Annotated in this window: 52 protein-coding genes (1 of these 52 running past the window's edge); 37 read left to right on the top strand and 15 right to left on the bottom strand. The window is 59.4% G+C overall.

Annotation, left to right across the window (positions count from 1 at the left end):
• The 4 genes from tusB to TX23_RS16510 form a co-directional block, all read left to right on the top strand.
• A protein-coding gene (tusB, locus tag TX23_RS16525) for a sulfurtransferase complex subunit TusB (RefSeq protein WP_057703122.1) crosses the window boundary here: on the top strand, window positions 1–64 show its end. Its footprint begins 215 nt before the window's first position; the window shows 64 of its 279 coding nt (coding positions 216–279); its start codon lies off the left edge, out of view; it ends in the stop codon at window positions 62–64.
• Window positions 61–396, top strand: coding sequence for a TusE/DsrC/DsvC family sulfur relay protein (locus TX23_RS16520; RefSeq protein ID WP_057703121.1), 336 nt, complete (start codon window positions 61–63; stop codon window positions 394–396). The genes tusB and TX23_RS16520 overlap by 4 nt, the downstream gene beginning before the upstream one ends.
• The gene (locus tag TX23_RS16515; protein WP_057703120.1) at window positions 393–1,394 is read left to right on the top strand and encodes a glycosyl transferase family protein; all 1,002 of its coding nucleotides are present in this window, start codon (window positions 393–395) and stop codon (window positions 1,392–1,394) included. The genes TX23_RS16520 and TX23_RS16515 overlap by 4 nt, the downstream gene beginning before the upstream one ends.
• A gap of 88 nt (window positions 1,395–1,482) precedes the next feature.
• Window positions 1,483–2,478, top strand: coding sequence for a glutathione S-transferase family protein (locus tag TX23_RS16510; protein ID WP_057703119.1), 996 nt, complete (start codon window positions 1,483–1,485; stop codon window positions 2,476–2,478).
• Window positions 2,479–2,584: 106 nt separating this feature from the next.
• Here the strand turns inward: TX23_RS16510 and cysG are convergent, their stop codons facing one another.
• Genes cysG through ftsK form a run of 6 tightly spaced genes read right to left on the bottom strand, consistent with a single transcriptional unit; the run spans window position 2,585 to window position 10,086 of the window.
• Entirely contained in the window at window positions 2,585–3,979 is a 1,395-nt protein-coding gene (cysG, locus tag TX23_RS16505; RefSeq protein ID WP_057703118.1) for a siroheme synthase CysG, read from the bottom strand.
• Window positions 3,980–5,260: a serine--tRNA ligase gene (serS, locus tag TX23_RS16500; protein ID WP_057703117.1), complete on the bottom strand. Its 1,281-nt coding sequence runs from the start codon at window positions 5,258–5,260 to the stop codon at window positions 3,980–3,982.
• Window positions 5,261–5,275: 15 nt separating this feature from the next.
• Window positions 5,276–5,650: a fluoride efflux transporter CrcB gene (crcB, locus tag TX23_RS16495; protein ID WP_003192080.1), complete on the bottom strand. Its 375-nt coding sequence runs from the start codon at window positions 5,648–5,650 to the stop codon at window positions 5,276–5,278.
• The gene (locus tag TX23_RS16490) at window positions 5,647–6,972 is read right to left on the bottom strand and encodes a replication-associated recombination protein A (RefSeq protein ID WP_057703116.1); all 1,326 of its coding nucleotides are present in this window, start codon (window positions 6,970–6,972) and stop codon (window positions 5,647–5,649) included. Before TX23_RS16490 ends, crcB begins: the two co-directional genes overlap by 4 nt.
• A 27-nt stretch (window positions 6,973–6,999) precedes the next feature.
• Window positions 7,000–7,623 carry an outer membrane lipoprotein chaperone LolA gene (lolA, locus tag TX23_RS16485; protein ID WP_057703115.1) on the bottom strand — a complete coding sequence of 208 codons (624 nt, stop codon included), beginning with the start codon at window positions 7,621–7,623 and terminating at the stop codon, window positions 7,000–7,002.
• A 54-nt stretch (window positions 7,624–7,677) separates the two neighbouring features.
• Entirely contained in the window at window positions 7,678–10,086 is a 2,409-nt protein-coding gene (gene ftsK / locus TX23_RS16480) for a DNA translocase FtsK (protein ID WP_057703114.1), read from the bottom strand.
• A gap of 498 nt (window positions 10,087–10,584) precedes the next feature.
• Between ftsK and aat the strand changes: the two genes are divergently transcribed.
• The 3 genes from aat (at window position 10,585) to infA (ending at window position 12,348) form a co-directional block, all read left to right on the top strand.
• Complete coding sequence (aat, locus tag TX23_RS16475) at window positions 10,585–11,265, top strand: leucyl/phenylalanyl-tRNA--protein transferase (RefSeq protein ID WP_057703113.1); 681 nt, start codon at window positions 10,585–10,587, stop codon at window positions 11,263–11,265.
• A 56-nt stretch (window positions 11,266–11,321) separates the two neighbouring features.
• Window positions 11,322–12,029: an arginyltransferase gene (locus TX23_RS16470; protein ID WP_057703112.1), complete on the top strand. Its 708-nt coding sequence runs from the start codon at window positions 11,322–11,324 to the stop codon at window positions 12,027–12,029.
• Between the two features lie 100 nt (window positions 12,030–12,129).
• Window positions 12,130–12,348: a translation initiation factor IF-1 gene (gene infA / locus TX23_RS16465; RefSeq protein WP_002553999.1), complete on the top strand. Its 219-nt coding sequence runs from the start codon at window positions 12,130–12,132 to the stop codon at window positions 12,346–12,348.
• Window positions 12,349–12,592: 244 nt separating this feature from the next.
• Here the strand turns inward: infA and clpA are convergent, their stop codons facing one another.
• Both clpA and clpS read right to left on the bottom strand, forming a co-directional pair.
• The gene (clpA, locus tag TX23_RS16460) at window positions 12,593–14,863 is read right to left on the bottom strand and encodes an ATP-dependent Clp protease ATP-binding subunit ClpA (RefSeq protein WP_057703111.1); all 2,271 of its coding nucleotides are present in this window, start codon (window positions 14,861–14,863) and stop codon (window positions 12,593–12,595) included.
• A gap of 29 nt (window positions 14,864–14,892) precedes the next feature.
• Window positions 14,893–15,261, bottom strand: coding sequence for an ATP-dependent Clp protease adapter ClpS (gene clpS, locus TX23_RS16455; RefSeq protein WP_005789091.1), 369 nt, complete (start codon window positions 15,259–15,261; stop codon window positions 14,893–14,895).
• A 218-nt stretch (window positions 15,262–15,479) separates the two neighbouring features.
• Here clpS and cspD point away from each other — a divergent pair, with 218 nt between their 5' ends.
• A complete protein-coding gene (gene cspD / locus TX23_RS16450) occupies window positions 15,480–15,764 on the top strand; it encodes a cold shock domain-containing protein CspD (RefSeq protein ID WP_280513737.1) in 285 nt (94 codons plus the stop codon).
• Window positions 15,765–15,825: 61 nt separating this feature from the next.
• On the opposite strand, the gene icd is transcribed toward cspD, so the two are convergent.
• Complete coding sequence (icd, locus tag TX23_RS16445; protein ID WP_005789095.1) at window positions 15,826–17,082, bottom strand: NADP-dependent isocitrate dehydrogenase; 1,257 nt, start codon at window positions 17,080–17,082, stop codon at window positions 15,826–15,828.
• Window positions 17,083–17,575: 493 nt separating this feature from the next.
• Here icd and TX23_RS16440 point away from each other — a divergent pair, with 493 nt between their 5' ends.
• The 22 genes from TX23_RS16440 to nuoN all read left to right on the top strand — a co-directional run bounded on the left by TX23_RS16440 (window position 17,576) and on the right by nuoN (window position 43,808).
• Window positions 17,576–19,801: an NADP-dependent isocitrate dehydrogenase gene (locus TX23_RS16440; RefSeq protein WP_057703110.1), complete on the top strand. Its 2,226-nt coding sequence runs from the start codon at window positions 17,576–17,578 to the stop codon at window positions 19,799–19,801.
• 290 nt (window positions 19,802–20,091) lie between these two features.
• Window positions 20,092–20,538: an NUDIX hydrolase gene (locus TX23_RS16435; RefSeq protein ID WP_057703109.1), complete on the top strand. Its 447-nt coding sequence runs from the start codon at window positions 20,092–20,094 to the stop codon at window positions 20,536–20,538.
• Window positions 20,539–20,597: 59 nt separating this feature from the next.
• Window positions 20,598–21,722, top strand: coding sequence for a tRNA 2-thiouridine(34) synthase MnmA (gene mnmA, locus TX23_RS16430; RefSeq protein ID WP_057703108.1), 1,125 nt, complete (start codon window positions 20,598–20,600; stop codon window positions 21,720–21,722).
• Window positions 21,719–22,342 (top strand): high frequency lysogenization protein HflD, encoded by a 624-nt coding sequence (gene hflD / locus TX23_RS16425; RefSeq protein WP_057703107.1) that lies wholly within the window; start codon window positions 21,719–21,721, stop codon window positions 22,340–22,342. The genes mnmA and hflD overlap by 4 nt, the downstream gene beginning before the upstream one ends.
• Window positions 22,343–22,467: 125 nt before the next feature.
• On the top strand, window positions 22,468–23,838 hold the full coding sequence (gene purB, locus TX23_RS16420; protein WP_010209589.1) for an adenylosuccinate lyase: 1,371 nt from the start codon (window positions 22,468–22,470) through the stop codon (window positions 23,836–23,838).
• 84 nt (window positions 23,839–23,922) lie between these two features.
• On the top strand, window positions 23,923–25,089 hold the full coding sequence (locus TX23_RS16415) for a ribosomal protein uL16 3-hydroxylase (protein WP_057703106.1): 1,167 nt from the start codon (window positions 23,923–23,925) through the stop codon (window positions 25,087–25,089).
• The gene (locus TX23_RS16410; protein ID WP_057703105.1) at window positions 25,082–25,504 is read left to right on the top strand and encodes a GNAT family N-acetyltransferase; all 423 of its coding nucleotides are present in this window, start codon (window positions 25,082–25,084) and stop codon (window positions 25,502–25,504) included. Before TX23_RS16415 ends, TX23_RS16410 begins: the two co-directional genes overlap by 8 nt.
• A 148-nt stretch (window positions 25,505–25,652) precedes the next feature.
• Window positions 25,653–26,390, top strand: coding sequence for a secretin N-terminal domain-containing protein (locus TX23_RS16405; RefSeq protein WP_057703104.1), 738 nt, complete (start codon window positions 25,653–25,655; stop codon window positions 26,388–26,390).
• A gap of 494 nt (window positions 26,391–26,884) precedes the next feature.
• On the top strand, window positions 26,885–28,210 hold the full coding sequence (gene aceA, locus TX23_RS16400; protein WP_057703103.1) for an isocitrate lyase: 1,326 nt from the start codon (window positions 26,885–26,887) through the stop codon (window positions 28,208–28,210).
• Between the two features lie 643 nt (window positions 28,211–28,853).
• Window positions 28,854–29,267 carry an NADH-quinone oxidoreductase subunit A gene (locus TX23_RS16395; protein WP_003192109.1) on the top strand — a complete coding sequence of 138 codons (414 nt, stop codon included), beginning with the start codon at window positions 28,854–28,856 and terminating at the stop codon, window positions 29,265–29,267.
• 10 nt (window positions 29,268–29,277) lie between these two features.
• Window positions 29,278–29,952, top strand: a complete 675-nt coding sequence (locus TX23_RS16390; protein ID WP_003174719.1) for a NuoB/complex I 20 kDa subunit family protein — start codon at window positions 29,278–29,280, stop codon at window positions 29,950–29,952.
• A 72-nt stretch (window positions 29,953–30,024) separates the two neighbouring features.
• A complete protein-coding gene (gene nuoC / locus TX23_RS16385) occupies window positions 30,025–31,809 on the top strand; it encodes an NADH-quinone oxidoreductase subunit C/D (protein ID WP_005789116.1) in 1,785 nt (594 codons plus the stop codon).
• A gap of 2 nt (window positions 31,810–31,811) precedes the next feature.
• Window positions 31,812–32,309 (top strand): NADH-quinone oxidoreductase subunit NuoE, encoded by a 498-nt coding sequence (gene nuoE, locus TX23_RS16380; RefSeq protein WP_003232080.1) that lies wholly within the window; start codon window positions 31,812–31,814, stop codon window positions 32,307–32,309.
• A complete protein-coding gene (gene nuoF / locus TX23_RS16375; protein WP_032896666.1) occupies window positions 32,306–33,661 on the top strand; it encodes an NADH-quinone oxidoreductase subunit NuoF in 1,356 nt (451 codons plus the stop codon). Before nuoE ends, nuoF begins: the two co-directional genes overlap by 4 nt.
• A 135-nt stretch (window positions 33,662–33,796) precedes the next feature.
• Window positions 33,797–36,511, top strand: a complete 2,715-nt coding sequence (nuoG, locus tag TX23_RS16370; protein ID WP_057703102.1) for an NADH-quinone oxidoreductase subunit NuoG — start codon at window positions 33,797–33,799, stop codon at window positions 36,509–36,511.
• Window positions 36,508–37,515, top strand: a complete 1,008-nt coding sequence (gene nuoH, locus TX23_RS16365) for an NADH-quinone oxidoreductase subunit NuoH (protein ID WP_003174724.1) — start codon at window positions 36,508–36,510, stop codon at window positions 37,513–37,515. The genes nuoG and nuoH overlap by 4 nt, the downstream gene beginning before the upstream one ends.
• Window positions 37,516–37,526: 11 nt before the next feature.
• Window positions 37,527–38,075, top strand: a complete 549-nt coding sequence (gene nuoI, locus TX23_RS16360; RefSeq protein ID WP_003174725.1) for an NADH-quinone oxidoreductase subunit NuoI — start codon at window positions 37,527–37,529, stop codon at window positions 38,073–38,075.
• 9 nt (window positions 38,076–38,084) lie between these two features.
• Entirely contained in the window at window positions 38,085–38,588 is a 504-nt protein-coding gene (nuoJ, locus tag TX23_RS16355) for an NADH-quinone oxidoreductase subunit J (protein ID WP_003174726.1), read from the top strand.
• A 2-nt stretch (window positions 38,589–38,590) separates the two neighbouring features.
• Window positions 38,591–38,899 carry an NADH-quinone oxidoreductase subunit NuoK gene (gene nuoK, locus TX23_RS16350; protein ID WP_003174727.1) on the top strand — a complete coding sequence of 103 codons (309 nt, stop codon included), beginning with the start codon at window positions 38,591–38,593 and terminating at the stop codon, window positions 38,897–38,899.
• Complete coding sequence (nuoL, locus tag TX23_RS16345) at window positions 38,896–40,749, top strand: NADH-quinone oxidoreductase subunit L (RefSeq protein ID WP_014718912.1); 1,854 nt, start codon at window positions 38,896–38,898, stop codon at window positions 40,747–40,749. The genes nuoK and nuoL overlap by 4 nt, the downstream gene beginning before the upstream one ends.
• Before the next feature lie 55 nt (window positions 40,750–40,804).
• Window positions 40,805–42,337, top strand: coding sequence for an NADH-quinone oxidoreductase subunit M (gene nuoM / locus TX23_RS16340; protein ID WP_014718913.1), 1,533 nt, complete (start codon window positions 40,805–40,807; stop codon window positions 42,335–42,337).
• Between the two features lie 7 nt (window positions 42,338–42,344).
• Window positions 42,345–43,808: an NADH-quinone oxidoreductase subunit NuoN gene (nuoN, locus tag TX23_RS16335; RefSeq protein WP_057703101.1), complete on the top strand. Its 1,464-nt coding sequence runs from the start codon at window positions 42,345–42,347 to the stop codon at window positions 43,806–43,808.
• A 348-nt stretch (window positions 43,809–44,156) separates the two neighbouring features.
• Here nuoN and TX23_RS16330 read toward each other — a convergent pair whose 3' ends face one another.
• On the bottom strand, window positions 44,157–44,909 hold the full coding sequence (locus TX23_RS16330; RefSeq protein ID WP_057703100.1) for an outer membrane beta-barrel protein: 753 nt from the start codon (window positions 44,907–44,909) through the stop codon (window positions 44,157–44,159).
• Window positions 44,910–45,034: 125 nt separating this feature from the next.
• Window positions 45,035–45,868: an arylamine N-acetyltransferase family protein gene (locus TX23_RS16325; RefSeq protein ID WP_057703099.1), complete on the bottom strand. Its 834-nt coding sequence runs from the start codon at window positions 45,866–45,868 to the stop codon at window positions 45,035–45,037.
• 120 nt (window positions 45,869–45,988) lie between these two features.
• On the opposite strand from TX23_RS16325, the gene TX23_RS16320 reads away from it, so the two are divergent.
• The 4 genes from TX23_RS16320 to arsH all read left to right on the top strand — a co-directional run bounded on the left by TX23_RS16320 (window position 45,989) and on the right by arsH (window position 48,198).
• A complete protein-coding gene (locus tag TX23_RS16320) occupies window positions 45,989–46,225 on the top strand; it encodes a DUF6555 family protein (RefSeq protein WP_014718918.1) in 237 nt (78 codons plus the stop codon).
• Window positions 46,226–46,541: 316 nt separating this feature from the next.
• A complete protein-coding gene (locus TX23_RS16315) occupies window positions 46,542–46,898 on the top strand; it encodes a metalloregulator ArsR/SmtB family transcription factor (RefSeq protein WP_057703098.1) in 357 nt (118 codons plus the stop codon).
• A gap of 87 nt (window positions 46,899–46,985) precedes the next feature.
• Complete coding sequence (locus TX23_RS16310) at window positions 46,986–47,456, top strand: arsenate reductase ArsC (RefSeq protein ID WP_057703097.1); 471 nt, start codon at window positions 46,986–46,988, stop codon at window positions 47,454–47,456.
• Between the two features lie 28 nt (window positions 47,457–47,484).
• On the top strand, window positions 47,485–48,198 hold the full coding sequence (gene arsH / locus TX23_RS16305; protein WP_057703096.1) for an arsenical resistance protein ArsH: 714 nt from the start codon (window positions 47,485–47,487) through the stop codon (window positions 48,196–48,198).
• A 91-nt stretch (window positions 48,199–48,289) separates the two neighbouring features.
• Here the strand turns inward: arsH and TX23_RS16300 are convergent, their stop codons facing one another.
• Together TX23_RS16300 and TX23_RS16295 are read right to left on the bottom strand one after the other, a co-directional pair.
• Window positions 48,290–48,484 (bottom strand): DUF6021 family protein, encoded by a 195-nt coding sequence (locus tag TX23_RS16300; RefSeq protein WP_057703095.1) that lies wholly within the window; start codon window positions 48,482–48,484, stop codon window positions 48,290–48,292.
• A gap of 12 nt (window positions 48,485–48,496) precedes the next feature.
• The gene (locus TX23_RS16295; protein ID WP_057703094.1) at window positions 48,497–48,676 is read right to left on the bottom strand and encodes a hypothetical protein; all 180 of its coding nucleotides are present in this window, start codon (window positions 48,674–48,676) and stop codon (window positions 48,497–48,499) included.
• A 114-nt stretch (window positions 48,677–48,790) separates the two neighbouring features.
• On the opposite strand from TX23_RS16295, the gene TX23_RS16290 reads away from it, so the two are divergent.
• A complete protein-coding gene (locus TX23_RS16290; protein ID WP_057703093.1) occupies window positions 48,791–49,312 on the top strand; it encodes a DUF3087 family protein in 522 nt (173 codons plus the stop codon).
• A 31-nt stretch (window positions 49,313–49,343) separates the two neighbouring features.
• Here the strand turns inward: TX23_RS16290 and TX23_RS16285 are convergent, their stop codons facing one another.
• Window positions 49,344–50,204: a Dyp-type peroxidase gene (locus tag TX23_RS16285; RefSeq protein WP_057703092.1), complete on the bottom strand. Its 861-nt coding sequence runs from the start codon at window positions 50,202–50,204 to the stop codon at window positions 49,344–49,346.
• A 138-nt stretch (window positions 50,205–50,342) separates the two neighbouring features.
• On the opposite strand from TX23_RS16285, the gene TX23_RS16280 reads away from it, so the two are divergent.
• Together TX23_RS16280 and TX23_RS16275 are read left to right on the top strand one after the other, a co-directional pair.
• Window positions 50,343–51,959: an NADP-dependent glyceraldehyde-3-phosphate dehydrogenase gene (locus TX23_RS16280; RefSeq protein WP_057703091.1), complete on the top strand. Its 1,617-nt coding sequence runs from the start codon at window positions 50,343–50,345 to the stop codon at window positions 51,957–51,959.
• 79 nt (window positions 51,960–52,038) lie between these two features.
• Entirely contained in the window at window positions 52,039–53,100 is a 1,062-nt protein-coding gene (locus tag TX23_RS16275; protein WP_057703090.1) for an FUSC family protein, read from the top strand.
• 81 nt (window positions 53,101–53,181) lie between these two features.
• Here TX23_RS16275 and TX23_RS16270 read toward each other — a convergent pair whose 3' ends face one another.
• Entirely contained in the window at window positions 53,182–57,054 is a 3,873-nt protein-coding gene (locus TX23_RS16270) for an Ig-like domain-containing protein (protein WP_209445921.1), read from the bottom strand.
• Between the last annotated feature and the right edge of the window lie 617 nt (window positions 57,055–57,671).

Genomic DNA, 57,671 nt, shown 5'->3' with positions numbered 1-57,671 from the left:
CGTGGATTATCCAGGCTTCGTGCAACTGTCGATCGACTACGACAAGGTCAACACCTGGCTATGAACACCCTGACCGTAGGTACGCACAGCCTGGAGCTGGACAAGGACGGTTATCTTGTCGATCTCAATGACTGGTCCGATGAAGTGGCGCACGCCCTGGCCGCGGCTGAAGCCCTGGAGCTGAGCGCGGATCACTGGGAAATCCTCATGCTGCTGCGCCAGTTCTATAGCGAATTCCAGCTGTCCCCCGCCACACGCCCGCTGATCAAGTACACCGCCTTGAAACTGGGCCCGGAAAAGGGCAACAGCCTGCACCTCAACAAACTATTTAACGGCACTCCCGCCAAACTCGCCGCCAAGCTGGCGGGCCTGCCCAGGCCGACGAATTGCTTATGACCGACTTCGCCCCACTGACCCTCACAACGCCCGAAGAGCACCCCTTTGCACAGTTCGTGCGCATCCTTGGCAAAGGCAAGCGCGGCGCGCGCAACCTCACCCGCGAAGAAGCGCGGCAAGCCATGGGCATGTTGCTTGACGAAAAGGTCGAGGACACTCAGCTCGGCGCCTTCCTGATGCTACTGCGCCATAAGGAAGAAAGCCCGGAAGAACTGGCCGGTTTCACCGAAGCGGTACGCGAACGCCTGCACGCACCAGCGTTGAACGTGGACATCGACTGGCCCACCTACGCCGGCAAAAAGCGTCATCTGCCGTGGTTTCTGCTCGCAGCCAAGTGCCTGGCGCAAAACGGTGTGCGCATCCTGATGCACGGCGGCGGCGCCCACACGGCGGGCCGGTTGTACACCGAGCAACTGCTGGAGACATTACAGATCCCGCTGTGCCGCAATTGGCAGCAGGTGGGAAGTGCCTTCGAGCACGGCAACCTGGCCTTTATCCCGCTGGGCGACTGGGCACCGCAGTTGCAACGCATGATCGATCTGCGCAACACCCTGGGCCTGCGCTCGCCCATCCATTCCCTGGCGCGGCTGCTTAACCCGCTGAATGCACGTTGCGGCCTGCAGAGTATTTTCCATCCGGGCTATCAGGGCGTACATCGTGATGCCAGCGGCCTGCTCGGGGACAATGTGATTGTGGTCAAGGGTGACGGCGGCGAGATCGAGATAAACCCCGACACCGTCAGCCACCTGTATGGCACCACCGGCGGCCAGAGCTGGGACGAAGAGTGGCCCGCCCTTTCCGCCCAGCGTCACGTCAAACCGGCGACGCTTGAGCCTGAACAGTTGAAAGGGTTGTGGCGCGGCGAGATCGAGGACAGCTACCCGCAACTGGCGCTGATCGCCACCATGGCCCTGGCGCTGCGCGGTCTTGGTCACCCGCGGCAACAGGCGTTTGAATTGGCCCAGCAATACTGGGATGCGCGGAATAAATCGATTTAATCGATCATTCACCCCCGGTCTTTGCGCTTTTAGTTCGAACTCATCCCTTTAGACTGGGCTCCAACGTTTAACAGCCAAGGAGCCAGTCATGGGTTTGCTGATCGAAGGACAGTGGAAAGACCAGTGGTACGAAAGTAGCGCAGACGGCGCTTTTCAACGGGAACAGGCACAACGCCGCCACTGGGTGACCGCCGATGGCGCGCCCGGCCCGAGTGGCGAAGGCGGCTTCAAGGCTGAGGCCGGTCGCTACCACCTCTACGTGTCCCTGGCCTGCCCCTGGGCGCACCGCACCCTGATCCTGCGCAAGCTCAAAGGTCTGGAAAGCCTGATCGATGTCTCAGTGGTCAGCTGGTTGATGCTGGAAAACGGCTGGACCTTCGACAAGGCTCACGGCTCCAGCGGTGACACGCTCGACGGTTTGGACTTCATGCACCAGCGCTACACCGCCGATACTGCCGACTACACCGGCCGCGTCACCGTGCCGGTGCTGTGGGATAAAAAGCTCAAGCGCATCGTCAGCAACGAATCGGCGGAGATCATCCGCATGTTCAACAGCGCGTTCAATGAGCTGACCGGCAATACCCTGGATTTCTATCCCCAAGCCCTGCATTCGACCATCGACAGCCTCAACGAACGCATCTACCCCGCTGTGAACAACGGCGTGTACCGCGCAGGCTTCGCCACCTCACAACAGGCGTATGAAAGTGCGTTTGATGATGTGTTTGCCGAGCTGGATCATTTGGAACAGCATCTGGGCAGCCATCGTTATCTGGCCGGCGAGTACCTGACCGAAGCCGATGTGCGGCTGTTCACCACGCTGATTCGTTTTGATGCGGTGTACTACAGCCACTTCAAATGCAACCTGCGGCGGATCGCCGATTATGCGAATTTGTCGAACTGGCTGCGGGAGATATATCAGTGGCCAGGCGTGGCCGAGACTGTGAATTTCGAGCATATCAAGGGGCATTACTATGCCAGCCATCGCACGATCAACCCGACGGGGATTGTGCCGAAGGGGCCGTTGCAGGGGTTTGATAACAGCCATGATAGAGCGCGGCTGCCAGGTAAAGGTGTCTTTGGCTAATCCGGATCATCGGTTGTAATTAGATGGCCTCATCAGGGGCAAGCCCCCTCCCACACTTGGAATGCATTCCAATGTGGGAGGGGGCTTGCCCCCGATGCTTTTGAGGTCAGACTTGGGACTGGGCGCCCTCGAACCACTTGAGCTTCTCGCGCAGCACCACTACCTCACCCACGATCACCAGTGTCGGCGCATGTACTTCATGCTCCGCCACCATGCGCGGCAAGTCCGCCAGGGTGCCGGTAAACACGCGCTGGTTGGACGTGGTGCCCTGCTGGATCAGTGCCGCTGGGGTATTCGACGCGCGCCCGTGCTTGATCAACTGCTCGCAAATGATCGGCAAGCCAATCAAGCCCATGTAGAACACCAGAGTCTGCGACGGCCCGACCAGGTCCTGCCAGGGCAGATCCGAGGTGTTGTTCTTCAGGTGCCCAGTGATAAAGCGCACCGATTGCGCATAGTCACGATGCGTCAGCGGAATGCCCGCATACGCCGCGCAACCACTGGCCGCCGTAATCCCCGGCACCACCTGGAACGGGATGCCATGGGCCGCCAATTCCTCGATCTCTTCGCCACCACGTCCAAAAATGAACGGATCGCCGCCCTTGAGGCGCAGCACACGCTTGCCTTGCTTGGCCAGGTCCACCAATTGCTGGTTGATCTGGTCCTGGGGCACAGCGTGATCGGCACGCCGTTTGCCGACATACACGCGCTCGGCATCACGACGGCATAGTTCCAGGATTGCTGGCGCCACAAGGCGGTCATACAGCACCACATCGGCCTGCTGCATCAGGCGCAACGCACGAAAGGTGAGCAAATCCGGGTCGCCCGGGCCCGCCCCCACCAGGTACACCTCACCGGGGGCATAAGGTGGCGCGCCATTGACCTTTTCGATCAACAGGCGCTCAGCTTCAGCGCCCTGCCCAGCCAGTTGACGGTCGGCAATCGGCCCCTGAAACACTTCTTCCCAGAACGCCCGGCGCTGCTGCACATCCGGGTACAAACCTTTGACCTGGGCGCGAAAACGCGCCGCCAAACCGGCCAGTTGGCCGTAGGTGGAAGGTATCCAGGTTTCCAGCTTGGCACGGATCAAGCGCGCCAATACCGGCGCGTCGCCGCCGCTGGACACCGCAATCACCAAGGGTGACCGGTCGACAATCGCCGGGAAGATCACGCTGCACAAGGCCGGCGCGTCCACGACGTTGACCGGCACGCAACGGCGCTTGGCCTCACTGGACACTTGCGCGTTCAGCGGCTCATCGTCCGTTGCCGCGATGATCAGGGTGCAACCCTCAAGGTCGGCCTCCTGGTAACCGCGCAAAATCAGTTCTCCGCCACTGCCCAGTACCAGTTCACGCAACTGGTCTTCGATCTGGGGAGCAACCACCCGCAGCAACGCACCGGCGTCGGCCAGCAGCCGGGATTTGCGCAAGGCAATCTCCCCGCCACCGACGACCAACACTCGACTGCCGCGCAGGTTATGAAACAGCGGCAGAAATTCCATTTAGCCGATGACCTCAACGCCGCCCATGTACGGCTTGAGCACCTCAGGCACACGGATCGAACCGTCGGCCTGCTGGTAGTTTTCCAGCACGGCCACCAGGGTACGGCCTACGGCCAGGCCCGAACCGTTAAGGGTGTGCACCAACTCCGGCTTGCCGGTTTCCGGGTTACGGAAACGCGCCTGCATACGACGGGCCTGGAAATCACCGCAGTTGGAGCACGACGAAATTTCGCGGTACTTGTCCTGGCTCGGCACCCACACTTCCAAATCGTAGGTCTTCACGGCGCTGAAGCCCATGTCGCCAGTACACAACGCCAGTACGCGATAAGGCAGCTCCAGCAGTTGCAGCACGCGTTCGGCATTGGCGGTCAGGCCTTCCAGAGCTTCCATGGAGGTCGACGGTTCTACTACCTGAACCATCTCGACCTTGTCGAACTGGTGTTGGCGGATCATGCCACGGGTATCGCGACCCGACGCACCGGCTTCGCTACGGAAGCACGGGCTGTGGGCAACCAGTTTCAACGGCAGTTGCTTGGCGTCGAGGATTTCGCCGGCGACGATATTGGTCAGCGACACTTCGGCCGTCGGGATCAGGTACAGGTCGGCTTCGCCGTCACGAGTGATCTTGAACAGGTCTTCCTCGAATTTCGGCAGCTGGCTGGTGCCCATCAACGCCGGCGCCTGGACCAGATACGGGGTGTAGGCTTCTTCGTAGCCGTGCTCGCCGGTGTGCAGGTTGATCATGAACTGGGCCAGCGCACGGTGCATGCGCGCGATCGGGCCACGCAGCAAGGCGAAACGGGCACCGGACATTTTTGCCGCGGTCTCGAAATCCAGGCCACCGGTCAATTCACCCAGGGCCACATGATCCTTGATCTCGAAATCGAAGGCTTTGGGCGTGCCCCAACGGCGAACTTCAACGTTGCCGTCTTCGTCTTCGCCGACCGGTACGGATTCGTGGGGCAGGTTCGGAATGCCCAGCAGGATCGAATCCAGCTCGGTCTGGATGCCTTCCAGCTCGATTTTGCCGTCGGACAGCTCAGTGCCCATACGCTCGACATCCGCCATCAACGGCGCGATGTCTTCACCGCGCTGTTTGGCCTGGCCAATGGATTTGGAACGCGCATTACGCTCAGCCTGCAGTGCTTCGGTGCGGGTCTGGACGGTCTTGCGCTGTTCTTCCAGCGCTTCGATGCGCGCAACATCCAAGGCAAAGCCACGGGATGCCAGGCGGTCCGCTACGTCCTGAAGGTTGCTACGTAACAGTTTGGAATCGAGCATGTCGGTCTCTCGTTATCAAAGTTTGGTCAAGGACAGGCCAGCCCAGGTGGCGAGCAGCCCGCCGAATACGCTGATGGCCGCATAGCCAATCGCCAGCGGCACTTGCCCGCTTTCCAGCAGGCGCACGGTATCCAGTGAAAAGGATGAAAAAGTCGTCAGGCCGCCAAGAAAGCCAACCATCAGGCCGGCACGTACCTCGACAGGCACTTCCGGGCGTAACAAAAACAGGCCGTATAACACGCCGATCAACAGGCAGCCCACGATATTAACGGCGAGCGTCGCCGTATAGAAGTGTTTCGGCCAATTGGCATTGATCCAATTACCGGTGGCGAAGCGCAGCAGTGTACCGGCGATACCTCCAGCCGAGACGGCAACCACCAAAGGAATCATGATTTTCTCCGCTTTCTGGGGCTCAGACGGTCGAGTTGGGCCAGGTGATTGAGCTTTTCACCGATCTTCAGCTCCAGGCCACGGGGCACCGGCTGGTAGAGCGGCAACGGTTCCAGCGCATCGGGGAAGTAGTCTTCGCCGGCCGCATAGGCATCCGGTTCGTCATGGGCGTAGCGATATTCGTCACCGTAACCCAACTGCTTCATCAGTTTGGTCGGCGCGTTGCGCAAGTGCATCGGCACTTCCAGCGAGCCATGTTCGGCCGCCGCCCGCAGCGCCGACTTGAAGCCCATGTAAACCGCATTGCTTTTGGGTGCGCAGGCCAGGTAAGTGATGGCCTGAGCCACGGCCAGCTCGCCTTCGGGGCTGCCGAGGCGCTCCTGCACGTCCCAGGCGGCGAGGCACAGGCTCAGGGCACGCGGGTCGGCATTGCCGATGTCTTCGCTGGCCATGCGCACCACGCGACGGGCCAGGTACAGCGGATCGCAACCGCCGTCGATCATGCGCGCAAACCAGTACAGCGCACCGTCCGGGTTGGAGCCGCGCACAGACTTGTGCAGCGCGGAAATCTGGTCGTAGAACGCTTCACCGCCCTTGTCGAAGCGCCGACGCGTATCACCCAACAGGCTTTGCAACAGGTCGACGCCAATTTCGCCGCCGTCTTCGGCCAGGTCCGAGGCGTTCTCCAGCAGGTTGAGAAAACGCCTGCCATCGCCATCGGCGGCGGTCAGCAGGATCTTGAAGCCCTCTTCACTGACGCTCAGATGGCGCTTGCCCAGGCCTTTGTCTTCATTCAAGGCCCGCTGCAGCAGCTTTTGCATCGCCGCTTCGTCCAGGCTTTTGAGCACGTAGACGCGCGCTCGCGACAACAAGGCGTTGTTGAGCTCAAACGAAGGGTTTTCAGTGGTGGCACCAATAAAGATCAAGGTGCCGTCTTCAACATACGGCAGGAACGCATCCTGCTGCGACTTGTTGAAGCGATGCACTTCGTCGACAAACAGGATGGTGCGCTTGCCGTACTGGCCGGCCTGCTGTTTGGCGACTTCCACCGCCTGGCGGATTTCCTTGACCCCGGCGAGTACCGCAGAGACCGTTTCAAAGTGGGCATCCGAGACTTTCGCCAGCAGCCGCGCCAGGGTGGTTTTACCCACGCCCGGCGGCCCCCAGAAAATCATCGAATGCAACGCGCCCTGCTCCAGGGCTTCGCGCAACGGCTTGCCGCGAGCGAGCAGGTGTTCCTGACCGACGTACTCATCCAGGTTGGTCGAACGCAAGCGTGCGGCCAGGGGCTGGGCAATCGGGTCACTTCGAAACAGATCCATGGGCAGCGCTTGAAACCTCTGGGCAGGTTATTCCTGGATTACGTCGGCACCCTTGGGGATGTCGAACTTGAACTTGGACGCGGGCACCGGCTGGTTGGCCTTGACCCCGGAGAACAGGATATCGGTGCGCTGGCCAACGCTGTCGATCAGGCGCATGTTATTGATCACACCGTTGCCGAACGACAGGGACAGCGAGTCAAACAGCGTGTCCCTGGATTTTGGCTTGAGGGTGAACTCGATGACGTTGCTGGTCTGCTTGGAAGTGACGTCGAAGCTGTCGTTGATTTTCGACACGTCACCCGACAGCAGCAGTGCCGGGGTCTGGTTCAGGCGTGGATCAAGCTTCTTGATGGTCGCTTGCTCCAGGTCCGGGTCCCAGAGGGTGACTTTCTGGCCATCGGAAACGATGGTCTGCTCAGCCTTGCCTTCGGTATGCCAATAGAACAGCCCCGGGCGCTGCACGGCCATTTCACCGGCGGTTTCCTGCAACTGGGTGCCGCCGGCATCCAGGGTCAGCTGGGAAAAGCGCGCCGTCAGGGTCTGGGATTTGTCCAGCAGGTTCTTCAGGCTGGCGACGGAAGCCGGGTCAGCGTGGGCCGAAACAGCAGTCAGGGCCAGTGCCGGCAACAACAGCATGCGGATAAAGCGCATGGGAGTCCTCATTGAGTAGTCAGAGCGTGCCGCGTGTTGCCACGCGGCACGGGATCAGTCGCGCATCTGCCCGGGGGCGATGATTTCACGCGAGCCGTTGGTGTTCATTGCGGTGACGACGCCAGCGTGTTCCATGGCTTCGATCATGCGGGCAGCGCGGTTGTAGCCGATTTTCAACTTGCGCTGCACCGCAGAGATGGAGGCGCGACGGCTTTCGAGCACGAAGGCCACAGCTTCATCGTACAGCGCGTCGGTTTCGGCATCGTCGTCGCCACCGCCGCTGCCACCGTCAAAGCCGCTGCCAGCCTCTTCGACGCCCGCGAGGATGTCGTCGTTGTATTCAGGTGCGCCGCGCAGTTTCCAGGCTTCGACCACGCGGTGTACTTCGTCATCGGACACAAAAGCACCGTGCACACGGATCGGCAGGCTGGTGCCCGGCGGCATGTAGAGCATGTCACCGTGGCCCAGCAGTTGCTCGGCGCCACCCTGATCGATGATGGTCCGTGAGTCGATCTTGCTCGATACCTGGAACGCCATACGCGTCGGGATGTTGGCCTTGATCAGGCCGGTGATCACATCCACCGACGGGCGCTGAGTCGCAAGGATCAAGTGAATACCGGCAGCACGCGCCTTCTGGGCGATACGGGCGATCAGTTCTTCAACCTTCTTGCCGACGATCATCATCATGTCGGCGAATTCGTCGACCACCACCACGATGGTCGGCAGCTTGGTCAGCAGCGGGGCCTCGTCGTGAATGCTTTCGCGCTTGTACAGCGGGTCGGTCAGCGGCTCGCCGGCGTCCTGAGCTTCCTTGACCTTGGCGTTGAAGCCCGACAGGTTACGAACCCCCATCTTGGCCATCAGCTTATAGCGACGCTCCATCTCGGCAACGCTCCAGCGCAGGGCGTTGGCAGCGTCCTTCATGTCGGTGACCACCGGGCACAGCAGGTGCGGAATACCTTCGTAGATCGACAGTTCCAACATTTTCGGGTCGATCATGATCAGCTTGGCGTCATCCGGCCCGGACTTGAACAGGATCGACAGGATCATGGCGTTCACACCCACCGACTTACCGGAACCGGTGGTACCGGCTACCAGCAGGTGAGGCATTTTCGCCAGGTCGGTGATCACCGGCTTGCCGCCGATGTCGTGGCCGAGGGCCAGGGTGACCGGCGATTTGAAATTGTCGTATTCGGGAGTCGACAGCACTTCGGAGAAACGCACGATCTGGCGGTCTTCGTTGGGAATTTCGATACCCACGGTAGTTTTGCCGGGGATCACTTCAACCACACGCACGCTGGTCACGGCCAGGGAACGCGCCAGGTCTTTGGCCAGGTTGGAAATTCGGCTGACTTTTACACCGGCGGCCGGCTGGATTTCGTAACGGGTAATCACAGGGCCCGGATGGATCGAATCCACCGACACTTCGACGCCGAACTCCTTGAGCTTGATTTCCAGCAGATGGCCGACAGCCGCCAGGGATTCGGGGGAATAATTGAGCTGTTTCTTTTCTGCCGGGTCGAGAATCGAGATCGGCGGCAAGGTGCCTTCGACGGCGCTGTCGATAAACAGCGGGGCCTGTTTCTCTTTCTGTACGCGATGGCTGGGTTCTGGCGCTTTGGGCGGTGCCGGAGCGATCACTGGCGGTACCTGCTTCTCGCGATCCGACATGTGCTTGCTCAGGGCCTGCTCGCGCTCGATCAAGCGTTCCTTGACCTTGGCCTGCTCGCGCCGATCCGGCGTGCTTGGAGCCACCACCTCGTTGACACGGGTGTCGACCTCACGCAGCTGCGCCACCATTTGCTTGCGCTCGACACGGGCGGCCCACCAGCGGTTGGCGGCGCCCTGGAACAATTCGAACAGGTCGAGGGTGATCTTGCCGGTCACGTCCATCACCTTGAACCATGACAGGTCGGTGAATACCGTGAGGCCGAACAGGAACAGCGCGATGAACATCAGGGTGCTGCCCTGGATATTCAGTGTACGGCGTGCCAGGTCGCCAAGGCTTTCGCCCAGAGCCCCGCCCGCGCCTGCCGGCAAGCCGGTCGGTGCATGGAAGTGGATATGCGCCAGCGCCGCGCCGGACAGCACCAGGAACACCAGGCCGATCAGGCGCCAGGAGAACAGCCAGCCGCTCCACTGCCATGGCTCGTGACGCTGGCGGAAGATCTGCCAGGTTTTGATCGCCAGCAGCAGCGGGAAAATGTACGCGAAATACCCCAGGATCATGAACAGGATATCGGCGCTGTAGGACCCTACCGGCCCACCGAAATTCTGCACATCGTCGATCTTGCTGTTATGGCTCCAGCCCGGATCGTCCTTGCCATAGGTGAGCAAGGCCATCATCAGGAACAGGCACAGGGCACCGATGGCAATCAGTGCGCCTTCCTTGAGTCGGTAATGCAGGTGCTGGCGCCAGGCCGGTACGACTGCTGCTTTGGGTGCTGCGGCGGATTTCTTCAAAACGGGTCTTTTCCTGCGCCTTTAGCGCGTCCATCTGTTGAATGACGACACATGACTGCTCTATCCCGAGCAGCTGAAAAATGAACGTATGTTGCTGAATCTACTTTTAACACCAGGTCATGGATAGGTGAAATGGCGATAACGCCACAATGGCCGCATTGTACGGGTTTGCGTGCGCGATGCCACACACTTGCCTTCACCTGGCAGCCTTGGCAATTGACGTATCAAAGCCTGGTCAATTTGAGCATGCATTGCCTTTGCTGACAAAGGCTTATGAGCTGTATCTGGCAATCCAGGCAAACTTGGCAAATGGCTGGCATGTGCCAGACCCGATTACGACCGCGCCTTATGCACAGAGTTGCAGAAACACCCGCTCATGCTAATGCGCAATCACAGCTTAATCGGGCTGGCCCCCTGGCGCCGGGTCGACAATAATCAACGCTTGTGTGACAGACGCCTTGTCTGTCTCTCCCCTCCCCTTCCGTAAGCCTGGATGCCATGCTGACCTGGTTACAACGCGACAACCTGACTTTCCCGCCCCTGGCCAAGGCCATGCGCGAACCCAACGGCCTGCTCGCCGCCGGTGGCGACCTGTCGGCCGAACGCCTGATCCAGGCCTATCGCCATGGCTGCTTCCCGTGGTTCTCCGAAGGTCAGCCCATCCTCTGGTGGTCACCCGACCCGCGCACGGTGATCTTCCCCGACGAACTGCACGTATCCCGCAGCCTCGGCAAGTTATTGCGCCAACAGCGTTATACCGTGACCTTCGATCAGGATTTCGCCGCCGTCATCAAGGCCTGCGCAGCACCGCGCGCCTACGCGGATGGCACCTGGATCACCGAGGGCATCCAGGACGCCTACCTTGCGCTGCACCAGCGCGGCTACGCCCACTCTGTGGAAGTGTGGGACCAGGGCGAACTGGTTGGCGGCCTGTATGGCCTGGCGATGGGCCAGCTGTTTTTTGGCGAATCCATGTTCAGCCGCGCCGACAACGCCTCGAAATTCGGTTTCGCCACCTTGACCCGTCAATTACAGGCGTGGGGCTTTGTGCTGATCGACTGCCAGATGCCCAATGATCACCTGCACAGCCTCGGTGCCCGCGCCATATCACGCAGCGACTTTGCCGATTTGCTGCGCAAACATTTGGACCAACCCAGCTCTGGACCGTGGGTTTCATAGGCGACTTTCGCCTACCTGGCTTACACTTATTCCAAAGCTTATCCCGAGGGTTGATCATGACCGAGCTGGCGCGCTTGAAGTTCTATGCCACTCAAGCCCACTCTTGCAGCTATCTGCCCGACGAGCAGGCCACCACGCTGTTCCTCGACCCCAGCCAGCCGATGGACGTGCACGTGTACGCCGACCTGTCCGAGATGGGGTTTCGGCGCAGCGGCGATCATCTGTACCGTCCACACTGCCAAAACTGCAACGCCTGTGTGCCGGCGCGCATCCCGGTCGCGCAATTTCTGCCCGATCGCAATCAGAAGCGCATCTTCAAGCGCAATGCCGACCTGACGGTGAATGCGGTCAAGCCGCAGTACAGCGAAGAATACTTCGATCTTTATCAGCGCTACATCGAGAAACGCCATGCCGATGGGGATATGTTCCCGCCCAGCCGTGATCAGTTTTCCACCTTCCTGGTCCGTGATCTGCCGTTCTCGCGGTTTTACGAGTTCCGCCTCAACGGACGGCTGCTGGCGGTGGCGGTGACCGACCTGCTGCCAAACGGCCTGTCGGCGGTGTACACCTTCTATGAACCCGAGGAAGAACGCCGCAGCCTTGGGCGCTTTGCGATCCTCTGGCAAATAGGTGAAGCACTGCGCCTGGAACTGGAAGCGGTGTACCTCGGATACTGGATCAAGAACTGCAAAAAGATGAACTACAAGACCCAATATCGGCCCATTGAGCTGCTGATTAATCAAAGATGGGTCACACTTAACTAGAACCCCTTGGCTTGAACCCCCTTTTTCGGGCACAATGCACGCCGCTTTTGCCTGGCGCAGTTGCACCGGGCCATTCACTGGATACCGAGGGCTTTACTGCATGTCGAAAGAAGACAGCTTCGAAATGGAAGGCACTGTCGTCGACACCCTGCCCAACACCATGTTTCGTGTGGAGTTGGAAAATGGGCACGTCGTAACCGCGCATATCTCCGGCAAGATGCGCAAGAACTACATTCGTATTCTTACCGGTGACAAAGTGCGCGTCGAGCTGACGCCCTATGACTTGAGCAAAGGGCGCATCACTTACCGCGCTCGCTAAGCAAGTCAATACAAAACGCCCGGTTATGCCGGGCGTTTTTGTGTGCGCAGGATTTAACAGTCGCCACTTGACCCTGTGGGAGCTGGCTTGCCTGCGATAGCGGCGGGTCAGATATAGATGTGCTATTGAAGGACCGCCATCGCAGGCAAGCCAGCTCCCACAGTTGACCGTCATTGCTTCGCAAATAGTATTTCAGGCAGCAAAAAGGCGCCTTTCGGCGCCTTTTGGTGTTACTGAACAACGATCAGGCCATTTCCGCCGTGGTCTCGAACTCGAAGGTCAGCTCGCCATCCTTCAGGTCGATATGCACCACGCCGCCATGATCGGAGAGTTCGCCGAACAGGATCTCTTCGGCCAGTGGCCGTTTGATCTTGTCCTGGATCAGACGCGCCATTGGGCGTGCGCCCATTGCCGCATCGTAGCCGCCTTCTGCGATCCAGCTGCGGGCCGCTTCCGTCACATCCAACTGCACGCGCTTGTCTTCCAACTGCGCCTGAAGCTCGGTGAGGAACTTGTCCACCACGCTCTTGATAACCTCATGGCTGAGGCGACCAAACTGGATAATGGTGTCCAGACGGTTGCGGAACTCCGGCGTGAAGCTCTTCTTGATCACTTCCATTGCATCGGAAGAGTGATCCTGATGCGTGAAGCCGATAGAAGCTCGCGCAGCCGTTTCGGCACCGGCGTTGGTGGTCATGATCACGATCACATTGCGGAAATCCGCCTTGCGCCCGTTGTTATCGGTCAGGGTCCCGTGATCCATCACCTGCAACAGCAGGTTGAAGACTTCCGGGTGAGCCTTTTCGATTTCATCGAGCAGCAATACGCAATGTGGCTGCTTGGTGATCGCCTCGGTCAACAAGCCGCCCTGGTCGAACCCGACATAGCCCGGAGGCGCACCGATCAGACGCGACACGGTGTGACGCTCCATGTACTCGGACATGTCGAAGCGGACCAGCTCGATACCCATGGCCTTGGCCAGTTGCCGCGCCGCCTCGGTCTTGCCGACGCCGGTAGGCCCTGCGAACAGGAACGAACCGACCGGTTTGTCCGGCGACTTGAGCCCCGCACGGGACAGCTTGATGGCGGTGGACAGCGAGTCGATCGCCGCATCCTGACCGAACACGGTGAGCTTGAGGTCGCGCTCCAGGTTACGCAGCAGCTCCTTGTCGGAACTGGTGACGTGTTTTGGCGGAATCCGCGCGATCTTCGCCACGATGTCCTCGACCTGAGGCACGTCGATACGCTTCACACGCTTCTCGACCGGCTGCAGGCGCTGATAGGCACCCGCCTCGTCGATGACGTCGATGGCCTTGTCCGGCATGTGCCGGTCATTGATGTAGCGCGACGCCAGCTCAGCCGCCGCACGCAAGGCCTCATCGGTGTACTCGATGCCATGGTGCGCTTCAAAACGCCCCTTGAGCCCGCGCAGGATGCCGATGGTGTCTTCAACCGAAGGCTCGGACACGTCGACCTTCTGGAAGCGCCGCGCCAGGGCACGGTCTTTTTCGAAGATCCCGCGAAATTCCTGGAAGGTGGTCGAACCGATGCAGCGGATATCACCCGAAGACAGCAATGGCTTGAGCAGGTTGGAGGCGTCCATCACCCCACCGGAAGCCGCACCGGCACCAATGATGGTGTGGATCTCGTCGATGAACAGGATCGCCTGCGGGCGTTTTTTCAGCTCGCCGAGCAGCGCCTTGAAGCGCTTCTCGAAGTCGCCACGGTACTTGGTCCCGGCGAGCAATGCGCCCAGATCAAGGGAGTAGACGACGCTGTTGGCCAGCAGGTCCGGTACCTGATTGTCGACAATGCGCTTGGCCAGGCCTTCGGCAATCGCGGTTTTACCCACGCCCGCCTCACCCACCAGCAACGGGTTGTTCTTGCGGCGCCGCGCGAGAATCTGCGCTACACGCTCGACCTCGTGCTCACGCCCCACCAGTGGATCGATCCGCCCCTGTCGCGCCATCTCATTGAGATTGCTGGCATAGGCATCCAGCGGGTTGCTGGAAGAAGAAGACTCACCGCCCTCTTCGTCCTGCATATCCTGCTCACCCTCGGAATGATCGCCGTGCCCGGGCACCTTGGAGATACCGTGGGCGATGTAATTGACCACATCGATACGGGCAACGCTCTGCTGCTTGAGCAGAAACACGGCCTGGCTTTCCTGTTCGCTGAAAATCGCCACCAGCACGTTCGCGCCTGTGACCTCACGCTTACCGGAGCTCTGTACGTGGAAGACAGCACGCTGCAATACCCGCTGGAAGCCCAGGGTTGGCTGGGTCTCACGGTCCTCGTCATGCACGGGGATCAGTGGCGTGGTGGAGTCGATAAACTCCTGCAGGTCATGCTTGAGTTTGTCGAGGTTGGCGCCGCACGCACGCAGAACGGTGGCGGCAGCTTCATTATCCAAAAGTGCCAGCAAAAGGTGCTCGACGGTCATGAATTCATGACGCTTCGAACGAGCCTCCTTGAAGGCAAGATTGAGGGTGACTTCGAGCTCGCGGTTTAACATAGCTTCACCTCATACCCAAGTGGTCGGCGTTAACCGTCCTTCTCGATTTCACAGAGTAGCGGATGCTGGCTTTCCCTGGCGTACTGGTTGACCTGCATGGCCTTTGTCTCGGCGATGTCGCGGGTAAACACTCCACATACTGCCCGTCCTTCTGTGTGAACGGCCAGCATTACCTTGGTCGCCAACTCGCGGTTCAGGTTAAAAAACACCTCGAGCACTTCGACGACGAAATCCATCGGTGTGTAGTCATCATTGAACAAAACCACCTTGTACATCGGCGGTGCCTGTAAAGCAGGCTTGGCCTCCTGAACAGCAATGCCTGCAGAACCGTCGTCGTCATGTTCCTGATCCGGGCGATCCTGATTGAATGTTAGTCGAATCTGGCTATTTGCATGCATGGAAAGAAAGGTTCGTCAGTGGTTCAATTACAGTGGTGGGGGCGAGCTGTCAGAATTTCAACTCTGACCGATTGGTCGCCTTGACTATCGGCAAATCAGTGTTACAACCAATAGAACCCACAGTGGGTAAAAAAGGTCCGCGCAGTCAACCTTATTTATTCGGGTTAGGACGGATAGACAGGATGATACTCCAGTGATGGAGTCTGGTGCAGAGGGATATGGCGATGCTAAGCGGTAAGGTCAAGTGGTTCAACAATGCCAAGGGTTACGGCTTCATTAATGAAGACGGCAAGAGTGAAGACCTTTTTGCGCATTTCTCAGCGATCGATATGGATGGGTACAAAACGCTGAAGGCGGGTCAACCGGTGTCCTTTGATATCAAACAGGGCCCAAAGGGCCTGCATGCGGTGGATATCAAGTTAGTCACAGCCACGTCCACGGCAGGAAAAACTGCAGCACCCGGTCAAACGTCAAAAAAAGAAACTGGTTTGATCAGCCACTGAACAACACACTTAAAACAAACCGGCCGCCCATTCATCAGGGCGGCCGGTTTTTTCCGCCTGCTTACATATGCTTGATTAGCGCATCACCGAAGCCCGACGACGACACCAACGTAGCGCCATCCATCAGGCGCTCGAAGTCGTAGGTCACGGTCTTGGCCGAAATCGCACCATTGGTGCCCTTGATGATCAAGTCGGCCGCCTCGACCCAGCCCATATGACGCAGCATCATTTCTGCCGACAGAATCAATGAACCCGGATTGACCTGATCCTTGCCTGCATATTTAGGCGCAGTGCCGTGGGTGGCTTCAAACATCGCCACGGTGTCCGACAGGTTGGCCCCCGGCGCGATACCAATACCACCGACCTCAGCCGCCAGGGCATCGGACAAGTAGTCGCCATTGAGGTTAAGCGTTGCGATCACGTCATATTCAGCCGGACGCAGCAGGATCTGCTGGAGCATGGCGTCGGCAATTGCATCCTTGACCACTACGTTCTTGCCGGTCTTGGGGTTCTTGAACTGCATCCACGGGCCGCCATCGAGCAGGGTCGCGCCGAACTCTTCGGCCGCCACTTCGTAGGCCCATTCCTTGAAGGCACCTTCGGTGAACTTCATGATGTTGCCTTTGTGCACGATGGTCAGCGAGTCGCGGTCGTTATCCACCACATATTGCAGGGCCTTGCGTGCCAGACGCTTGGTGCCCTCTTTCGACACCGGCTTGACGCCAATCCCGCAATCCTGATCGAAGCGGATCTTGGTAACGCCCATTTCTTCCTTGAGGAACTTGATCACCTTGATCGCTTCAGGCGAACCGGCCTTCCACTCAATGCCGGCGTAAATGTCCTCGGAGTTCTCACGGAAGATGGTCATGTCCACATCGCCAGGCTTTTTGACCGGACTGGGCACACCTTCAAACCAGCGCACCGGGCGCAGGCACACATACAGGTCGAGTTGCTGACGCAAGGCCACGTTCAGGGAGCGAATACCACCACCGACCGGCGTGGTCAGCGGGCCTTTGATGGACACCACGTAATCCTTGACCGCATCCAGGGTTTCCTGGGGCAGCCAGGTGTCCTGATCGTAGACCTGGGTGGCCTTTTCGCCGGCATACACCTCCATCCACGAGATTTTACGCTTGCCGCCATAAGCCTTTTCAACAGCTGCGTCGACCACCTTGATCATTACCGGGCTGATGTCGACGCCGATACCGTCACCTTCGATATAGGGGATGATCGGTTGGTCAGGAACATTGAGAGAATGGTCTGCGTTGACGGTGATTTTGTCGCCGACTGCCGGAACCTGAATCTTCTTGTATCCCATGCTGAACTCCATCTATGGATTGAACATCTGGCTGCGTTCGAGCCTACTCCAGATAAATGGCGACTGAAACCTCGCGCCATGCTCATTTGCATCGAAAACAGCATAAATTGTCGCCTACAAGCCTGAAAGCAAAGGGAAAAGTGCCAATCTTGAGCACATCATTCCCCTTTTGGCGCAACTGCGCACCTGCGACCTTTAGACCAATGGACGACACACCTTTTGTATGAAGCCTCTGCGTAAGCATAGCGACCTATGTATAATGCCGCCGCTGACCAAAGAGTCACGACGGCTGACCGCTCTAGACAGTAGCCCTCAGCCAGAAAGCAGGACTATTACAATAGTCCAAACGCTTGACGCTCGACTGATGCAACCCAACATCACCGCGAAGAAACCTCGACATTTCGCTCATGGATGACTTTGAACGAACGCGCTCCACCCGGCGCATCTCGAGTTTCTGCGCACGCTTTCAGCAAAGAAGAGAGTTAATCCGAATATGCCCACCCGCTCGAAGATCATCTACACCTTCACCGACGAAGCCCCAGCCCTCGCCACCTATTCACTGCTGCCTATCGTAGAGGCCTTCACCGCTTCCGCTGATATTGCCGTTGAAACCCGCGACATCTCCCTCGCAGGGCGCATCCTCGCAAGCTTCCCCGAGCAACTGGGCACCAAGGCTATCCCGGACCACCTCGCCGAACTGGGCGACCTGGCCGTTACCCCTGAAGCCAACATCATCAAATTGCCGAACATCAGTGCCTCGACCCCGCAGCTGCAAGCCGCGATCAAGGAACTGCAGGCCCAGGGCTACGCCCTGCCGGACTACCCGGAAACCGTAACCACCGACGCGGAAAAAGAAACCCGTGCACGTTACGACAAGGTCAAGGGCAGCGCCGTGAACCCGGTACTGCGCGAAGGCAACTCCGACCGTCGCGCACCGCTGTCGGTCAAGAACTACGCACGCAAGCACCCGCACAAAATGGGCGCCTGGGCTGCCGACTCCAAGTCGCACATTGCCCACATGAGCAATGGTGACTTCTACGGCAGCGAAAAAGCCGTACAAATCGAAGCCGCCGACGCTGTCAAAATTGCGCTGGTTGCCCAGGACGGCACCACCACCGTCCTGAAAGAAAAGACCAGTGTCCAGGCCGGCGAGATCATCGACACCGCCGTACTGAGCAAGAAAGCTCTGCGCAGCTTCATCGCCGCTGAAATCGAAGACGCCAAGAAGCAAGGCGTGCTGCTGTCGGTTCACCTCAAAGCCACCATGATGAAGGTCTCCGACCCGATCATGTTCGGCCAGATCGTTGCCGAGTTCTATAAAGATGCACTGGCCAAGCACGCGACCGTACTTGAGCAGATCGGCTTCAACCTGAACAACGGCATCGGCGACCTGTACGCCCGCATCAAAGCGCTGCCGGCCGATCAGCAAGCGCAGATCGAAGCGGACATCCAGGCGGTCTACGCCGCCCGCCCTGCCCTGGCGATGGTCAACTCCGACAAAGGCATCACCAACCTGCACGTGCCGAGCGACGTGATCGTCGACGCCTCGATGCCGGCCATGATCCGTGACTCCGGCAAAATGTGGGGCACCGACGGCCAGTTGCACGACACCAAGGCCGTGATCCCGGATCGCTGCTACGCCACCATCTACCAGGCGGTCATCGAAGACTGCAAGGCCAATGGCGCCTTCGACCCGACCACCATGGGCAGCGTGCCAAACGTTGGCTTGATGGCCAAGAAAGCCGAAGAGTACGGCTCCCACGACAAGACCTTCCAGATCAAGGCTGACGGCGTGGTTCGCGTCACCGACAGCCAGGGCAACCTGCTGATGGAACAGAACGTCGAAGCCGGCGACATCTTCCGCATGTGCCAGACCAAAGACGCGCCGATCCAGGACTGGGTCAAGCTCGCGGTCAACCGCGCCCGCGCCAGCAACACCCCGGCCATTTTCTGGCTGGACCCAAAGCGCGCCCACGATGGCGTAGTGGTCGAGAAAGTTCAGGCATACCTGAAAGACCACAACACCGAAGGCCTGGACATCCGCATCATGGCCCCGGTCGATGCGATGAAGTTCACCCTGGAGCGCACCCGCAAGGGCCTGGACACCATCTCGGTGACCGGTAACGTGCTGCGCGACTACCTGACCGACCTGTTCCCGATCATGGAGCTGGGCACCAGCGCCAAGATGCTGTCGATCGTGCCGCTGATGAATGGCGGTGGCCTGTTCGAAACCGGTGCTGGCGGTTCGGCCCCCAAGCACGTTCAGCAGCTGCTGGAAGAAAACTTCCTGCGCTGGGATTCCCTGGGCGAGTTCCTGGCCCTGGCCGCGTCCCTTGAACATCTGGGCGTAACCTACAACAACCCGAAAGCCCTGGTGCTGTCCAAGACCCTGGACCAGGCTACCGGCCAGTTCCTGGACAACAACAAGTCGCCATCGCGCAAAGTCGGCAACATCGACAACCGCGGCAGCCACTTCTACCTGGCGCTGTACTGGGCCCAGGCCCTGGCCGCCCAGACCGAAGACACCGCACTGCAAGCGCAGTTTGGCGAACTGGCCAAAACCCTGGCCGAGAACGAAGCAACCATCGTTGCCGAACTCAACGCCGTGCAGGGCAAGCCAGTGGACATCGGCGGCTACTATGCGCCGAACCCAGAGCTGACCAGCAAAGCCATGCGCCCAAGCAACACCCTCAATGCGGCAATTGCCAAGTTGAAGTAAGGTTGTAAGGATGCAAAGAAGCCCCGGCCAAGTGCCGGGGTTTCTGCTTGTAGGGACTTCATTGAAGAAACCCAATCCAATGTGGGAGCTGGCCTGCCTGCGATTGCAGTCTGTAGGAGCGAGCTTGCTCGCGAAAAACTCAAAGGCGCCGCGTTCATTCAGCAAGCACGCGTTATCGTTGACGTTTTTCGCGAGCAAGCTCGCTCCTACAAAAAAGCCTTAATTGACTGGCATTAAGGCAAGCCAGCTCCCACATTGACCGAGTCACCTTCCCGATACCGAGGCTTGCAATGACCTGGCTCCCCCACATCACCGTCGCCACCATCGTCGAAGACAACGGCAAGTTCCTGATGGTCGAAGAACTCAAGGGCGGCCGCGCCGTGCTCAACCAGCCCGCCGGCCATCTGGACCCGAACGAAACTCTGACCGAAGCCGCCGTGCGCGAAACCCTGGAAGAAACCGGCTGGGACGTGGAAGCTACCGGCATCGTTGGCATTTACCTGTACACCGCACCGAGCAATGGCGTGACCTATCAGCGCGCGTGCTTTATCGCCAAGGCGCTTAAACATCACCCGGATTATCAACTTGACGAAGGCATCCTGCGCGCCCGCTGGTTGACCCGTGACGAGCTGATGGCCGTGCGCAATGACTGGCGCAGCGAGCTGATCATCCGCTGCATCGATGATTATCTGGCCGGCCACAGGCACAGTCTCGAATTGATCCGCCCTTCTCTTTAGCCTTAGCGGCTCGGGCCTGATAGAATCGCGTCCTTTTTCAAGACACCCGTTGAAACCCTATGCGTGATCCAGCCCCTTCTGACACACAAAAGAAGCGCGTCATCGTCGGCATGTCCGGCGGCGTGGATTCTTCCGTTTCCGCCGTTCTGCTCATGGAGCAGGGTTATGAGGTGGAAGGCCTGTTCATGAAGAACTGGGAAGAAGACGATGGAACCGAATACTGCACAGCCATGGACGACCTGGCGGACGCCCAGGCCGTATGCGACAAAATTGGCATAAAGCTGCACACCGCCAACTTCGCCGCCGAGTACTGGGACAACGTGTTCGAGCACTTCCTGGCCGAGTACAAGGCCGGTCGCACGCCGAACCCGGACATCCTGTGTAACCGCGAGATCAAGTTCAAGGCGTTCCTCGACTACGCGATGATGCTCGGCGCCGACCTGATTGCCACTGGCCACTACGTGCGCCGTCGCGATATCGATGGCCGCACAGAACTGCTCAAAGGCCTGGACCCGAACAAGGACCAGAGCTACTTCCTGCACGCCGTGGGCGGTGAACAGATTGCCAAGACTCTGTTCCCGGTCGGCGAGCTGGAAAAACCCGAAGTGCGCAAGATTGCCGAGAAACACGGCCTGGCCACCGCCAAGAAGAAAGACTCCACCGGTATCTGCTTTATCGGCGAGCGCCGCTTCAGCGACTTCCTCAAGCAGTACCTGCCGGCGCAGCCGGGTGAAATCAAGACCACCGAAGGTGAAGTGATCGGCCGCCACCACGGCCTGATGTACCACACCATCGGCCAGCGCCAGGGCCTGGGCATCGGCGGCTTGAAAGACGCCGGTGAAGAGCCTTGGTACGTGCTGATTAAGGATCTGGAAAACAATGTGCTGGTGGTCGGCCAGGGCAACGAACACCCGCTGCTGTTCTCCGGCGCCCTGCTCGCTTCCGAGATCTACTGGGTCAACCCGATCGACCTGAGCACACCACGCCGCCTGACCGCCAAAGTGCGCTATCGCCAGAGCGATCAGCCGTGCACGCTGGAAAAGACTGCCACCGGCTACCGCGCCACCTTCGATGATCCGCAACGCGCGGTCACCCCAGGCCAATCCGTGGTGTTCTACGACGGCGAAGTCTGCCTGGGCGGCGGCGTGATTGAAGTGGCCCAAGCCTGGAGCCACCCGGCATGAGCCCGACCCAGGAGCAATTGACGGCCCTTGGCGGTGTCTTTCTCGCTGCAGTACTGGTGGACAAGATCGCCAAGACCGGCCAGGTCACGGAAGCCGGCCTGACCTGCATGCTCGGCAGCCTACTGATCCGTGAACCCAAGGACACCCTTGAGGTTTATGGCGGCGACGACCTGGCCCTGCGTGAAGGCTATCGCGCCTTGATCGGCGCCCTGGAGCGCGATCCCAGCACTTTGCAGCGTGAGCCGTTGCGCTATGCCCTGTCGATGCTTGGCCTTGAGCGCCAGTTGGCCAAGCGCGACGACCTGCTGGACACCATCGGCAAGCGCCTGCCGCAGATCCAGTCCCAGGTAGAACACTTCGGCACAGCCCATGAAAACGTTATCGCCGCCTGTGGTGCGCTGTACCAGGACACCTTGAGCACCCTGCGCCAGCGCATCCAGGTGCACGGCGATATGCGCAACCTGCAACAACCGAACAACGCTTCGAAGATCCGCGCCCTGCTCCTGGCCGGTATTCGTTCGGCGCGGTTGTGGCGCCAGTTGGGCGGTCATCGCTGGCAGCTGGTGATCAGCCGGCGCAAATTACTCAAAGAGCTTTACCCGTTGATGCGCAACGAATAAGTCGCACCAGCGGGCTGTTTTCAAGCCATTACGCGTAATACGCCGGTCAGTTGGCGACGGACCGGCGGAATTTTTCATGTATGATACGCGCCCCATTTCGTTGCCCGACTGTCCGAGAACACCCCATGCAGCTCTCTTCGCTCACTGCGGTTTCCCCTGTTGACGGCCGCTACGCCGGCAAAACCCAGGCCCTGCGCCCTATTTTCAGCGAGTACGGCCTGATCCGTGCCCGTGTCCTGGTTGAAGTGCGCTGGCTCCAGCGCCTGGCCGCTCACCCTGCCATCAGCGAAGTGCCGGCGTTTTCCGCCGAGGCCAACGCTGTATTGAACACCCTGGCGGAAAACTTCTCCCTGGAGCACGCCGAGCGTGTAAAAGAGATCGAGCGCACCACCAACCACGACGTCAAAGCCATTGAGTATCTGCTCAAAGAGCAAGCAGCCAAGCTGCCGGAACTGGCCCAAGTCAGCGAGTTCATCCACTTTGCCTGCACCAGCGAGGACATCAACAACCTGTCCCACGCCCTGATGCTGCGCGAAGGCCGTGATGACGTGATGCTGCCGCTGATGCGCCAGACCGCCAACGCCATTCGTGAGCTGGCGATCCGTTTCGCTGATGTGCCGATGCTCTCGCGCACCCACGGCCAGCCGGCTTCGCCGACCACCCTGGGCAAAGAGCTGGCCAACGTGGTGTACCGCCTGGAGCGCCAGATCGCTCAAGTGGCCGCCGTGCCGTTGCTGGGTAAGATCAACGGTGCCGTGGGCAACTACAACGCCCACCTGTCGGCCTACCCGGAAATCGATTGGGAAGCCAACGCCCGCGCCTTCATCGAAGACGAGCTGGGCCTGGGTTTCAACCCCTACACCACGCAGATCGAACCCCACGACTACATCGCCGAGCTGTTCGACGCGATTGCACGCTTCAACACCATCCTGATCGACTTCGATCGCGATATCTGGGGCTACATCTCCCTGGGCTACTTCAAGCAGCGCACCATTGCCGGCGAAATCGGCTCGTCGACCATGCCGCACAAGGTCAACCCGATCGACTTCGAAAACTCCGAAGGCAACCTGGGCATCGCCAACGCCCTGTTCCAGCACCTGGCCAGCAAGCTGCCGATCTCCCGCTGGCAGCGCGACCTGACCGACTCCACCGTACTGCGCAACCTCGGCGTGGGCTTTGCCCACAGCGTGATCGCGTACGAAGCCAGCCTCAAAGGCATCAGCAAGCTGGAGCTCAACGAGCAGAAAATTGCCGCTGACCTGGACGCGTGCTGGGAAGTATTGGCCGAGCCGATCCAGACCGTGATGCGCCGCTACAACATCGAAAACCCCTACGAGAAGCTGAAAGAATTGACGCGCGGCAAGGGTATCAGCCCTGAGGCACTGCAAACTTTCATCGACGGCCTGGACATGCCAGCCGCGGCCAAGGCCGAGCTGAAACTGCTCACCCCGGCCAACTACATCGGCAACGCTGTAGAACAAGCCAAGCGCATCTGATCCAAGCAAGCTCCTTTGAGACGCCCGGCCGCGCCGGGCGTTTTTATTCCTGTCTTAAAAGTGCTTTTTTTCAATAGGTTACACATGAATCCTGATATCCCTCTTCAACTTCTGGGCGGCATCACGGCACGGGAATTCCTGCGCGACTACTGGCAGAAAAAACCGCTGCTGATCCGCCAGGCCATCCCTGACTTCGAAAGCCCGATCGACGCCGACGAACTGGCAGGCCTGGCCCTGGAAGAAGAAGTCGAGTCGCGCCTAGTGATCGAACACGGCGAGCGTCCGTGGGAACTGCGTCGCGGCCCGTTCGCCGAAGACGCTTTCAGCACCCTGCCCGAGCGCGAGTGGACCCTGCTGGTGCAGGCGGTCGACCAGTTCGTGCCGGAGGTGGCTGAGCTGCTGGAGCACTTCCGCTTCCTGCCGAGCTGGCGTATCGATGATGTGATGATCAGCTTCGCCGCGCCGGGTGGCAGCGTCGGTCCGCATTTCGATAACTACGATGTGTTCCTGCTGCAAGCTCAGGGCAAGCGCAACTGGAAGATCGGCCAGATGTGCAATTCCGAAAGCCCACTGCTGCAACACGCCGACCTGCGCATCCTCGCCGAATTCGAAGAAAGCGCCGAATGGGTACTGGAGCCGGGCGACATGCTCTACCTGCCACCGCGCCTGGCCCACTTCGGTATTGCCGAAGACGATTGCATGACCTACTCGGTGGGTTTCCGCGCCCCGAGCGCCGCCGAAGTGCTGACCCACTTCACCGACTTCCTCAGCCAGTACCTGACTGACGAAGAGCGCTACACCGACGCCGATGCCCAGCCGGTCAGCGACCCGCACCAGATCCAGGGCGACGCACTGGACCGCCTCAAGGGCCTGCTCGCCGAGCACATGAGCGACGAGCGCATGCTGCTGACCTGGTTCGGCCAGTTCATGACCGAGCCACGCTACCCGGAACTGGTGGCCGGCGAAGAGCTGGGCGAAGAAGACTTCATCAACAGCCTGCAGGATGGCGCGATCCTGGTACGCAACCCAAGCGCGCGCCTGGCCTGGTCCGAAGTCGACGACGATGTACTGTTGTTTGCCAGTGGCCAGAGCCGTTACCTGCCCGGCAAGCTGCGTGAACTGCTGAAGCTGGTGTGCTCGGCCGACGCGCTGCACAGCGAAAACCTCAGCGTATGGCTGGCCGACGAAGACGGCCGCAATCTGCTGTGCGAACTGGTCAAGCAAGGCAGCCTGGGGTTCGCGGATGAATAAGATTCACGTAAGTGTCGCGGACTGGCAAAAGGATATCGCCGAGATTCGGCGCATTCGTGAAGCGGTATTTATCGCTGAGCAATCGGTTCCGCCTGAATTGGAGTGGGACGCGGACGATGCCGGCGCCATGCATTTTCTTGCATACGAAGGTGACTTCCCGATTGGCACCGCTCGATTGCTGCCCAGCGGCGAGATCGGTCGGGTATCAGTGCTCAAGGACTGGCGTGGGCTGAAAGTCGGCGACAAGCTGATGGAAGCGGTGATCGGCGAGGCGGTGAAACGCGGCCAGACCCGGCAATTCCTGAGTGCGCAGGTGTATGCGGCGCCGTTCTATGAGCGGCTGGGTTTCAAGATCGTCAGCGATGAGTTTCTTGAAGTCGGGATTCCGCATGTGGATATGGTGCGCGGGGACTGATCCGAGTCCGCGTCGCCTGCGATAGCGATTTCAGCAACACCACAAATGCCCTGCCTGCCAGGGCATTTTGCCGTCTACGATTCAACTTGCGACCCACCAGGCCGACAAACTGGCACTATCAAGCAAATGACTCGCAGAGATAACGGACATGTCCCTACGCACCCTGCTCACCGCCCTGCTCCTGACCGTCAGCGTTTCGACCATGGCCGCCACCGAGGTCGTCAATTTGAGCAACCGCACCAGCGCCGACCTGCTGCCCGTGGCGCAGAACTTCATCGGCAAGGACGGCACCGTCAGCGCCTACGGCAACCAGCTTATCGTTAACGCCGACCCCGCCAGGATCGAGGGCTTGCGCACCCTGCTCTCGCAACTGGATACACCGGCAAAACGCCTGCTGATCACTGTCGACACCAACGAAACCAACCAGCAAAACAGCGGCGACAGCCAGACCCGCATCATCAGCTATGGTACCGCCAGCCGCGATGGCGGCATCCAGCAGATCCAGGCCAGCGAAGGCGTGCCCGCGCTGATCCAGGTCGGCCAGAGCGTACCGCTGACCACCACGCAACAGGACAGCTATGGCCGTCTGCAAAACCAGACCCAGTATCGCAACGTCACCCAGGGCTTTTACGTCACCGCCAGCGTCACTGGCGAGACCGTACACCTGGCCATCAGTACCAACCGTGACCGCATGAGCCAGGAACGTCCCGATGTAGTGAACGTGCAAAGCACCGACACAACCGTCAGCGGCCGCCTGGGCGAATGGATCCCCCTGGCCGGCATCAATCGTGAAACCCAGGCGGACAAATCCTCTACAACCCGCAGCTACTCTACTCAGGGCCGCGATGACCTGACTTTACGGGTCAAGGTCGACACCCTGAACTGAAGCACCGAAAACTGACTGGCAAGTCGCATTAGACTGAAGATGTAGTGACATGAAAAAAGCACTACAAAACATTTGACGAGCCAAAAAAGCATGGGCATGATGGCCTCGCTCCCGCTAATCAGGGGCCCTGGCAAGGGCCTTCGGATCGCCGCTCTAAGCTACCCACCTGAGCCGATCCGTGTCTGTACCGCCCACAAGGCACGTTGGACGAGGTTGCGACTGGAACGAAGTTGTCCCGAGGGACGGAAGCTACCCAGGTAACCCGGCTACGCACTGATGAATCGTACAAAGGCCCACGACGCCCGAAGACCGTTTGCAGTTTGCCCTTACCTGCTCAACTCCGCCTTGAGCCACTCGTTCATCCCGTCGCCTACCCCGCCGAACTTGACTTGAACACCCAAGCTTCTGGTCAGCGAGCAGCCATCACCACGCACTTTCTACGTGGCTGGCAAATGGAATTTTCCACCTAGACCTATGCGACGAGGTTTTTCCCCATGGCACTGACACGCGAACAGCAAATTGCAGCCCTTGAAAAAGACTGGGCTGAAAACCCACGCTGGAAAGGCGTGACCCGCGCTTATTCCGCTGCTGACGTCGTCCGCCTGCGTGGCTCGGTCCAACCTGAGCACACTTTTGCAAAACTCGGCGCCGAGAAGCTGTGGAACCTGGTCACCCAAGGTGCCAAGCCGTCCTTCCGTCCCGACAAAGATTTCGTCAACTGCATGGGCGCCCTCACCGGCGGCCAGGCAGTCCAACAGGTAAAAGCCGGCATCCAGGCGATCTACCTGTCCGGCTGGCAAGTGGCAGCGGACAACAACTCCGCTGAATCCATGTACCCCGACCAGTCGCTGTACCCGGTGGATTCGGTTCCAACCGTGGTCAAGCGCATCAACAACTCGTTCCGTCGTGCCGACCAGATCCAGTGGAAAGCCGGCAAGAACCCGGGCGACGACGGCTACATCGACTACTTCGCGCCAATCGTGGCTGACGCCGAAGCCGGTTTCGGTGGCGTACTCAACGCCTACGAGCTGATGAAGAGCATGATCGAGGCAGGCGCTGCCGGCGTGCACTTCGAAGACCAGCTCGCTTCGGTGAAAAAATGCGGCCACATGGGCGGCAAGGTACTGGTACCGACCCAGGAAGCTGTACAGAAGCTGACCGCCGCTCGCCTGGCCGCTGACGTGGCCGGTACACCGACCATCATCCTGGCCCGTACCGACGCCAACGCGGCAGACTTGCTGACCTCGGACTGCGACCCGTACGACCAGCCGTTCGTGACTGGCGAACGTACCCAGGAAGGCTTCTATAAAGTGCGCGCCGGTCTGGACCAGGCGATCGCCCGTGGCCTGGCCTACGCTCCTTACGCCGACCTGATCTGGTGCGAAACCGCCAAGCCGGACCTGGACGAAGCCCGTCGTTTCGCCGAAGCGATCAAAAAGGAATACCCGGACCAACTGCTGTCCTACAACTGCTCGCCTTCTTTCAACTGGAAGAAGAACCTGGACGACGCGACCATCGCCAAGTTCCAGCGCGAACTGTCGGCAATGGGCTACAAGCACCAGTTCATCACCCTGGCCGGTATCCACAACATGTGGCACAGCATGTTCAACCTGGCGCACGACTACGCCCGCAACGACATGACTGCCTATGTGAAGCTGCAGGAGCAGGAATTCGCTGACGCCGCCAAAGGCTACACCTTTGTGGCGCACCAGCAGGAAGTGGGCACCGGCTACTTCGACGACATGACCACCGTGATCCAGGGCGGCACCTCGTCCGTGACCGCGCTGACCGGTTCGACCGAAGAAGAGCAGTTCCACTAAGTATCGCGTACACGGCCACTGCGGCCCCACGGAAGACCTAACCGCAGTGCCGCGCAACAATCACGCCCCGACTGGTTCGGGGCGTTTTTTTTGCCTGGGAATCACCGAAAATCAATGGTGGGAGCTGGCTTGCCTGCGATGGCGGTGGGTCAGAAGCAGGTGTTTCAGCTGATCCGCCGCCATCGCAGGCAAGCCAGCTCCCACATTGACCGCGCCCTATCCATAGTTTTTTGCTAAAAACATTGATCCAGAGCGGTATCCGCGCACATCCGATCGGTTAAAAGAACCGTTGCGACAACTAAGCGACACTCAAGCAAGTAATGACAACTTCCCGCGCCACATGAGAAACACTCGCTTAAACCCCGCGCAAACAATATTCATTATCATTTGGCGCTTGAAAACTTCGTTACAGCTTAAACAAAACATATTTGATGAAAAGCCCGCTAATGCCCACGCCACAAGGGCTACAGCCCCAAGAAGGTGCACTATGTGCTTATTCCACCGAATAATTTCGCCCTGGGAATTTTACTTGCCCGGTGTTTAGCCATAAAATCACCGCGATTGATTGCAGTGCGACATATCGTCACTGCATCGTTACTTTTTCGAGCTCAGAGACCTTTGCTCTCTGTTAAGGATTTCCAGCATGACCGACGCGACAGGACTCATGGCCCACAACTGGGGCTTTGCCATTTTCCTTCTCGGTGTTGTAGGCCTTTGCGCCTTCATGCTTGGCGTCTCCAGCCTCCTCGGGTCAAAAGCCTGGGGCCGCAGCAAAAACGAACCGTTCGAATCCGGCATGCTGCCTACAGGTGGCGCCCGCTTGCGGCTCTCAGCCAAATTCTATCTGGTCGCGATGCTCTTCGTGATCTTCGATATCGAAGCCCTCTTTCTCTTTGCATGGTCTGTGTCCGTCCGCGAAAGCGGCTGGACCGGATTCGTCGAAGCTCTCGTTTTCATAGCAATTCTGTTGGCAGGTCTTGTCTACCTGTTCCGAGTGGGCGCCCTTGACTGGGCTCCGGAAGCTCGTCGCAAGCGGCAAGCGAAGCTGAAACAATGAGGCTTTGGCAATGCAATACAATCTCACCAGGATCGACCCGGATGCTCCTAACGAGCAGTACCCCATCGGCGAACGGGAAACTGTTTCCGACCCGTTAGAAGACCAAGTCCACAAAAACATCTACATGGGCAAGCTGGAAGACGTGCTGAGTGGCGCGGTCAACTGGGGGCGTAAAAACTCCCTGTGGCCGTACAACTTCGGCCTTTCGTGCTGCTACGTGGAAATGACCACCGCCTTCACGGCGCCCCACGACATCGCGCGCTTTGGCGCCGAAGTTATCCGGGCATCGCCGCGTCAGGCGGATTTCATGGTTATCGCCGGTACCTGCTTCATCAAGATGGCGCCGATCATCCAGCGCCTCTATGAGCAAATGCTCGAACCGAAGTGGGTTATCTCCATGGGTTCGTGCGCCAACTCCGGTGGCATGTACGACATCTACTCCGTCGTTCAAGGGGTGGACAAGTTCCTGCCCGTGGACGTCTACGTGCCTGGCTGCCCGCCCCGCCCGGAAGCTTTCCTGCAAGGCTTGATGCTGTTGCAGGAATCGATCGGCAAGGAGCGTCGCCCACTGTCCTGGGTCGTCGGCGATCAAGGCGTTTACCGCGCCGAGATGCCGTCCCAAAAGGAACAGCGCCGCGAACAGCGAATCGCAGTCACCAACCTGCGCAGCCCCGACGAAGTCTGATCCAGCCCGCTTCTTTTTATAGAACGAAAACCTGGCTTCATTCTTTACGTTGACCGAAAGCGATAAAAAACCATGACTACAGGCAGTGCTCTGTACATCCCGCCTTATAAGGCAGACGACCAGGATGTGGTTGTCGAACTCAATAACCGTTTTGGCCCTGACGCCTTCACCGCCCAGGCCACGCGCACCGGTATGCCGGTGCTGTGGGTGGCGCGTGCCAGGCTCGTCGAAGTCCTGACCTTCCTGCGCAACCTGCCCAAGCCGTACGTCATGCTCTATGACCTGCATGGCGTGGACGAGCGTCTGCGCACCAAGCGCCAGGGCCTGCCGAGCGGCGCCGATTTCACCGTGTTCTACCACTTGATGTCGCTGGAACGTAACAGCGACGTGATGATCAAGGTCGCCCTGAGCGAGAGCGACCTGAGCATCCCGACCGTGACCGGTATCTGGCCGAACGCCAGCTGGTACGAGCGTGAAGTCTGGGACATGTTCGGCATCGACTTCCCTGGCCACCCGCACCTGACGCGCATCATGATGCCGCCGACCTGGGAAGGTCACCCGCTGCGCAAGGACTTCCCTGCCCGCGCCACCGAATTCGACCCGTACAGCCTCAACCTCGCCAAGCAACAGCTTGAAGAAGAGGCTGCACGCTTCCGTCCGGAAGACTGGGGCATGAAGCGCTCCGGCACCAACGAGGACTACATGTTCCTCAACCTGGGCCCGAACCACCCTTCGGCCCACGGTGCCTTCCGTATCATCCTGCAACTGGACGGCGAAGAAATCGTCGACTGCGTCCCGGACATCGGCTACCACCACCGTGGCGCCGAGAAGATGGCCGAGCGTCAGTCCTGGCACAGCTTCATCCCGTACACCGACCGTATCGACTACCTCGGCGGCGTGATGAACAACCTGCCGTACGTGCTCTCGGTCGAGAAGCTGGCCGGTATCAAGGTACCGGACCGCGTCGACACCATCCGCATCATGATGGCCGAGTTCTTCCGCATCACCAGCCACCTGCTGTTCCTGGGTACCTATATCCAGGACGTCGGCGCCATGACCCCGGTGTTCTTCACCTTCACCGACCGTCAGCGCGCCTACAAGGTCATCGAAGCCATCACCGGTTTCCGCCTGCACCCGGCCTGGTACCGCATCGGCGGCGTGGCGCACGACCTGCCGAACGGCTGGGAGCGCCTGGTCAAGGAATTCATCGACTGGATGCCCAAGCGTCTGGACGAGTACCAGAAAGCCGCCCTCGACAACAGCATCCTCAAAGGCCGCACCATCGGCGTCGCACAGTACAACACCAAAGAGGCCCTGGAATGGGGCGTCACCGGTGCAGGCCTGCGTTCCACCGGTTGCGACTTCGACCTGCGCAAAGCGCGCCCGTACTCCGGCTACGAGAACTTCGAATTCGAAGTACCGCTGGCGGCCAATGGCGATGCCTACGACCGTTGCATCGTGCGCGTCGAAGAAATGCGCCAGAGCCTGAAGATCATCGAGCAGTGCATGCGCAACATGCCGGCTGGCCCGTACAAGGCGGATCACCCGCTGACCACGCCGCCGCCCAAAGAGCGCACGCTGCAACACATCGAAACCCTGATCACGCACTTCCTGCAGGTTTCGTGGGGCCCGGTGATGCCGGCCAACGAATCCTTCCAGATGATCGAAGCGACCAAGGGTATCAACAGTTATTACCTGACGAGCGATGGCGGCACCATGAGCTACCGCACCCGGATTCGTACCCCAAGCTTTGCCCACTTGCAGCAGATCCCTTCGGTGATCAAAGGCGAGATGGTCGCGGACTTGATTGCGTACCTGGGTAGTATCGATTTCGTTATGGCCGACGTGGACCGCTAAGCATGAACAGCACGCTTATCCAGACAGACCGTTTCACCTTGAGTGAAACCGAGCGCTCGGCCATCGAGCACGAGCTGCATCACTACGAAGACCCGCGCGCGGCGTCGATCGAAGCCTTGAAGATCGTCCAGAAGGAACGTGGCTGGGTGCCCGACGGCGCCCTCTACGCCATTGGCGAGATCCTTGGCATCCCCGCCAGCGACGTTGAAGGCGTAGCGACGTTCTACAGCCAGATCTTCCGCCAGCCGGTGGGCCGCCACATCATTCGTGTGTGCGACAGCATGGTCTGCTACATCGGTGGCCATGAGTCCGTGGTCAGCGAAATCCAGGCCAAGCTGGGCATCGGCCTCGGCCAGACCACCGCCGACGGCCGCTTCACGCTGCTGCCGGTGTGCTGCCTGGGCAACTGCGACAAGGCGCCGGCGTTGATGATCGACGACGACACATTCGGTGACGTACAGCCTGCTGGCGTGACCCAATTGCTCGAGGGCTACCCATGACCCTGACCTCTTTCGGCCCGGCCAACCTGATCAAGCGTTCGGCCGAGACCCACCCGCTGACCTGGCGCTTGCGTGACGACGGCGAGCCGGTATGGCTCGACGAATACCAGGCCAAGAACGGCTACGCCGCTGCGCGCAAAGCTTTCGCCGACATGGCCCAGGACGATATCGTCCAGACCGTGAAAGACGCCGGTCTCAAGGGCCGCGGCGGCGCAGGCTTCCCCACCGGCGTGAAGTGGGGCCTGATGCCCAAGGACGAATCCATCAACATCCGCTACCTGCTGTGCAACGCGGATGAGATGGAGCCCAACACCTGGAAAGACCGCATGTTGATGGAGCAACTGCCCCATCTGCTGATCGAAGGCATGTTGATCAGTGCCCGTGCGCTCAAGACCTACCGTGGCTACATCTTCCTGCGTGGCGAGTACACCACCGCCGCCAAGCACCTGAACCGTGCCGTGGAAGAAGCCAAGGCCGCAGGCCTGCTGGGCAAGAACATCCTCGGCTCCGGTTTCGACTTCGAACTGTTCGTGCACACCGGCGCCGGGCGTTATATCTGCGGTGAAGAAACCGCACTGATCAACTCCCTCGAAGGCCGCCGCGCCAACCCGCGTTCCAAGCCGCCCTTCCCCGCCGCCGTGGGCGTGTGGGGCAAGCCGACGTGTGTGAACAACGTCGAGACCCTGTGCAACGTGCCGGCGATCATCGCCGACGGCGTGGACTGGTACAAATCCCTGGCCCGCGAAGGCAGCGAAGACATGGGCACCAAGCTCATGGGTTTCTCCGGCAAGGTCAAGAACCCTGGCCTGTGGGAACTGCCATTCGGCGTGACCGCACGCGAGCTGTTCGAGGACTACGCCGGCGGTATGCGCGACGGCTACACCTTGAAAGCCTGGCAGCCAGGCGGTGCCGGCACCGGCTTCCTGCTTCCTGAGCACCTGGACGCACAAATGTATGCCGGCGGTATCGGCAAGGTGGGCACCCGGATGGGTACCGGCTTGGCGATGGCGGTCGACAACACCGTGAACATGGTCTCGTTGCTGCGCAACATGGAGCAGTTCTTTGCCCGTGAATCCTGCGGCTTCTGCACCCCATGCCGCGACGGCCTGCCGTGGAGCGTCAAGCTGCTGATGGCCCTGGAAAATGGCGAAGGCCGCGAGGGCGACATCGAAACCCTGCTGGGCCTGGTCGGTTTCCTCGGCCCAGGCAAGACTTTCTGTGCTCACGCACCGGGCGCCGTGGAGCCATTGGGCAGCGCAATCAAATACTTCCGCTCGGAGTTCGAAGCCGGCATCGCGCCCACCAGCGCCGCCGTCCCGCCTCTGGCGAAGCCGATCGTAGTCGGCGCGTAACGCTTAAACAGGCGAAGGGTCCGTGCCCTTCGCCTGCTCATGTGCTGACGCCGTAAAGGCTGTGTAGATGCACATGAATAACAAGATTCCATTAGCCACGCCCGCTGACAACGGGCCAACGAAGAACTTTGAACCATGGCCACTATCCACGTAGACGGCAAAGCGCTCGAAGTCGATGGGGCGGACAACCTGTTACAGGCGTGTCTGTCACTCGGCCTCGACATCCCGTATTTCTGCTGGCACCCCGCGCTTGGTAGCGTCGGTGCCTGTCGCCAGTGTGCGGTCAAGCAATACACCGACGAGAACGACACCCGTGGTCGTATCGTCATGTCTTGCATGACCCCAGCCACCGACAACACCTGGATCTCCATCGACGATGAAGAATCCAAGGCGTTCCGCGCCAGCGTTGTCGAATGGCTGATGACCAACCACCCCCACGACTGCCCGGTCTGTGAGGAAGGCGGTCACTGCCACCTGCAAGACATGACGGTGATGACCGGCCACAACGAGCGCCGTTATCGCTTCACCAAGCGTACCCACCAGAACCAGGACCTCGGCCCGTTCATTTCCCACGAAATGAACCGCTGCATTGCCTGCTACCGTTGCGTACGCTTCTATAAAGACTACGCCGGCGGCACCGACCTGGGCGTCTTTGGCGCCCACGACAACGTGTACTTCGGTCGCGTTGAAGACGGCGTGCTTGAAAGCGAGTTCTCCGGCAACCTCACCGAGGTCTGCCCGACCGGTGTGTTCACCGACAAGACTCACTCCGAGCGCTACAACCGTAAGTGGGACATGCAATTTGCGCCGAGCATCTGCCATGGCTGCTCCAGCGGTTGCAACATCTCCCCGGGCGAGCGCTACGGCGAACTGCGTCGTATCGAAAACCGCTTCAACGGTTCGGTCAACCAGTACTTCCTGTGCGACCGTGGCCGTTTCGGCTATGGCTACGTCAACCGCGAAGACCGCCCACGCCAGCCGCTGCTGGCCGATGGCGCCAAGCTGAGCCTGGATGCAGCGCTGGATAAGGCTGCCGACCTGCTGCGTGGCCGCAATATCGTCGGTATTGGTTCGCCACGCGCCAGCCTGGAAAGCAACTTCGCGTTGCGCGAGCTGGTAGGTGCCGAGCACTTCTACTGCGGTATCGAAGCCGGCGAGCTGGAGCGCATCCGCCTGGTCCTGCAAGTGCTGAACGACAGCCCGCTGCCGGTTCCGAACATGCGCGACATCGAAGACCACGATGCGATCTTCGTACTCGGTGAAGACCTGACCCAGACCGCCGCGCGCATCGCGCTGTCCCTGCGTCAATCGGTCAAAGGCAAGGCCGAAGAAATGGCCGACGCCATGCGCGTACAGCCTTGGCTCGACGCCGCCGTGAAGAACATCGGCCAGCACGCGCTGAACCCGCTGTTTATCGCCTCCCTGGCTGAAACCAAGCTCGATGACATCGCTGAAGAATGCGTACACGCCGCGCCGGACGACCTGGCCCGCCTCGGTTTCGCCGTGGCCCACGCCCTCGACGCCAGCGCACCCGCCGTTGAAGGCCTGGACGCTGAAGCTGTCGAGTTGGCTCAACGCATTGCCGACGCCCTGCTGGCGGCCAAGCGCCCGTTGATCATTGCCGGTACCTCGTTGGGTTCCAAGGCGCTGATCGAAGCCGCCGCCAACATCGCCAAAGCCCTGAAGCTGCGCGACAAGAACGGCTCCATCAGCCTGGTGGTACCGGAAGCCAACAGCCTGGGCCTGGCCATGCTCGGTGGCGAGTCCGTGGACGCTGCGCTGCAAGCCGTGACCGAGGGCCGTGCCGACGCCATCGTGGTGCTGGAAAACGACCTGTACACCCGCACCGCTGCGGCCAAGGTTGACGCTGCGCTCAACGCCGCCAAGGTGCTGATCGTGGCCGACCACCAGAAGACCGCCACCAGCGACCGCGCCGATCTGGTGCTGCCAGCCGCCACCTTCGCCGAAGGCGACGGTACCCTGGTCAGCCAGGAAGGCCGCGCCCAGCGCTTCTTCCAGGTGTTCGATCCGAAGTACATGGACGCCAGCATCCTGGTGCACGAAGGCTGGCGCTGGCTGCATGCCCTGCGCGCGACCCTGCTGAACCAGCCGATCGACTGGACCCAGCTCGACCACGTCACCGCTGCCACCGCCGCAAGCGCGCCGCAGCTTGCTCGTATTGTCGATGCCGCGCCGTCTGCCGCGTTCCGCATCAAGGGCCTGAAACTGGCACGTGAGCCACTGCGTTACTCCGGCCGCACCGCCATGCGTGCTGACATCAGCGTGCACGAGCCGCGTACCCCGCAAGACAACGACACCGCGTTCGCCTTCTCCATGGAAGGTTATTCGGGTTCGGCCGAACCGCGTCAGCAGGTGCCGTTTGCCTGGTCGCCGGGCTGGAACTCGCCGCAAGCCTGGAACAAGTTCCAGGACGAAGTCGGTGGTCACATCCGCGCTGGCGACCCAGGCACCCGCCTGATCGAAACCAGCGGTGACTCGCTGAACTGGTTCGCTGCGGTACCGCGTCCGTTCAACCCGGCGCCGGGCACCTGGCAGGTTGTGCCGTTCTTCCACCTGTTCGGCAGCGAAGAAACCTCTTCCAAGGCCGCGCCGGTTCAAGAGCGTATTCCTGCCGCTTACGTGTCCGTCGCCAAGTCCGAAGCCGACCGCCTGGGCGTCAACGACGGTGCCCTGCTCAGCCTCAACGTCGCGGGCCAGACCTTGCGTCTGCCGCTGCGTATCAACGATGAGTTGGGTGCTGGCCTGGTTGCACTGCCTAAAGGCATCGCCGGTATTCCGCCTGCCATTTTCGGCAAAACCGTTGACGGTCTGCAGGAGGCAGCGCAATGACTTGGTTCACGCCGGAAGTAATTGACGTGATCATCTCGGTGGTCAAGGCCATCGTGATCCTGTTGGCCGTGGTCGTCGCGGGCGCCCTGCTCAGCTTCGTCGAACGTCGCCTGCTGGGCTGGTGGCAGGACCGTTACGGTCCGAACCGCGTTGGCCCGTTCGGTATGTTCCAGATCGCGGCCGACATGCTGAAAATGTTCTTCAAGGAAGACTGGACCCCGCCGTTTGCCGACAAGGTGATCTTCACCCTGGCACCGGTGGTAGCCATGAGCGCCTTGCTGATTGCGTTTGCGATCATCCCGATCACCCCGACTTGGGGCGTGGCGGACCTGAACATCGGCTTGCTGTTCTTCTTCGCCATGGCCGGTTTGTCGGTATACGCGGTGCTGTTCGCCGGTTGGTCGAGCAACAACAAGTTCGCCCTGCTGGGCAGCTTGCGTGCCTCGGCCCAAACCGTATCCTATGAAGTGTTCATGGGGTTGGCACTGATGGGCATCGTGGTGCAGGTTGGCTCGTTCAACATGCGCGACATCGTCGAGTACCAGGCGCAGAACCTGTGGTTCATCATTCCGCAGTTTTTTGGCTTCTGCACCTTCTTCATCGCTGGCGTGGCCGTGACTCACCGTCACCCCTTCGACCAGCCGGAAGCGGAACAGGAACTGGCCGACGGTTACCACATTGAATATGCCGGTATGAAGTGGGGCATGTTCTTCGTGGGTGAGTACATCGGCATCATCTTGATCTCGGCCCTGCTGGTCACGCTGTTCTTCGGCGGCTGGCACGGTCCGTTTGGCATTCTGCCGCAGTTGGCCTTCTTCTGGTTTTTCCTGAAGACCGCGTTCTTCATCATGCTGTTCATCCTGCTGCGCGCCTCGATTCCGCGCCCACGCTATGACCAGGTGATGGATTTCAGCTGGAGATTCTGCCTGCCGCTGACCCTGATCAATTTGCTGGTGACGGCTGCCGTCGTGTTGTTGAACACGCCAGCTGCCGCGGTTCAGTGAGGATTTGACCCATGTTCAAATATATTGGCGACATCGTTAAGGGTACCGGTACCCAGTTGCGAAGCCTGGTGATGGTGTTCGGTCACGGCTTTCGCAAACGCGACACCCTGCAATACCCCGAAGAAGCGGTGTACCTGCCGCCGCGCTATCGCGGCCGCATCGTACTGACCCGCGACCCCGACGGCGAAGAGCGTTGCGTAGCCTGCAACCTGTGCGCCGTGGCGTGCCCGGTGGGTTGCATTTCCCTGCAGAAAGCTGAAACCGAAGACGGTCGCTGGTACCCGGACTTCTTCCGCATCAACTTCTCGCGCTGCATTTTCTGCGGCCTCTGCGAGGAAGCTTGCCCGACCACCGCGATCCAGCTCACACCGGATTTCGAGATGGCCGAGTTCAAACGTCAGGACCTGGTGTACGAGAAAGAAGATCTTTTGATCTCTGGTCCCGGTAAAAACCCTGATTACAACTTCTATCGTGTTGCAGGTATGGCCGTTGCCGGTAAGCCAAAAGGCGCCGCACAAAACGAAGCCGAGCCGATCAACGTGAAGAGCTTGCTGCCTTAAGGAAGAAAGATGGAATTCGCTTTCTATTTCGCATCGGGTATTGCAGTGGTGTCCACGCTTCGCGTGATCACCAACACTAACCCCGTGCACGCCCTGCTCTACCTGATCATTTCGCTGATCGCCGTGGCCATGACCTTTTTCAGCCTCGGCGCACCGTTCGCCGGTGTGCTGGAAGTGATCGCCTACGCTGGCGCCATCATGGTGCTGTTCGTGTTTGTGGTGATGATGCTCAACCTGGGGCCGGCTTCGGTCGCCCAGGAGCGCGTCTGGCTCAAGCCCGGCATCTGGCTCGGCCCGGTTGTGCTCGCAGCGCTGCTGCTGGGTGAACTGCTGTATGTGCTGTTCGCTCACCAGAGCGGCCAGGCCATCGGCCACACCACCGTAGACGCGAAAGCCGTGGGCATCAGCCTGTTCGGCCCGTACCTGCTGGTGGTCGAACTGGCTTCGATGCTGCTGCTCGCCGCAGCCATCACTGCCTTCCACTTGGGCCGCAACGAAGCCAAGGAGCAATGACGATGCCTGCTATCCCTTTGGAGCATGGTCTGGCGGTCGCCGGCATCCTGTTCTGCCTCGGCCTGGTAGGCCTGATGGTTCGCCGTAACATTCTGTTCGTGTTGATGAGCCTGGAAATCATGATGAACGCCGCAGCACTGGCGTTCATCGTGGCAGGCGCACGTTGGGGCCAGCCGGATGGACAAGTCATGTTCATCCTGGTGATCAGCCTGGCAGCCGCCGAAGCCAGTATTGGCCTGGCGATCCTGCTGCAGCTGTATCGTCGCTTCCACACGCTTGATATCGACGCTGCCAGTGAGATGCGCGGATGAACATGATCTTTCTGACTTTCGTATTCCCCCTGATCGGTTTCCTGCTGCTGTCGTTCTCTCGCGGACGCTGGTCGGAAAACCTCTCGGCCCTGATCGGCGTGGGCTCCATCGGCCTGTCGGCCATCGTGGCCGCCTACGTCATCTGGCAATTCAACGTGGCGCCGCCAGAAGGCGGTCACTACACCCTGGTGCTGTGGCAGTGGATGGCGGTGGAGGGCTTCAAGCCCAACTTCGCCCTCTACATCGACGGCCTGTCGATCACCATGCTCGGCGTGGTGGTGGGTGTGGGTTTCCTGATCCACCTGTTCGCGTCCTGGTACATGCGCGGTGAAGCGGGCTACTCGCGCTTCTTCTCGTACACCAACCTGTTTATCGCCAGCATGTTGTTCCTGGTGCTGGGCGATAACCTGTTGTTCCTGTACTTCGGCTGGGAAGGCGTGGGCCTGTGCTCGTACCTGTTGATCGGTTTCTACTACAGCAACCGCAACAACGGTAACGCGGCACTCAAGGCGTTTATCGTCACCCGTATCGGCGACGTGTTCATGGCCATCGGCCTGTTCATCCTGTTCCAACAGGTGGGCACGCTGAACATCCAGGAGCTGCTGGTGCTGGCACCGCAGAAATTCCAGGTCGGCGACTTCTGGATCACCCTGGCGACCCTGATGCTGCTGGGCGGCGCCGTGGGTAAATCCGCGCAACTGCCGCTGCAAACCTGGCTGGCGGATGCGATGGCCGGCCCTACCCCGGTTTCGGCACTGATCCACGCCGCCACCATGGTGACCGCCGGTGTCTACCTGATCGCCCGTACCCACGGCCTGTTCACCCTGGCGCCGGACATCCTGCACCTGGTGGGCATCGTGGGCGGCGTGACCCTGGTACTGGCCGGCTTCGCCGCGCTGGTGCAGACCGACATCAAGCGTATCCTCGCCTACTCGACCATGAGCCAGATCGGCTACATGTTCCTGGCCCTGGGCGTCGGCGCCTGGGACGCGGCGATCTTCCACCTGATGACCCACGCGTTCTTCAAGGCCCTGCTGTTCCTCGCCTCCGGTGCGGTGATCGTGGCCTGCCACCACGAGCAGAACATCTTCAAGATGGGCGGCCTGTGGAAGAAACTGCCACTGGCCTACGCCAGCTTCATCGTCGGTGGTGCCGCCCTGGCCGCCCTGCCGTTGGTGACCGCGGGTTTCTACTCCAAGGACGAAATCCTCTGGGAAGCCTTTGCCAGCGGTAACCAGAACCTGCTGTACGCAGGCCTGGTGGGTGCGTTCATGACCTCGCTGTACACCTTCCGCCTGATCTTCATCACTTTCCACGGTGAAGCCAAGACCGAAGCGCACGCAGGCCACGGCATCTCCCACTGGTTGCCACTGTCGGTGCTGATCATCCTGTCGACCTTTGTCGGTGCGATGATCACCCCGCCACTGCACGGTGTATTGCCACAAAGCGTCGGCCATGCCGGCGGCGAAGCCCAGCACAGCCTGGAAATCGCCTCGGGCGCCATCGCCATCGCCGGTATCCTGCTGGCGGCCCTGCTGTTCCTCGGCAAGCGTCGCTTCGTGACTGCCGTGGCCAACAGTGGCATTGGTCGCTTCCTGTCGGCCTGGTGGTTCGCTGCCTGGGGCTTCGATTGGATCTACGACAAGCTGTTCGTCAAACCTTACCTTGCGATCAGCCACGTGCTGCGCAAAGACCCGCTCGACCAGACCATCGGTTTGATCCCGCGTGCCGCCAAGGCCGGTCACACCGCCCTGAGCCGCAGCGAGACCGGCCAATTGCGTTGGTATGCAGCGTCCATGGCGGCCGGTGCCGTGCTGGTGATCGGCGCCATCGTCGTGGTAGCGGTCTGACTATGTTTAAGTGCATTGCGTACTTTGCAAACTTGCGAAAGGAAACGAGCCCGTCATGATTCTGCCCTGGCTAATCCTGATCCCCTTTATCGGCGGCCTGCTCTGCTGGATGGGTGAACGCTTCGGCGCCACCCTCCCCCGCTGGATTGCGTTGCTGACCATGTCCCTGGAACTCGCACTCGGCCTCTGGCTGTGGGCCCATGGCGACTATTCATTCGCTCCGGCACCGGGCGTCGATCCCACCTTCGCGCTTGAGTTCAAGCACGTGTGGATCCAGCGCTTCGGCATCAACGTGCACCTGGCCCTCGACGGCCTGTCGCTGTTGATGATCCTGCTGACCGGCCTGCTGGGTATCCTCTCGGTACTCTGCTCCTGGAAAGAGATCCAGCGTCACGTGGGCTTCTTCCACCTGAACCTGATGTGGATCCTGGGCGGTGTTGTCGGCGTGTTCCTGGCGCTGGACCTGTTCATGTTCTTCTTCTTCTGGGAAATGATGCTGGTGCCGATGTACTTCCTCATCGCGCTCTGGGGTCACAGTTCTTCGGACGGCAAGAAAACCCGGATCTACGCGGCGACCAAGTTCTTCATCTTCACCCAGGCCTCCGGCCTGATCATGTTGGTGGCGATCCTGGGTCTGGTACTGGTCAACTTCAACAACACCGGCGTGATTACCTTCAACTACGCCGACCTGTTGAAAACCAAGATGTCGCTGACCACCGAGTACGTGCTGATGCTGGGCTTCTTCATCGCTTTCGCGGTGAAGCTGCCGGTGGTGCCGTTCCACTCCTGGTTGCCTGACGCTCACGCCCAGGCGCCAACTGCCGGTTCCGTGGACCTGGCCGGTATCCTGCTGAAGACGGCGGCCTACGGCCTGCTGCGTTTCGCCCTGCCGCTGTTCCCGAATGCTTCGGCCGAATTCGCGCCGATCGCCATGACCCTGGGTCTGATCGGGATCTTCTACGGAGCGTTCCTGGCTTTCGCGCAAACCGACATCAAGCGTCTGATTGCCTTCTCGTCCGTTTCCCACATGGGTTTCGTACTGATCGGTATCTACTCCGGCAGCCAGCTGGCGTTGCAAGGCGCAGTGATCCAGATGTTGGCCCACGGTGTTTCTGCCGCTGCGCTGTTTATCCTGAGTGGCCAGTTGTACGAGCGCCTGCACACCCGTGACATGCGTGAAATGGGTGGCGTGTGGTCGCGCATCGCATACCTGCCGGCGATCAGTCTGTTCTTCGCCGCCGCATCCCTGGGCTTGCCGGGTACCGGTAACTTCATCGGCGAGTTCCTGATCCTGATGGGTGCCTTTGTGCAGACGCCGTGGATCAGTGCCATTGCTACCTCCGGCCTGGTGTTCGGTTCGGTCTACTCGCTGATCATGATCCACCGCGCCTATTTCGGCCCGGCCAAGTCCGACACCGTCCTGCAAGGGATGGATGCGCGCGAACTGATCATGGTGCTCGGCCTTGCGGTGTTGCTGATCTTCATCGGCGTGTACCCGCAACCGTTCCTGGACACTTCTGCCGCAACGATGCATGGCGTGCAGCAGTGGTTCGGCACCGCCTTCTCTCAACTCGCTTCGGCCCGGTAAGAGCGCTATGGAATTCACGATCCAACACTTTATCGCGCTTGCGCCGCTGCTGATTACCAGCCTCACCATCGTGGTGGTGATGCTGGCAATCGCCTGGCGCCGCAATCACTCGCAAACGTTCCTGCTGTCCTGCGCCGGGTTGAACCTGGCCCTGCTGTCGATCATCCCGGCCCTCAAGGTCGCACCACTGGCGGTCACGCCATTGATGATGGTCGATGACTTCGCGCTGCTGTACATCGCCCTGATCCTGGTGGCGACCCTGGCCTGCGTCACCCTCGCCCACGCTTACCTCGGCGAAGGCGGCACCGGCTACCCGGGCAACCGCGAAGAGCTGTACCTGCTGATCCTGCTGGCTGCGGCCGGCGGAATCGTGCTGGTCAGCGCGCAGCACCTGGCGGGCTTGTTCATCGGCCTGGAACTGCTGTCGATCCCGACCTACGGCCTGGTGGCCTATGCCTTCTTCAACAAGCGTTCCCTGGAAGCCGGCATCAAGTACATGGTGCTGTCGGCCGCCGGTTCCGCGTTCCTGTTGTTCGGTATGGCCCTGCTCTACGCCGAAGCCGGCAGCCTGAGCTTCACCGGTATCGGTCAGGCCCTGGCCGCCACCAACAGCCCTGCGCCGATTGCCCAGTTGGGCCTGGCGATGATGCTGATCGGCCTGGCGTTCAAGCTGTCGCTGGTGCCGTTCCACCTGTGGACCCCGGACGTGTACGAAGGCGCCCCCGCACCGGTGGCCGCGTTCCTGGCCACTGCGTCGAAAGTGGCCGTGTTTGCAGTGATGGTGCGTCTGTTTCAGATCTCCCCTGCCGCCAACACCGGCGTGCTGAGCAACGTGCTGACCGTGATCGCCATTGCGTCGATCCTGTTCGGTAACCTGCTGGCGCTGACCCAGAACAACCTCAAGCGTCTGCTGGGTTATTCGTCCATCGCCCACTTCGGCTACCTGCTGATCGCCCTGGTGGCGAGCAAAGGCCTGGCCGTGGAAGCCATCGGCGTGTACCTGGTCACCTACGTGATCACCAGCCTTGGCGCATTCGGCGTGATCACGCTGATGTCGTCGCCTTATAAAGGCCGTGATGCCGACGCCCTGTACGAATACCGCGGCCTGTTCTGGCGCCGTCCGTACCTGACCGCCGTACTCACCGTAATGATGCTGTCGCTGGCCGGTATTCCGCTGACGGCGGGCTTTATCGGCAAGTTCTACATCGTCGCGACCGGTGTTGAAGCCCACGAGTGGTGGTTGGTAGCGTCCCTGGTACTGGGCAGCGCCATCGGCGTGTTCTACTACCTGCGTGTGATGGTCACCCTGTACCTGATCGAGCCAAACCTGCGCCGTGTGGATGCCGAGCTGCATTGGGAACAGAAGGCAGGCGGCGTGATGCTGCTGGCCATCGCCCTGCTCGCGTTCTTCCTGGGCGTGTACCCACAACCGTTGCTCACCCTGGTGCAGCACGCGGTGCTGGGCGTTTGATCGCTTAGGTTGATGCAGTAAACAGAACGGCGCCTTTGGGCGCCGTTTTGCGTTTCAGGGGCAAGACATTAGAGATGCAGTGCAACCACTGTCGTCTTCGCGGGCAAGCCCACTCCCACATTTGGAATGCGTTCCCTGTAGGAGCGAGCTTGCTCGCGAAAAACGTCGACGATAATGCGTGCTTCCTGAATAAACGCGGCGCCTGTGAGTTTTTCGCGAGCAAGCTCGCTCCTACATGCCCTCAATATACTGGCCCTCTTTGCCCATATTGTGGCTACAGATATAAAAACGCCTCGATTCACATCGAGGCGTTTGTGTTCAAACTTGCGGTTTGCCCGGGCGATAACCTTAGAACGCGATACCCACCTTGAAGCCATACTCATCACGCTTGAGCTTGGTGTTATCGGCCACATAGGAGTCGTCGTCGAGCTTGTACTCGGTGCGGGTGTAGTACAGGCCCGCCATCACTGGCAGGTCGCCCTTCTGGTTCATCAGCAGGCTGACTTCGGCATAAGGGTTGGTGCGGTCCTTGAGGTCCACGCTGTCGCTGCCAACGCCGTCAACCTTGAGTTTGGCGCGCCCATCAATGGTGCGGCGGGCGCCGGCTTCAACGCGCAGGGTCATGTCATCGAACTGGTGGTTGTAGCCCAGCGCAGCCTTGGCAAACGGCGACTTATTGGTGAGCTTCATGTCGTAGTCATTGGTGTCCGGCTCATAGCGAGTCCAGGTGTAGCCACCGCCCACGATCACGTCGACGAAGTTGCGCGCATCCAGCGCGGCACGCCAGCCGAGGTCGAGGTCAGCCTGGCCTTCCTTGAGTTTGTTATCGCTCTTCTCGCCGTACTTGGCTTCGATACCGGCCTGGTAGATGAAGCCGGATTCGGCGGTGAGCTTGTTGCCGAAGTTATAGAACAGGCCCGCTTCGGGCATGTGGTCCTTGTCGCTTTCGCTGCCCCCTTCAAGTTTGAAGTCGTTGTAGCTGCCCATGATCCCGAACGTGGAAATCGGGTCGGTGGAGGGTGCAGCAAACACCACGCCAGGCGCAGCTACCAGGGCCAGCAGCGAGGTGTTCTTGACGAATTTTCCGAATAGTTTGGACATCGTTTTACATCTCCATTTTAAGGTGGGCAAAGTATTCAGGAATCGGTTCGAACCCTGGCGTTTGCGAAAAGTTCGAACTGATTTGCACCAAAATGGAGAAAAAACGGTTCAGCGAAGGCTCTATCTCAATATTCTTCAGGATCCATGCGAATAAGGCGTTCGACGGCTTCGCGCAGTTGAGGCTGATCCGGCAGCTGAATGCCGAAGGTGTCGCGCAATAGCCCGAGCAGTTCATCGGCACTCTCAAGCGTGCGCTTTTCACTGGGTCGATCCAGGTAATGAAGCGCATAGCGGGCGTTGGCCAAAGTATGACGTTGACCGGGAGCCAGCAGCGCCGCTTTCAACTGCCCCACGAACGGTGACCCCGGATGCGTTGAGACATACCAGTTGCCGATTTCGTAGTCGATATCGGCCTGCACTTGCAAGTCGAACACATACAAGCCGCGCCACTCCTCACCGACCTGGGCCCACAACGTGTAGCTACCCTGATGGTGTGTCAGGCGAAAAGGCTCATGGGCCGTGGCCTGGGGTGCCTCGTTGTCCAGTTGCAACGGGCTGCTGGGGACCATGCCACCGAAGCCCACATCGGTGATATAGCGCACGCCATCAAGGGTCACCAGGCTCAGACGGTGAGTACGCCCGGTGTGGGCATCCGGTGGCCCGCCAATCACCACACGACCGGTGATGCCGCGGGCGTCAAAACCCAGCGTCTGCAACAGCGCCAGGAACAGCTGATTCAACTCATAGCAATAGCCGCCGCGTCCCTGGTGCAACACCTTCTGCGCGACGTTTGGCAGGTCAATCGGCACCGGCACCTGCATCAGGGTCGACAGGCTTTCAAAGGCGAAGGTGCACACATGGCGCAGTTGCAAGTCCCGCAGGGTCTGCAAGGTCGGCGCCGGCGGCGAGGCATAGCCCAGGCGTTGCAGGTACAGGCGGCTATCCGTGGGTGTGAGCATGGCGCGATCCTCGGGCGCAGGGCAAGAGCGTCACTATGCCGCGCCTCTGCGTACGTTGTCATTTTGAATGAACCTTTTAGAACGCCGGCCTATCCATCTATAACAAGACAGGGAGGCAACATGAGTACCGCAAAAATCTACACCATCCACTATCAGCTACACGGTAAACCCAAGTCTTTCGTGGTGCGCGCCGAGGTGATGAACAACGCCGAAGCCTGGCACTGGGCGGCTGTTGATGCCGACATTGCGCATGTCAGCCGCATCGGTCGCGTTGGTCACGAGCAAGTGAAAAAAACCACCCGGCCCTGGGCGGAAAAATACGGTATCAGCGACGTCAGCTGGAACCCGCCCAAATAAACAAAGCCCGGCTCAATGAGAGCTGGGCCTTAATGGTACATAGTTGTTCTGATAGCCGTCACAAGGCTTCGTCTTGAAGGCTTTAAGCATCGAAAAGCGGCGATGTATGGCTGCATCGTTATGAATCGCATCATCCAAGCGCTGGCGGCTACGTCAGCGTTTTTTTTTGCGCCAGTGCATTGGCAAGCAGCCCTAACCCATCGCTATGTGCCAGGCAATCAGGCTCGCAACATCCATTACATTCGCTTTACAGCATATACGGATAATCATATATTCGATTTTTCACATGCCAGAAAAGTGAGTATCGGGAAGCTTTATGAACGAGCCAATCACCCCCACCGTTTTGTTCAAAAGCCTGGCAGATGATACTAGAGCCAAAATAACGCTTCTTATCGCCCGCGAGGGCGAACTCTGTGTATGCGAACTGACCGCCGTTCTTGAGCAGAACCAACCAAAGATATCTCGACACCTCGCGTTGCTGAGGTCCTCTGGGTTACTGGCGGATCGCCGCCAAGGGCAATGGGTTTACTACCGACTCCACCCTGACCTTCCTGCCTGGGTCACCGAAATGCTTAAAGGTGTCGTAGATGCCAACCAGCAGTGGCTGTTGACAGAGACCAAGCGGCTCCGTGAGATGAATGATCGCCCAGTCAATCAGACCGTCTGCGGCTGATCCAACTATTGGACACGAGCCGCTCACATGCCAGCCACGCTGAGCGCCTTGGATTTGCACCTCAGCTTTTGATTCCAGGAGATCACGATGAAAGTCCTCTTCATGTGCACCCACAACAGCTGCCGGAGCATTTTGTCCGAAGCGGTGTTCAATCACCTTGCTCCTGAAGGAATGCAAGCAGTCAGTTCCGGAAGCTTCCCCAGTGGCCGGGTAAACACCCAGGCGATTCAAACGCTCAAAGCGGCTGGTATCCCTACTGAAGGTCTTAGCAGTAAAGCGTCCGATGCCTTTGAAGGGTCGCCTCCAGACATCGTCATCACCGTCTGTGATCGTGCTGCCGGCGAAGCCTGTCCGATTTTCTTGGGCGCGGCGCTCAAAGCTCACTGGGGGCTGGCTGATCCATCCGAAGCCACGGGATCGCAGGCGCAGATCGACGCGGCATTCCAGCAAACCCTGAGCAAAATTCAGGAGCGGGTCAACGCGTTCATTTCGTTGCCTGTCGCTACATTGAACGAAGAAGACCTCAAAGCTGAGCTAACCCGCATCGGCACGTTGTAAGCCAAGCGTCACAGGGCCCGGAGTCACTATGAAAGACCTTTTTCCAAACATCGAAGCAGATCTCATCGACGTCCCAAGCATGGAACGGCTCAGTCCTCGTGAGCCGTCCACGCATAAACCGCGCATCCTTCTGATCTACGGGTCGACCCGCGAGCGTTCGTTCAGCCGGTTGGTTACCCAGGAAGCCGCGCGGTTACTGGAGCACTTCGGCGCACAAACGCGGATCTTCAATCCATCAGGATTACCGCTGCCGGATGATGCTCCAGATACCCATCCGAAAGTCGCTGAACTTCGCGAGCTAATGCAGTGGTCGGAAGGCCAGGTGTGGTGTTCTCCGGAGAGGCATGGATCAATGAGCGCCGTATTTAAAGCTCAGATCGACTGGGTGCCTTTGGCAATGGGCGCCGTACGTCCAACCCAGGGTAAAACCCTGGCGGTCATGCAGGTTTGCGGCGGCTCTCAGTCTTTCAACGTGGTGAATCAATTGCGCGTTCTGGGGCGCTGGATGCGCATGGTGACTATCCCCAATCAATCTTCAGTTCCCAAGGCGTTCACCGAGTTTGGCGAAGATGGACGCATGAAGCCTTCGCCTTACTATGATCGGCTGGTCGACGTGATGGAAGAACTGATGAAGTTCACGCTGCTATTGCGTGACCGTCAGGACTACCTGGTAGACCGTTACTCGGAGCGCAAAGAGTCGGCTGAAGAACTGTCGAAACGAGTGAATCAGCGCTCCATCTAAGGGTCCCACGATGCGTTCACCATCGCGACAAATACCCCCTCAAAGAGGGGGCACTGGTGCGGTTAGAATCTAAAAAACCCCTGGCTATAGTTCACTTCTTCAAGTCGCCCAACGGATCGTACGGCGGCTTTTTCTCAGATGAATTTTTCTCATCCAGCGGCGCAATAGCAGGGCCTACCGGGTCAACCTGCGGGTCGGCCACATCGGGCGAGTCCGGATCAAAACCCAGCTCATCCTTGCCACTGGCGTGCTCGTTGGAGTGGGGACCATCGGTACGTTTGTTCATCAGATGCTCCTGCTAAAGCGGGCGCGCTTTGTCGTGGAGGTTTTCCAGGTCTTCTTCGGCGCGCTCGACATCGTTGTCGGGGCCACGCTCTTTGGGATCGTTGGGACGCAGTGCATCGTTGTCGCGCTCCTCTTCACCCGGTGTGCGGTTAGGATCCGGTGTACCCGGCGGTGGCTGCTTGTGTTCAGACATGACGGCATACCTCATGAGGGCTTCACAGGTTTAGAGAAACCGTGCGCAGCCATCGTTCAACTTCATTGTTGCAAGCATGAGAAGATGAGCGCCCTTTCTGGAGACCTGACCCGGATGTTCGAGCTCAAACCCTGCGACCCCGTCACCTACCGTCAACAGACGCGCCGCAGCACGCTGATCGTGGCCGTGCTGTTCCTGGCCCTGGCCATGCTGCTGTCGAGCCTGGCGGTGATGCTGTTCGGCGAACCTGGCGGGGACAACTTTCGCTTCAATGTCGGCGGTGTATTTGCCGCCGTGTTGGTCGTGTTGGCGCTGGTGCGTGGCCCGTTCTGGTCCCAGCCCTGGCTGGCGCCGGCGGTGTATGGCTGGCAGCTCAAGCGCAGCCTGATGAGCGTGACCAACGTAATGCACAAGGTCACCGAGCGGGTACAAGCCAACGACCCCACCGCCATCAAGCTGTTGCGTTTCTATCACCTGGGGCTGACGCAGATGCATGAGCTGGACGCCAACTCCAGCGCCCAGGCGCAACTGGTTGGCGAGATCAACGCACACAAGGCGAAGATGCACGCGATGGGGATCGATACCGAACAAACCCGGCTCGATCCCGCGTGGCTGGAAACGCTCAAAAGCGCTTGAGGCGTGCCTCAGGAAGCAGGCAAAAAGGCGTTTAAAAAACCAGACTCAGGTCCAGGCGCCCTTCCCTCACCGGCGGGCACCAGTAATAGCCACCGGTCAGCGGCTTGCTGATGCGATACAGGCCATCGACGATCCCGTCCTCCAACCCGCTCATACGCCGAAGCTGGGCCTCAAACGCATCGAAGGAATGCCCGAAGGCGAGAAACATCAACCCCGCTTGGCCATTCTCGGCCCAGGGCATCGAACGACGTACCACAAAGGCTTCCGGGGTAAAGCTCTCCTGGGCCGTGCGTTTGGTATGGGCAGATTCCGGGGCGTCGTCGAGTTCTTCGTTGTCACCATGGCGACGGCCGATAATGTGATCACGCTCCTGGGCAGGCAATGCGGCGAAACCGTCGAGGTCGTGCTGCCATTGCTGGATCGCGGCAAAGCTGGCGCCGCTGTCGGTCAAAGCGGCTTCCACGGCGGCATCGTCGTGAGGGTTCTCTGTGCCGTCTTCGTAGTCGGTCAGGTCAAAACCGGTCTTGTAGCGGAAGCCTTCAATCGATTGCACCGGGCGAAACGCCGGGGCCAGGGCTTTTTCGACGGCCCGGCTGCGCAGCAGCAACTCACCGCGATCCACCCCATGCAGCCATACCCACAACGCCTGCTGGGTGGACGGGTTGTGCGCGCCAGGGGCGCTTACCGAGGGAAATGCGCGCAGCCCTTCAATCTCGGCGCCCAGTGCCTTTACCAGCGGCTCACCGAAACCGACCACCGCCTGCGCATCCGTCAGTTGCACCAGCGCGTCCAATGCTGCGGGCACGGCTTGCAGGGAATCGAGGGCGAAAAACAGATGGCGGGCCTGCAAAGGCACTGGTGCGGCAAGAATGCCCGGCTGGTACTGACTCATGTGAACTCCTTCTGAAAAGCCGCGCAGTTTACCCGGCGCGCACCGCGCTGCGAACAACAATGCGCGCAAGCCTTGCCTTAGAGCCGTCAGTTGGGTGACTCTCTAGTCATGTTTTGCAACTATTCCAGGGGTAGCGACATGACCACCAGCAACCTGCTCGCCCAGCTGTTTCCTACTTCCGTCTCCCAGATTCCCGAGCAATTTCGCCTGGCGGCGCCCATTGAACAGCGCGACTACCTGGTCGATGGCCAGCTGCGGGTGTGGAACGGCCCGCTTGCACGCGTGCAAAGCCCGGTGCAGTTGGGCGATGAACGCGTGCATATCGGCAGCACGCCGCTGCTGGACGCCGAGACCGCCCTAACCGCGCTGGATGCGGCGGTGCGTGCTTATGACCGTGGCCAGGGTGAGTGGCCGACGATGCGCGTTGTTGAGCGCATCCAGCACGTCGAGGCGTTTTTGCGGCGTATGCGCGAACAGCGCGACGCGGTGGTGAAACTGCTCATGTGGGAAATCGGCAAGAACCTTAAGGACTCGCAGAAAGAATTCGACCGTACCTGCGACTACATCACCGACACCATCAACGCCCTCAAAGAGCTTGACCGCCGCAGCAGCCGCTTCGAACTGGAGCAGGACACCCTCGGGCAAATCCGTCGCGTGCCCCTGGGCGTGGCGCTGTGCATGGGGCCTTACAACTACCCCTTGAACGAGACCTTCACCACGCTGATCCCGGCGTTGATCATGGGCAATACCGTGGTGTTCAAGCCGGCCAAGCTCGGTGTGCTGTTGATCCGCCCGTTGCTGGAGGCGTTCCGCGACAGCTTCCCGGCCGGGGTGATCAACGTGATCTACGGCAGCGGCCGCGAAACCGTGAGCGCGCTGATGGCCAGCGGCAAGATCGATATCTTTGCATTTATCGGCACCAACAAGGCCGCCAGTGATTTGAAAAAACTGCACCCCAAGCCACACCGTTTGCGTGCTGCGCTGGGGCTGGATGCGAAGAACCCCGGGATCGTGCTGCCCGAGGTGGACCTGGATAACGCGGTGAGTGAAGCGGTCACCGGCTCACTGTCGTTCAACGGCCAGCGTTGCACTGCATTGAAGATCCTGTTTGTGCATGAGGATGTCGTCGATAGCTTTATCGAGAAATTCAACGCCAAACTCTCGACCCTCAAGCCCGGTATGCCCTGGGAAGACGGCGTGGCGCTGACGCCATTGCCGGAAGTGGGCAAAGTGGATTACCTCAACGAACTGGTGGCCGATGCCGCCCGGCACGGCGCCCAAGTGGTCAATAGCGAGGGCGGCAGCAGCCGTGGTTCGTTCTTCTACCCGGCGGTGCTGTACCCGGTGAACCCGCAGATGCGCGTCTACCATGAAGAACAATTCGGCCCGGTGGTGCCGATCGTGCCCTACCGTGACCTGGAGACCGTGATCGACTACGTGCTGGATTCTGATTTTGGCCAACAGTTGAGTATCTTCGGCACCGACCCCGTCGCCGTCGGGCGCCTGGTGGACACCTTTGCCAACCAGGTCGGTCGCATCAATATCAACGCCCAATGCCAGCGCGGGCCGGATACCTTCCCGTTCAACGGGCGCAAGAACTCGGCCGAAGGCACGCTGTCGGTGCATGATGCGTTGCGGGTGTTCTCGATCCGTACCCTGGTGGCGACCAAGTTCCAGGAGAGTAACAAGGCGTTGGTCAGCGATATCCTGCGCAACCGTGACTCGAGCTTCCTGACGACCGACTACATTTTCTGAAGCCAACCCCGTTCCAATGTGCAGACAGCTCCCACATTGAGTCGAGCACATTCATACATTTGAGGCCACTTCAATACCGATGAACCTGCCCATTTTTGCCCGGCGCCTGCTGCGCCCCCTGCTCGACCCGTACCGCCGCTTTCGTCACGCCAAGCTGATCCACGCCGCGCGCGTGTCTGTGGGTTTGCTGGCGACGATCCTGTTGACCAGCGGCCTGAACCTGCCCCATGGGGAATGGGCGTCGGTGACCATGCTGATCGTGATCGGCGGCCTGCAGCATCACGGCAATATCGGCAAAAAAGCCGTCGAGCGCGCCTACGGCACCTTGATCGGCGCCAGCGTCGGTTTGCTGCTGGTGGTGCAACAGGCTTACTTCGGCCTGCCGCTGTTGACCTACCTGTTAATGTCGGTGGTGTGCGGGTTCTTTTCCTATCACGCCATCGGCAAGGGCGGCTATATCGCACTGCTGTCGGCGATCACGGTGTTTATCGTCGCCGGCCACGGCGATAACCCTATCTCCGATGGGTTGTGGCGCACCGTCGATATCCTCATCGGCATTGTGCTGGCCCTGGCGTTTTCCTTTGCCTTGCCGTTGTACGCCGTGTATTCGTGGCGCTACAACCTGGCAGGTGCCCTGCGTGACTGCGCGCAGATCTACAGCCGCATCATCAGTGGCCAATCGGTGACCGACGATGAGCACCTCAAGCTGCTCAACCGCTTGAACGGGTCGATGGTGCAACTGCGCTCGTTGATGCCGTCGGTGTCCAAGGAAGTGCGTATCTCCATGACCGAACTGGACGCGATCCAGCGGCACCTGCGCCTGTGCGTCAGCACCCTGGAGATTCTCGGCAATACTCGGCCGGATCCTCGCGATGAGCAGGCGACGGCGCGGATGCAGGTGATGCTCAAGGCCGAGCATCGGCAAATTCGGGTGCAACTGGTGGGGATGGCGCGGGCGTTGAAATCGGGGGTGACGGAGCGGTTGGAGCGCAGTGGTCACGCAGCAGGCAGTGAGCCTGCACTGGATGCACCGGTTTACAGTGCGCTGGATGGGTATCGGTTGTTGACGGTGCAGTTGGCGGCGAATGTGGATGCGATGCGCGGGCGGCTGGCTAAACATTCGTCGCATTGGAAGATTTGAACTCATGAGAAACAGGGACGGATTCATAAATAACAGTGATCCGTCCCTTTTTACTCACCACTTTAATAAACTTCGCCTCAATTAAAAAATACCGTATCCATAAGCGTTACCAGACCATTGGTCACGGTTGAATCCCATACCACTCGATAAGTAGACACTGTAATAAGCGTTGGGGGACTCAGGCGGGATACCTTCATCAACCCAAGCAACATCCGTGTGGGGGAACCCGCGCCCAAATGCGCTATAGAGACTTCGAGCAGTATCATATTTAAGCATGATTGCACCCGAATTTCTGATTTGATTGTAGTGCGTTTGCCACGGCGCTAACCCTCCGTAGAAGCGGCATATTCTACCGCCTCCTGAAGTTTGAACGATATAGCCCTTTGACTGGCCCGACGTGTCCGATACGGTAATTGTTGCACTACCTACCCCTGTGAATGTAAGTCGTCCGCTGTACAAATCAACAGTAACTACCGACGTGTTACTTGAACGATATGTCAGGAATCCTGACCCGCCAGTGGCAGTACGGCCAACTGCACCTGTATACGCCACGTCGGTAAACCCGAAGTTTTGCAGCACCCATCCACGCAAATTTACATATAGAGTGCTTTCATCCATAGTTATCCCACGCAAGGTCTTGACAATGTAATTGGTTGGAGGGAACTCGACTGCGTTTTCCTTGCTCGTGTTACCACTGAACTCAACCTCAACGGTTACCGTGATTTGCGCCTTATCAGGGAGCCCCGTCAGCCAGCTGCGAAGTACCGCTTTGTTGACAAGCCCATTGGCGGCCTCTGTTGAGGTGACCAGTTCGCCATCCACCGTGAGTACATTCAAAGGAGCCACTCCGGGGCTCGTGCATGTCATAAATGCACGACTTTCCTGCACACTCAAGGCCCATTTAGGCAACGAGGCCTGCCCGTTCCCTGCAAAGGTATTCACATCCAGACTGCCGCCAGGCTGAATATTGTTGATTCGTGGTTGCGGTAAACTGGCAACAGGAATGGAGTTTACCTTCACCCTCTGTACTTGTGATGGAATCGGGTCCACCACGCCCGGCCGCTCTACCGAATACCTCAGACACACCGTACTGTTTACACTGCGATGCAAGACTTTATCCGCGGTCAGGTTAAATACCACCGAGCCCCCATCCATTCCATTCTCAACTACCGCGTGGTGAGTGCCGTCGGCAAAAATCCATTCCAGCGTTATGCTATCTTGCCCACTCATGCCGGTGTAACTAACGGTTACCGTCGTATTGTGTTCGATCGGCAGCGGGTCCACCGTGACGCTCGACCCGGTATCGGCGGTGCCATTGATAAACGGATGAGGCAATACTCCCGGCTGCGCCTGAATAGTGTAGTGACGCACACCGAACAGCACCGCCGTGCTTTTGTCAGGGATTTCCGCCATGTTGCACAAGAACTTGATGACCAACTCCTTACCATCTTCAAGCAACTTGATCTTGTCAACCGGTGTGGGTGGATTGATTCCATTTCTCACACCCTCATCCGTTACTTCATTGGCGCTGTAGGTTTCTTCGATAACAGTGCTGTCGCTTTCGTAAGTCATCCATATCAATTGGTCCTCATGGATGAAACTCCATACAGGGATATGGGTACGTGCGGTTGGGCTCAGTTGCGACACGTCCAGAATCGGCCCGCCGATGTCTTCGATAATCGGCGTCGGCAGCCCGGTCAGCGCCAGCAATCGCAGGGGAACTGTGAGGGACTCATACTCGAATGCGCCGCGATGGAAGTGATATTTCACATCAATAGTGTTGCCCCCCTCGCGGATCCCTTGGGCGATGGTGCGTGCGTCCAACAGCACACTGACTTCATGGGTCGTCGGATCGCCATCGACATTTTTTGCAGCACTACCGTGATCATCAGCAGTGATCCAATCGACGGTAATAAAGTCAGAGGCCAGCATCGGCCGAAACTTCACGATCACCCGCGCGCCACTCAGGGCCGCCAACGGGTTGAGTTCATCCGGAGAAATCGAGGCACCCTCAATGATCGGCCGATCCAACTGCACACCTTTGCCTACAGTGAGCACCAGTACTTCTGAACGCAGCACCACTTTCGGTGGGCCCGCGCTCTCCAGACTGTAAGAAATGCGTAGGCTACCGTTGAGGTTTTTGTCGAGAATGTCGCGGCTGACCGGATAGGGCAGTTCCTTGCCGGCGGTTGCGCGGTTGATATCGATTGTGCCACTGGCGGAGCCGCCCAGACCTGAGCCAACGCACGACCAGTGAAGCTTGTCGCCGTCCCGAGTACCCAAATAGGTAAAGGTCACCAACACATCGCTACCGGGCACATCAGCCGGGTCCACGTTGTTACCAATAGCGCCTTGCAAGCGTGGCGCCGGCATATCGGCGGTGCGCTCACCGACTTGCGCTCCAAGCGTCGCCGATTGACGCAGCGCCAATGCGCTGCCTCCCAGGATATGGGCGGCGCCATCATTGGTGGTGTATTTAATATCGATCCCCAACCCGTTGAACGGTGCCACTTCGGCCGCAGTGAACGTGTAGGTGCCACCTTGCGAACCGGCCAACTGTTCTCGACTGAGGATAATCGCGCCACCACCACCCGGCGGCACATGGGTGATGGACATCTCTTCCAGCATACCGGGATTGTGCGGTACGTAGGTTGGAACGGTGACGGTGATGTCCTCGCCTACCGGAATCAATCCCAACTCGATGGGGCTGACGCTGGGCGCTGGCATCGAAACCTTGGTGCCGACCACGGTGATCGTGATGCTGCCGGATTGGTGCGCAGCCACATCGGTCGTCCAGATAAATGACGCCCGAAGTGAGCCACCAACGACTTGCGCAATGATGTCGTTATCGATGGGAATATAGGTGAAACCCCGGTTCAAATCAGGCACAGGCCCCAACAAGATAGTCTCGCTGGTGCCGTCGTCCCGCGTGCAGAGCAAGGAAACAGTGATCTCATATCTGGGGCTAGGCGTTGGAAACTGCCGGTCGGTCAGGACGACAAGCTCGAAGGTCGAGCCACTCTGGGTGTCGAAGTCAATCTGTTTAGTGATGGGATCAAGCTCTTCGTCATCCACCAGAAAAATCGGCGAGTTCAGCAGGTTGGGGTCAAGCTCGGCGTTGAGGAAATAGGGTTTGGAATACTGATATTTTTCGCCGGAGAAATTCTCAACTACATCCCGCACGCGAAAACGCAGGGTCAATGTACCCCGTTGCCCGCCCTGCTCGATGATCGATTTAGCTACAAACACACGAATCGGTCCCGCTCCGTCCGCCTCATCGACCGTCACGGTGTGCAGGACAAAAATGCCGTCCCAGGACAGCTCGATCACATCGTTTTTGCGGATATTTTCGTAGGCGTCAACCAGGCAATACAAGCCGAGACCGACATTTTCCAAACGCAGGGTCTCACCTTCGGGGAACCCTTCGACTGCCATTACCAGCCCGGTATGCCATGGGCTGCCCGGGTCAGTATCGGCGCCACCTGGCCGGGTGGTCTTGACCAGAATAATACGCTGGGGGGAGGTGCTTTCGGTGCTGCTGCCTGCCCGCAGAACTCGGCCATATGTGACAACTTCACCCTCCGGCACATGGGGAATCGCCAGGCTCTGGCGAACCAGAGTGTCATCCGCTACGAGGCCGTCAGCGGCGGGGTAAATCAAGTCGTCGAAGTAGATGGCGAAGTAATCGTTAAGACCCAGAGAGGTCCAATTCTCAAATGAATAGAGCGCGTAAGGGCGCACATGCCGGATCCCCAGGCCATACACCGCAACTTCATAGGGCACATGCGCAAGAGGTATGGCCGGATAGGCGGAGTAAGGATGGTCGAGGTTTTCCAAGCGTTGTGGGCCGGCGACAATAGACTCTTTCTGGCGGGACAGACAGGCGACGGGGAACGAAGCGCCGTCAGGGGCGGACAGGATTGGATCGTTGTGGGTATCAGGATAGTCAGACATTCAAAGATCTCCTAGCTGGAGGACACACAGGGATTGTGTGCGTGGGGCCAGGAAGATCAAACAACGGTGAGCGCGCGCGCGTATAGCTGTGAGAATTGACAGTTGCGACGAGTGGCTGTGCGTCAAGCGAAAATGCCGTTAAGACAATGTCCGCACATTCACACTTTTTCTTACATATTTTTCACGTTTTATTCACAAGCCGAGACGTAGTGTGAAGCCTCATCCGTTACAAACGTTGCATATCAAGCCCGCCGCCCCAGCGGGCTTTTTTTTGCCTGTTTTTTGGCTCTGGAAAAACCACCCCTTGTAGGAGCGAGCTTGCTCGCGAAGAACGCAATGACGCCGCGGCAAAACAGAATGCTCGCATTATCGTTGACGTTTTTCGCGAGCAAGCTCGCTCCTATGTATGGACTCGCCCCCACTGTCAACCCGCTTTTCAAACATTGGTACCCGGTTGCATCTATGTATCAGGCCTATTCGAGGAAGCCCTAAACAGCTTCTGGCCAACATTGGATCAGCTCGCGATCTGCCCATTACAAAAAGGCCTCAAGGGCCGGTAGGAGCGCAGGCATCAATTCGCGACGGTCTGACCAGGGGTCAATGTTCGTTAGCACGGG

Origin of the sequence: Pseudomonas paralactis (genome assembly GCF_001439735.1) — a bacterium.
GTDB lineage: Bacteria > Pseudomonadota > Gammaproteobacteria > Pseudomonadales > Pseudomonadaceae > Aquipseudomonas > Aquipseudomonas paralactis.
This window is presented reverse-complemented; position numbering and strand designations above follow the sequence as displayed.

Excerpts from the sequence above, each read along its gene's own strand:
- TX23_RS16320 (WP_014718918.1), top strand. The coding sequence starts at position 45,989 with ATGAGTACCGCAAAAATCTACACCATCCACTATCAGCTACACGGTAAA.
- TX23_RS16325 (WP_057703099.1), bottom strand. The coding sequence starts at position 45,868 with ATGCTCACACCCACGGATAGCCGCCTGTACCTGCAACGCCTGGGCTAT.
- TX23_RS16470 (WP_057703112.1), top strand. The coding sequence starts at position 11,322 with ATGACCGAGCTGGCGCGCTTGAAGTTCTATGCCACTCAAGCCCACTCT.
- purB (WP_010209589.1), top strand. The coding sequence starts at position 22,468 with ATGCAGCTCTCTTCGCTCACTGCGGTTTCCCCTGTTGACGGCCGCTAC.
- TX23_RS16390 (WP_003174719.1), top strand. The coding sequence starts at position 29,278 with ATGCAATACAATCTCACCAGGATCGACCCGGATGCTCCTAACGAGCAG.
- nuoH (WP_003174724.1), top strand. The coding sequence starts at position 36,508 with ATGACTTGGTTCACGCCGGAAGTAATTGACGTGATCATCTCGGTGGTC.
- nuoJ (WP_003174726.1), top strand. The coding sequence starts at position 38,085 with ATGGAATTCGCTTTCTATTTCGCATCGGGTATTGCAGTGGTGTCCACG.
- nuoK (WP_003174727.1), top strand. The coding sequence starts at position 38,591 with ATGCCTGCTATCCCTTTGGAGCATGGTCTGGCGGTCGCCGGCATCCTG.
- TX23_RS16300 (WP_057703095.1), bottom strand. The coding sequence starts at position 48,484 with ATGAACAAACGTACCGATGGTCCCCACTCCAACGAGCACGCCAGTGGC.
- TX23_RS16520 (WP_057703121.1), top strand. The coding sequence starts at position 61 with ATGAACACCCTGACCGTAGGTACGCACAGCCTGGAGCTGGACAAGGAC.
- cysG (WP_057703118.1), bottom strand. The coding sequence starts at position 3,979 with ATGGAATTTCTGCCGCTGTTTCATAACCTGCGCGGCAGTCGAGTGTTG.
- TX23_RS16405 (WP_057703104.1), top strand. The coding sequence starts at position 25,653 with ATGTCCCTACGCACCCTGCTCACCGCCCTGCTCCTGACCGTCAGCGTT.
- hflD (WP_057703107.1), top strand. The coding sequence starts at position 21,719 with ATGAGCCCGACCCAGGAGCAATTGACGGCCCTTGGCGGTGTCTTTCTC.
- TX23_RS16290 (WP_057703093.1), top strand. The coding sequence starts at position 48,791 with ATGTTCGAGCTCAAACCCTGCGACCCCGTCACCTACCGTCAACAGACG.
- clpS (WP_005789091.1), bottom strand. The coding sequence starts at position 15,261 with ATGCATGCAAATAGCCAGATTCGACTAACATTCAATCAGGATCGCCCG.
- serS (WP_057703117.1), bottom strand. The coding sequence starts at position 5,260 with ATGCTCGATTCCAAACTGTTACGTAGCAACCTTCAGGACGTAGCGGAC.
- TX23_RS16295 (WP_057703094.1), bottom strand. The coding sequence starts at position 48,676 with ATGTCTGAACACAAGCAGCCACCGCCGGGTACACCGGATCCTAACCGC.
- mnmA (WP_057703108.1), top strand. The coding sequence starts at position 20,598 with ATGCGTGATCCAGCCCCTTCTGACACACAAAAGAAGCGCGTCATCGTC.
- TX23_RS16415 (WP_057703106.1), top strand. The coding sequence starts at position 23,923 with ATGAATCCTGATATCCCTCTTCAACTTCTGGGCGGCATCACGGCACGG.
- aat (WP_057703113.1), top strand. The coding sequence starts at position 10,585 with ATGCTGACCTGGTTACAACGCGACAACCTGACTTTCCCGCCCCTGGCC.
- cspD (WP_280513737.1), top strand. The coding sequence starts at position 15,480 with ATGGCGATGCTAAGCGGTAAGGTCAAGTGGTTCAACAATGCCAAGGGT.
- TX23_RS16275 (WP_057703090.1), top strand. The coding sequence starts at position 52,039 with ATGAACCTGCCCATTTTTGCCCGGCGCCTGCTGCGCCCCCTGCTCGAC.
- nuoM (WP_014718913.1), top strand. The coding sequence starts at position 40,805 with ATGATTCTGCCCTGGCTAATCCTGATCCCCTTTATCGGCGGCCTGCTC.
- icd (WP_005789095.1), bottom strand. The coding sequence starts at position 17,082 with ATGGGATACAAGAAGATTCAGGTTCCGGCAGTCGGCGACAAAATCACC.
- nuoF (WP_032896666.1), top strand. The coding sequence starts at position 32,306 with ATGACCCTGACCTCTTTCGGCCCGGCCAACCTGATCAAGCGTTCGGCC.
- nuoE (WP_003232080.1), top strand. The coding sequence starts at position 31,812 with ATGAACAGCACGCTTATCCAGACAGACCGTTTCACCTTGAGTGAAACC.
- infA (WP_002553999.1), top strand. The coding sequence starts at position 12,130 with ATGTCGAAAGAAGACAGCTTCGAAATGGAAGGCACTGTCGTCGACACC.
- TX23_RS16330 (WP_057703100.1), bottom strand. The coding sequence starts at position 44,909 with ATGTCCAAACTATTCGGAAAATTCGTCAAGAACACCTCGCTGCTGGCC.
- nuoI (WP_003174725.1), top strand. The coding sequence starts at position 37,527 with ATGTTCAAATATATTGGCGACATCGTTAAGGGTACCGGTACCCAGTTG.
- TX23_RS16315 (WP_057703098.1), top strand. The coding sequence starts at position 46,542 with ATGAACGAGCCAATCACCCCCACCGTTTTGTTCAAAAGCCTGGCAGAT.
- clpA (WP_057703111.1), bottom strand. The coding sequence starts at position 14,863 with ATGTTAAACCGCGAGCTCGAAGTCACCCTCAATCTTGCCTTCAAGGAG.
- nuoG (WP_057703102.1), top strand. The coding sequence starts at position 33,797 with ATGGCCACTATCCACGTAGACGGCAAAGCGCTCGAAGTCGATGGGGCG.
- TX23_RS16395 (WP_003192109.1), top strand. The coding sequence starts at position 28,854 with ATGACCGACGCGACAGGACTCATGGCCCACAACTGGGGCTTTGCCATT.
- arsH (WP_057703096.1), top strand. The coding sequence starts at position 47,485 with ATGAAAGACCTTTTTCCAAACATCGAAGCAGATCTCATCGACGTCCCA.
- nuoC (WP_005789116.1), top strand. The coding sequence starts at position 30,025 with ATGACTACAGGCAGTGCTCTGTACATCCCGCCTTATAAGGCAGACGAC.
- TX23_RS16280 (WP_057703091.1), top strand. The coding sequence starts at position 50,343 with ATGACCACCAGCAACCTGCTCGCCCAGCTGTTTCCTACTTCCGTCTCC.
- TX23_RS16440 (WP_057703110.1), top strand. The coding sequence starts at position 17,576 with ATGCCCACCCGCTCGAAGATCATCTACACCTTCACCGACGAAGCCCCA.
- TX23_RS16490 (WP_057703116.1), bottom strand. The coding sequence starts at position 6,972 with ATGGATCTGTTTCGAAGTGACCCGATTGCCCAGCCCCTGGCCGCACGC.
- TX23_RS16515 (WP_057703120.1), top strand. The coding sequence starts at position 393 with ATGACCGACTTCGCCCCACTGACCCTCACAACGCCCGAAGAGCACCCC.
- TX23_RS16435 (WP_057703109.1), top strand. The coding sequence starts at position 20,092 with ATGACCTGGCTCCCCCACATCACCGTCGCCACCATCGTCGAAGACAAC.
- TX23_RS16270 (WP_209445921.1), bottom strand. The coding sequence starts at position 57,054 with ATGTCTGACTATCCTGATACCCACAACGATCCAATCCTGTCCGCCCCT.
- nuoN (WP_057703101.1), top strand. The coding sequence starts at position 42,345 with ATGGAATTCACGATCCAACACTTTATCGCGCTTGCGCCGCTGCTGATT.
- lolA (WP_057703115.1), bottom strand. The coding sequence starts at position 7,623 with ATGCGCTTTATCCGCATGCTGTTGTTGCCGGCACTGGCCCTGACTGCT.
- TX23_RS16285 (WP_057703092.1), bottom strand. The coding sequence starts at position 50,204 with ATGAGTCAGTACCAGCCGGGCATTCTTGCCGCACCAGTGCCTTTGCAG.
- TX23_RS16310 (WP_057703097.1), top strand. The coding sequence starts at position 46,986 with ATGAAAGTCCTCTTCATGTGCACCCACAACAGCTGCCGGAGCATTTTG.
- nuoL (WP_014718912.1), top strand. The coding sequence starts at position 38,896 with ATGAACATGATCTTTCTGACTTTCGTATTCCCCCTGATCGGTTTCCTG.
- crcB (WP_003192080.1), bottom strand. The coding sequence starts at position 5,650 with ATGATTCCTTTGGTGGTTGCCGTCTCGGCTGGAGGTATCGCCGGTACA.
- TX23_RS16410 (WP_057703105.1), top strand. The coding sequence starts at position 25,082 with ATGAATAAGATTCACGTAAGTGTCGCGGACTGGCAAAAGGATATCGCC.
- TX23_RS16510 (WP_057703119.1), top strand. The coding sequence starts at position 1,483 with ATGGGTTTGCTGATCGAAGGACAGTGGAAAGACCAGTGGTACGAAAGT.
- aceA (WP_057703103.1), top strand. The coding sequence starts at position 26,885 with ATGGCACTGACACGCGAACAGCAAATTGCAGCCCTTGAAAAAGACTGG.